The following is a 43,425-nucleotide window of genomic DNA, read 5'->3' as shown; positions in this document are numbered from 1 at the left end:
CCGGTCGCCCCGGCGTCAGCCGGCGCGAAACCTCTTACTCCGCAGGCTCCGCCACCCGCGCGCCACCGTATTGGTAGTAGGCCGCACAGGCCCCTTCCGAACTCACCATCAACGCCCCCAAGGGCATCTCCGGCGTGCAGCCCGTGCCGAACATCGGGCATTGCACAGGCTTCAGACGGCCCGTCATGACTGCGCCGCATTCGCAGCCCTCCGGCTCCTGTACGGATCGCTCGCCCGAGGCGTAGCCGATGCCGAACTTCTCTTCCGCGTCCCACGCCTTGTAGGCGTCGCGAATGCGCAAGCCCGAGGCGTCGATCTCGCCCAGTCCGCGCCATTCGAACGAGGGGCGTTCCTCGTAGACATCGGCGATGGCGGCCAGAGACACCGGGTTGCCGTGCTCGGGTACGATGCGGGCGTACTGGTTCTCGATCTCGGCGCGGCCGTCGCGGATCTGTTCCAGCACCATCAGCACCGATTGCAACAGGTCCAGCGGTTCGAAACCCGCGACCACCAGCGGCTTGCCGTAGTCCTCGGCGATGAAGTCATAGGGATGCACGCCGATAACCATGGACACATGCCCCGGCCCGACAAAGCCGTCGAGGATCATGTGCGGATCGTCCAGCAGCGCCTTGATGGGCGGCGGCACGGTGATGTGGTTGCAGAAGACGCTGAAATTCGCCAGCTCCTCGCGTGCCGCTTGCTGGATCGACAGGGCGGTCGAGGGCGTCGTGGTTTCAAAGCCGAGGCCGAAGAACACGACTTCCTTCGTCGGGTTGCGCCGCGCGATCTCAAGCGCGTCCAGCGGCGAGTAGACCATGCGGATGTCCGCGCCGTCCGCCTTTGCCTGCAACAGCGACTTCTTTGTCCCCGGCACGCGCATGGCGTCACCAAAGGTGGTAAAGATCACGTCCGGGCGTTCGGCGATCTCGACGCATTCGTCGACGCGCGACATGGGCAGCACGCAGACCGGGCAGCCCGGGCCGTGGATGAACTCCAGCCCTGGCGGCACGAGCTTGTCCAGCCCGTAGCGAAAGATCGCGTGGGTATGCCCGCCGCAGATCTCCATGATGTGTACCGGCTTGTCCGCCGTGGCGCCGATCTCGTCCAACACCCGGCCAATGGCGGCCAGCAGCGCCTTCGCGGCCTTCGGGTCGCGGAACTCCTCTGCGTATTTCATGCCTGTGTCCCCTCCAGGGCCGCCTCGCCATGGGCCATCGCTTCGAGCGTCTCCTGCGCCTCGCCAAGCCCGCGCAGGGCCTCGAGCGTCGCCGCCGCCTCGTCTTCGTCGATCACGGACATGGCAAAGCCCACGTGGATCAGCGCCCATTTGCCCACGACCTCCTCGATCGGGCCGGTCGCGATGCAGGCCACGTTGACCTCGCGCCGGACGCCCGACACCTCGGCCATGGCCATCATGCGCGCCTCATCGGTTACGGCAACAATCTGCCCCGGTATTCCCAGACACATCTTATTCTTCCTCCTCGTCACCAATGTCGGCGCCGACCTTGCGCGGCTCTTCTATCCCGTAGCGTTCGATCTTGGCCCTGAGGCCCACGCGGCTAAGACCCAGCTCGGACGCCGCCCGCGACTTGTTCCACTTCAGACGGGTCAGGGTCTCGCGCAGGATGCGCATCTCGATCTGCTCCACCCGTTCCTTGAGCGACCCGGTGTCCGCCAGCACTGCGTCCACCGTGGCGTCCCGCCCGCCTTCGACCGGTGCGGCCTGAAGGATGTGGCGCGAGATCAGTTCCGGCCCCAGCACCGGGTCCTGGGCAAAGATCAGCATCCGCAGGACCTCGTTTTCGAGCTCCTTCATGTTGCCCGGCCAATGGTAGCGCTTGAGGAAATCCACGGCGTCCTCGCACAGGCCATGCACGATCTTGCCGTGACGGCTGGCCGCCTCGAACAACATTTCCTGCGCCAGAAGGGCCAGGTCGTCCAGTCTCGCGCGCAGCGGTGGCATGTGCAGCGTGGTCTGCGCCAGCGCGTAGAACAGATCGGCGCGGAAGCTGCCCGCCTCGACCTCGGCCCGCAGGTCATGGTTCGACCCCGCCACGAGCCGCGCGTTCGAACGTACCGTTTCATGGCCACCCACCGGGCGGAACACGCCCTCGGTCGCCACCTGTTGCAACTGCAGCTGCATGCGCGGGCTGAGGGATTCGACCCCGTTCAGGAACAGGGTGCCCCGGTCGGCCTTTTGCAGCAAACCGACGCCGTTGGTCTGGAGCCCCGGGATCGCGCCGCGCTTGTGGCCGAAGAGCTCGATTTCCAGGATGCGGTCATCGACGCCGACGCAGTTGACCTCGTGAAACGCCCGGTCGGACCTGAGCGAGCCGTAGTGGATCGCGCGGGCCATCTCGGCCTTGCCGGTGCCGCTTTCGCCGACGATCATCACGGACACGTCGAAGGAGGCGAACTGCCGCGCCTGTGCCACCACCGGGTTCATCGGCGAATTGGCGGTGCGCAGGATCTTTTCGAACCCCAGCCCCTCGCGCAGGGCGCGGCGCTTTTCCGACAGCTTGTGTTCGACAGACCGCGTCAGGAACCGCATTTCCAGCGACATGCGTTCATGGTCGCGGTTCAGGCGGAACAGATCGCTGGCGTTCTTGGCCATCATGATCAGCTGATCGGGATGCCAGGGCTTCGTGATCAGCTGGTAGATGCCCGCATCGTTGATCGCCGCGATCATGTCCTGTGTTTCGGCGTAACCCGTGATGATGATGCGCACGGTTTCCGGCCAGCGGTCGCGCACCACCGACAGGAAGTCCACGCCCGACCGCCCCGGCATCCGCTGGTCGCAGATCACCACCTGGACAAAGTTGTCCTCCATCAGCGCCTCGGCCTCGTCGGCACTGAGCGCACAGAGGCAGTCAAAGTCGTCCTCCAGCGCCATGCGCATCGCGGCGAGGGAATGTTCCTCGTCGTCGACCAGCAGGACGGTGGGCAGGGTCTCGGTCATGGCGTCCGACATGGGTTACTCCGCCGCTGCCGGGGCCTGCTTTGCCGCCAGCCGCGTGCGCAGCCAGTTCAGCCAGGCCTCCATCCCCTCGCCCGTGCGCGCGGACAACGAGATGATCTCGATCTCCGGGTTCACGCGGCGCAGGTTGGTTTCATACAGGTCCATGTCCACGTCGCAATGCGGGGCAAGGTCGACCTTGTTCAGGATCGCCAGCCGCGCCGCTTGGAACATGTCGGGGTATTTCAGCGGCTTGTCCTCGCCTTCGGTGACCGAGAGGATCGCGATCTTGCAATCTTCGCCCAGGTCGAAGGAAGCGGGGCAGACGAGGTTGCCGACGTTCTCGATGAACAGCATCGATGCGGGTTCCAATGCGAGATGCTCCAGCGCGTGGCCCACCATGTGACCGTCGAGGTGGCAGCCCTTGCCGGTGTTCACCTGAACGGCGCGGGCGCCGGTGGCGCGGATGCGGTCGGCGTCGTTCTGGGTCTGCTGGTCACCCTCGATCACCGCGAGCGGCTGATTCCCCAGCGCCTCGATGGTCTTGCACAAAAGGGTCGTCTTGCCCGAGCCGGGCGAGGACACGAGGTTCACCGCCAGCACACCCATGGCGTCCAGCGCGCTGCGGTTCATCTCGGCGTAGCGGTCGTTCTTGGCGAGGATCGAGGTCTCGATCTCGATCAGCCGCTGTTGCGACATGCCCGGAACCTCGACACCCGCAGGGCCTTGGCCGAAATGCACATGGTCGTGACCGTGATGGTGGTGGCCATGGTCATGATCGTGATCGTGCCCGTGGTGATGATGGTGGTGCCCATGGTCATGGTCATGCCCGTGGTCATGGGAATGACCATGCCCGTGCACCTTCACCTCGCCGTCAGCACATCCGCAAACCGTACACATCACGCAGCCTCCAAGTCCTTGATTCTCATTTCATCGCCGCCCTGCGGCATCAGCTTGCCGCCGCCGCAATCCGGGCAGCAGTCCAACCGGTGTTCGATTTCGACCGTTTTCATGCAGTCATAACACAGCGCCTGCCCCGGCAGGTCGATCACTTCCAGCGCCGCGCCCTCGGCGGGCGATCCGCGCATCACCACGTCGAAGGCAAAGAACAGCGCGTCCTTCTCGATGCCCGCGAACTTGCCGATTTCCAGCCGCACCTTCGTGATGCGGCTGACGTTGTGGGCGCGCGCCTGATCTTCCAGAACCGTGCGGATGCCCTCGCAGACCGACAACTCATGCATCCTGCACCTCCTGCAGTTTCAGCGGCACGCAGGGGTCCAGGATGTCCAGCAGCAGCGGCCCGAGCCCCCGCTTCTGGTCCGGCAACCGCGCCAGCGATTGTTCCATCACGCCGCCCGGCGCAAGCAGATGATCCGTCGGCGTGACCCGGTGGAACGCCTTGACGACGCCCCGGTCCGTCTTTGCCCGCACCGCATACGTGCCGCGCGCGGCGGCGACAAAGGCCTCGTCCGCGGGTGTCGCCCGGAATCCCAGCCTGTAGCCCGAGATCAGCGCCTCCAGTTCCACGACCCGGCCCAACACCCGCCAGAAAGGCCCGCGTCCGTAGTCGCGTTCGACCGCGCGCATCATCGGATGATCCGCCCAGCGTCCCGCGACCGAGTTCTCGAACGGCCGGATTTCCAACGACTCCGCCCCCTCCGGCACGGGCAGTACGTCGCTCGCCGCCTCACCGGGCAAGAAGCTGTCGCGGACCTGCGCCAGCAGGCGGAACACGCCTTCGCGCGCGGTCAGAGCCCGTGCAAGGGCAAAGGCCTCGTCCGGCATGCGGTACAAATCGCCCAGCAGAATCGGGCGCAGCAGCGCGGGATCGGATTGCCATCCAGAGGGCAAGGCCTGCGCCACGCCGCCAAAGTGGCGCGGCAACCGGATCGCCAGCATCATGACGTGATCGCGCAGGATCTCGGCATGCAGGGCATCGTCTGCCCCCTCCACGAGCGGTTTACCAAAGGCCAGCCGCGCGGCGGTTTCCTGCGCGCCACGGCACAGGTTGAAGACGCGCGGCAGGATCGCCGAGGCTTCCTCGATGTTCCGCCCCACGACGAGGCGGTCCACCGGCAGGGCCGGAGGGGTAACCCACGTCAGGCGCGGAGCATGGTCGAGCATCTTACTCTCCCGACGCGGCGGCCAGACCGCCGGTGATAACGGCGCGCCGCGAGGGCGTCGGGTCCAGTTCCACCTCTTCCGCTGCCTCTTCGGCCTCTGCTTCGGCAGCGGCTTTCTCGGCCTCTTCCTGCGCCTTCAGGTCGTCTTCGCGCATCTTGCGGATGTCGGCGGAACGGTCGGTCTCGGCGCGGTGCTCTTCCTGGAAGAGCGCGACCATCACGGCACGCGCCACATCGGTCGCATCGCGGTGCGATTTGAAATCGCCCATCGGCGAGAACAGCGAGCACGCCTTGTAGCCGCCGACCTGCTCGCGGACGTTGTGGATGAACTCGTAGTCGCCGGAGGGGAACCGCACCACTTCCTTTTCACCGGGCTTCAGGCCGGACCAGTCCTCGCCCTCGGCGGAGAGCAGGAACAGGTTCATGAACCACGGCGTAATCAGCACGCCCAGCGGACGCCCCTCGTGCATCTGAAAGCCGATGGCCTCGATCTGCAGCGCCGCGTTGATCATCGGCACGTCGCGCATCTTCGAATGCCAGATCTCGCGGAAATCGGCCTCGAGTGCCGCGACGCGCGGGGCCATGGCCTGCGCCTCAAGAGCCTCGGTGCTGCCGGGATCGGACTGCACGAGGAACTGCTCCTTGGGGGCCGAACAATTCGGGCACGACCAGTCGTCCGGAAGCGCAAGGAACGGCGTCCCCGCTTCGACCTGCCGCGTGTCGTCGCCCTCTGCCGGATCGTAGGGCGTCCAGCAGATCTTGCATTCCATGATGGCGCGGTCGCTGATCTTGTCCGACGCGCCGAGATAGGATCCTTCGAAACCGGTCATTTCAGCGCCTCCAGGACTTCGTGGATACGTTCGCCACTGTCGACGAGATCCTCGTTGGCGGCCAGCACCACTTCGGGCATGTCCGTCACTTCGAAGGTGTCGAGGATCAGCACGTCCATCGAGTTGTAGAACTGCACCCGCCAGACATGCGGCAGGCCGGTCGCGGTGACGCGGCAATTGCCATAGCCGCGCGACAGCAGCATGACCGAGCCCTGCCCCAGTGCCGACTCCAGCCATTCGAGGTCCTGCTCGGTGTGCGGCAGCAGGGTCAGGTTGACCACGTGCATCTCGGCTTCGGTGCCATAAAGCGAGGACTTCTCCTCCAGCTCCACCGCGATGGCCGGGCCATTCACAACGCCCATGCCCTTCACCGCCTGCGACCCGGCAGAGGGCTTGCGCGGCACGAAGGCCCGCGCCCGCGCTGCCTGCGGCACGGCGGCGACCTCAATCCGGTCCACGCCGTCGCCGCGCACCCGCCAGACCCCGGCAAAGACCGATTCCTGGGCCGCCAGCGCCGGAAGGCCCCAGATCTTTACCGACACTTCGCCTTCGCCCATGGTCTCGGCCACCAGCGCAAGGTTCGCCGCGTCCAGCCCCGTCAGGTCGAAGGACTTCGACCCGCCGCGCAACGCGATTTCCTGGCAGGCGTGACCGACTTCGGCCATCAGCGCCATGGCGGCAGACACATCGGTATCCTCGGCCACGTCGGGAATACGCGGCGTATAGGTCCGCATGTCCTGCGGCATCGGCATGTATTCCAGTTCCTTGTCCTCGTCGCCCAGAGGCTGCGAGCCCGGACCAAAGCCGGTCGGCGGCATCACGAAATTCGACATGTCTCTCCCCTTATTCCGCGGCCACGGGCAGGCTCAGGATATGAGCCACGCGCGCCATGTAGTCGTCCCAGTCCCGCACCTTCGGGATCGCACCGATCATCTGACCGTCGCGGTAGAAGATCAGGCTCGGCGTCTTGAACACCTTGGTGTCGTTGCGCACCTGCTCCTCGACCGCGTTGCCCACGACGGCGCAGTCGAAACGGCCCTGAAAGGCCTGCTTCAGCTCGGGCAGGATGACCGCCACGTCGGCGGTCTCGAGGTTGCGCACGGGGTCGCCGGGGACGAACAGCACATGCACGCCCTCCTGCGCGGTATAGGCCTCGACCGACCCGATGTCGTCAAAGGCAGGCCAGCCGAACTCGTCGGACAGGCGGGAAATCAGGGGATGGGTCATCGCGTTTCCTCGAGTCTTTCAAACTGTGGTCTTGCCGGCATCCAGCGCGGCTTGCAGGTGAGGCGGCAGGCGCGGGCCGCTCTCCTCCAGATCGGCAAAGGCATCGCCCAGATCGCCGCCGTTCATCAGCGAACGCAGGCCGCCCAAGGCGCGCATGATCTTGTCCGCCTCGTCCTCGGTGACGATCTCGCGCGCCGCGCCGAGGAAGTTCAGCACCCAGTCGCCGACCTTCGCATCCGGGGTCAGCGACAGATCCACGATCTCGCGCCCCTCGGCCCCTTCCGCCGTGGCCGCGATCCCGTCGATGGCGAGGATCTTCATGGGAACACCCAGGCACATGGCTTACACCGCCTTCGGCAGGAAGCGGTCGTCCCCGATACGGCAGGCCTCTTCCTCGGAGGGGCGTCCCTCCTCGTAGGCACCGCGCAGGATCGACTTGTCCGCCAGCAGGCTGTCGTTACCCTTGCCCGGCACGGGCGTGATGCCCCAGCCGCGCAGGCGGTCAAGCGCGATCTCGATGGCGGGCTGGATCTGCGCCGCGACCACGTCACGCAAGCCGCCGCCGTAGTCTTCCAGCTCTTCCGGCTGGCAGCCGATCAGCACCAGCGTCTCGGGACAGTAGCCCATCAGCTGCGCCGTGGCGATCACGTCCTGAAAGCCGGTCTGGTGCAGCGACATCTTCTTGGCACCCATGAAGGCAGGGACCTCGTCGCCCTCGACGATCTTCATCGTGCCGGGCTCCAGCCCGTAGTCCACCGCGTCGAAAACGATCAGCGCATCGGCCTCTTCGAGGAACGGCAGCAGGTAAAGACCCTGCGTGCCGCCATCCAGCAGCGTCACATGTTCCGGAAAGGACCACTGGTCCGTCATGGCCTCGACACAGCGCACGCCGAACCCTTCGTCGGCCCACAGCACGTTTCCGATGCCCATGACGAGCGTCTTCTTATACATTCGTAATGTCCTCCCAGTCGCGCGCCCGCCCCGGCAAAGGGATGGAAGCGCCATTTCCATTAGCCACTCTCTTCGTCCGCGCCGCTTCCGACAAGCAAATCGCCAGTTTTACCGAATTCTGGAGAGAACCCTTTAACCCCCTGCCAAATCGTGAATTTTTCGGCACTCGACAGAACTCGCAAAAGAATAAAGTGAAATCAGATTATCCACTTTCAGGACAAATAGGCCACCAAACTTCCAATATAAACATTTACCTCCTCAGAATCTTAACACTTGCCCCCCTGACACCTCTGGAACCACGACCACCAGTTCCACCAGACAAAGGCAGCGCGCTGACCACCTTTTTCTGCTTCTTCTTGGTCCAAATATTCCGGGGGAGCTCCGCAGGAGCGGGGGCAGAGCCCCCTTCGGCGCGCCCGGAACGGGTGCGCCGGTCGCCCGAGCGTGAGCTCAGGCGAAACCCCTCGAACCCATCGCCAAAGCCCAGCGCAAACATCCCAACACGAAAAGGGCGGACCCGCAGGCCCGCCCTCATCACTCGCAACACAAGCACCACTCAGTCGACGCGGTCGTCCTTGAACGTCCGGTGACCGGAGATCATCGTCGAAACGATGGACTGGCGGGACATGATGTCCTCGCGGATCGCCACATAGATGTGGATGATCATGAAGACCACGATGAACCACATCCCCAGGTGATGCACCGAGTGCACGATCTGCGAATTGCCGAACAGCGTCAGAACCCAGCTCGTCGCCCCGTAGATGAAGCTGTGATCGCCCAGGCCTTCACCATACAGGGCCAGCCCCGTCAGGATCATGAAGGACAGGCCCAGCGTCATGAACATGAACATGGCCAGCTGTGCCAGCGGGTTGTGGCCCACGTATTTCTTCGGCTCGGATTCGAGGAACAGGTACCACTTGATCTCGAACCACAGTTCCGACCACCAGTGCTTGTTGGTCAACGGAAGATAGAACAGCTGCTTGGCATGGTGGTTGCCCACCAGCGCCCAGTAGATGCGGCCAAAGAAGCCCACCGTCAGGATCAGCCCGGCCGCGAAATGCGCAAAGCGCGTGTAGCCGAAGACGAACTGATGCGTCGCCTCGCCGATCTGCATCGACGGGAACGGGTTGCCGATGAACCAGCCCGTGATGCAAAGCACGAAGATGCACAGCGCGTTGATCCAGTGCCACAGGCGCACGGGCGCCTCGTAGACATAGACCGAGGTGCGCTTGCGGATGCTGTCCAGATCCTGCGCCGTGGCGTCGCCCGTCAGGCGCGCCGTCGGCAGAGGATCCACGCCCGCACGGGCGTTGTGGATCGTTTCTCCATCATGCATCGTCGCGTCCTCGCGCGTCACCGGAAACATCGCGTCCCCGCGCGAGCCAGGCGACACCAGCCGCCAGGACGATGACCGCCAGCGCCGGTGCAAGGTGCACCAGCCCGTGCGAGCTTTCCGCGACCGGGGCATGTGCCCCGTGCGCGAAGGAGGCTGCCGGAAGAAGGGTCAGAAGGGTTGCAATACGTTTCATGAGTCTTTCCTCCCTCAGCGCACCTTGACGGTGGTCAGTTCATCGCCGTCGGGCGACATCACGTGGGTCGAGCAGGCCAGGCACGGGTCGAAGCTGTGCAGGGTCCGCAGGATTTCCACGGGCTCTTCCGGGCGCTCCATCTTGGTGTTCATCAGCGATGCTTCGAACGCCCCGATATTTCCGGCCGTGTCACGCGGCGAGCCGTTCCAGGTCGTGGGCACCACGCACTGGTAGTTCTCGATGCGACCGTCCTTGATCTTCACCCAGTGACCCAGGGCACCGCGCGGCGCTTCGGTCATGCCGACGCCCTTGGCTTCCTTAGGCCAGGTCGACGGGTCCCACTTCGCCACGTTGGCGGTGGATTCGTCGCCGTTCTTGATGTTGGTCACCAGCTTGTCGAAGAAGTGCTTCTGCAGGCGACCGCAGTACTCGGACTCCAGCGCGCGTGCCGCGGTGCGGCCCAGCGTCGAGAACAGTGCCGACAGCGGCAAGTTCATGTCCCGCAGCAGGCCGTCCACCTGGTTCTTGATGTCCTCGTGACCCTTGGCGTAGCCGACCACGTAGCGGGCCAGCGGACCCACTTCCATGGCGTGCCCGCGCCAGCGCGGTGCCTTGATCCACGAGTACTTTGCCGCTTCGTCCAGCTCCTTGATGTCGGTCTTGGTGCCCTTGGCATTCGGCCCAAGCTCGTACTTCGGCTCGGTGACGCCATCCCACGGGTGCAGACCCTTGCCGGCCTCGCCGTAGGTGTACCACGAGTGGTCCACGTACTCCTGAACCTGCTCGGGGTCGCGCGGATCGACGTCGTGCACCTCGTTGAGGTTGCCGTTGATGATCGCGCCACGCGGCAGGTGCAACTGCTCGGGCGAGAAGTCGTTCGGGTTCTCCGGGATGTCGCCGTAGGCAAGGCATGCCTTGGAGGACAGACCGCCACCATAGAGCCAGTTCTTGTAGAAGCCGCCGATCGCCTTCACGTCCGGGAGGTAGACGTTCTTGTTGAACTCGATGCACTTGTCGATGATCGACGACACGAGGTTCAGGCGTTCCATGTTGATCGCGCCGACAGCACCGGTGCTGTGGACGTTGATCGGGCACGGCACGCCGCCCACCAGCCAGTTCGGGTGCGGGTTCTTGCCGCCAAAGATCGTGTGGACCTTGACGATTTCCTTCTGGAGGTCGAGCGCCTCAAGGTAGTGGGTCGTCGCCATCAGGTCCGCTTCGGGCGGCAGCAGGTAGGCAGGGTTGTCCCAGTAGCCGTTCTTGAACAGACCCAGCTGGCCGGATTCGACGAACTTCTTCAGACGGTTCTGCACGTCACGGAAGTAGCCCGGCGAGGACAGCGGGTGCGACGGCGACACCGCCTGTTGCAGCTCGGACGTCGCTTTGGGGTCAGCGCGCAGGGCGTTGACCGGGTTCACCCAATCCAGCGCATGCAGGTGGTAGAAGTGCACGACGTGGTCATGGATCTCCAGGTTCAGCTGCATGATGTTGCGGATGGAGTTCGCGTTGTCCGGGATCTCGATCTTCAGCGCGTCTTCCACGGCGCGCACGGACGTCAGCGCGTGCGTACCGGTGCAGACGCCGCAGATCCGCTCGGTGAAGGCCCATGCGTCACGGGGGTCGCGACCCTTCAGGATGACTTCGAGGCCGCGCCACATGGTGCCGGTGGACACCGCGTTGCGGATGAAGCCCTGCTCGTCCACGTTCACTTCGCAGCGCATATGGCCTTCGATCCGGGTCACCGGGTCGACGACGATGCGCTGGCCGGAGTTGTCCAGCTCGAAGCCGTTCGGGGTTTGAATGACCATCTATCAGGCCTCCTCGTTCGCAGGCGCGTCCTGCGTCTTTTTCTGTGCGGCCTTCAGCGCGGTGATGGCAGCGTGGAGCGCAACGCCCCCACCCACGACACCGGCAGCGGCAAGACCGATCTTGTCCGCGTTCGCCTCGACCCCGAACTGGGTCAGGTCGGTGACGCGGTTGTAGAAGCTGCCCTGATCCCAGAAGCCATCCTCGGAACAGCCGATGCAGCCATGACCCGACTGGATCGGGAAGGAGACGCCTTCGTTCCAGCGCACGGTCGAGCAGGCGTTGTACGTGGTCGGGCCCTTGCAGCCCATCTTGTACAGGCAGTAGCCCTTGCGCGCGTTCTCGTCGTCCCAGGCTTCGACGAACTGACCGGCGTCGAAATGCGGACGGCGGTAGCACTTGTCGTGGATGCGCTGGCCGTAGAACATGGCCGGGCGGCCCTGGCGATCCAACTCGGGCAGGCGGTCAAAGGTCAGCATATAGGTGATGACGCCGGTCATGACCTCGGCGATGGGCGGACAGCCCGGCACCTTGATGATCGGCTTGTCGGTGACGACCTTGTGCACCGGGGTGGCGCGGGTCGGGTTCGGGCTAGCGGCCTGCACACAGCCGTAGGACGCGCAGGCGCCCCAGCTGATGACGGCCTTGGCGTGCTGGGCGGCGTGCTTGAGCTGCTCGACGAAGGGCTTGCCGCCCACGATGCAGAACATACCGTCCTCGTTCAGCGGCGGGTTGCCTTCGACGGCGAGGATGTAGTTGCCCTTGTACTTCTCGATGGTCTCTTCCAGCGCAGCTTCAGCCTGGTGGCCAGCGGCCGCCATCAGCGTGTCGTCGTAGTCGAGCGAGATCATCGACAGAACCACGTCCTTCGCCAGCGGGTGCGCCGAGCGGATGAAGGATTCCGAACAGCAGGTGCATTCAAGGCCGTGCACCCAGATCACCGGCGTACGCGGCTTGGTTTCCATCGCGTGTGCGATCTTCGGCACGAAGGCGGGGCCGAGGCCCAGCGCAGACGCCGTCAGGGCGCAATACTTCATGAAGCTGCGGCGGGTGATCCCCTGCCTGCGCATCACGTCATAAAAAGTTTCGATCTGGCTCAAACTTCCCTCCCCGTTTCCTGTCCCGTTCCTTGCCCGACCGCTCATGCGGCAGTGCAGAATGCCACGGCATACAAGTGGTCAGTCCATATGCAGGCAGGTGGGGGGGATGATGCAAAACGAATGTGCAGCGCGGAAACACGTTAAGATTTCCGCATTTTTACAGGATGTTATCGCAATTATTAAGATTTTATGACTTGTGCCCGGCGGATGCTGCCTGACCGCTTTCCACCACGAGCCGGAAGCAGAGTTTCCGCTGACACGATCTCTGCGCCGCAGAAACGCGCGCAGCGAGTCACGCTTGAAACGCGCTTGGCCTCCAAAGGTTCCGACAATTTTCCGAAAAACGTTAAAGACCACCATCACCGGGATCGCCCCGCACGCGAGGCCCGTCGCCGCCGATGGACAGACCGACATGACACCCGGCCCCCTGCAACCGCTCGAAGAGTGCCTATGGCGTCCCGAAACCCGTTTCGACCGCGCCCTTGTGGACCGCCTGTTTGCCCCGGACCTCGTGGAATTCGGCCGCTCCGGGCGGGTCTACAGCCGCGCCGACCTGCTCGCCGTCCCGCCGCAGCCCTTCACGGCCCGCCTGCCCTGCCGGGTTTCACGACGCGTCCCCTGTCGGCGAACGTGGTCCTCATGACCTACATCAGCGAATTGTCCGTCGGCACGACCACTGAACGCGCCAACCGCGCCTCGCTTTGGCAGCTATACCCCGACGGCTGGAAACTGGCCTTTCACCAGGGCACACCGCTGCCCGATGCGTAGGTCGGGGTTTCACCCCGACTCCCTCGGGATTGACCGCGCTGCCGCCACTAGCGCCTGACCATAGGCCAGCCCACCATCCCCGGCGGGGACCTCGCGGTGCACCAGCACGGGAACGGACAGATCCTCCAGCGCCCGCGACATATACCGCAACAACCGCGCGTTCTGGAAACAGCCGCCCGACAGCGCGACGGCCTGCGCCTCGCCCGTTTCCACCAGCGCCCGCGCGCGCCCCGCAAAGGCGCGCGCCAGCCCGGCATGGAACATGTCCGCGATCTCGCCCAAGGGGGTTCCTGCATCCAGATCCGCCTTCATCGCCGTGAACATGACAGCCGGATCGATCTCGTCTTCGCCGCCAAAGTCATAGCCGGGACGACCGCTCTCGTCCGCCAAGGCCTCCAGCCGCATCGCCGCCTCGCCCTCGTAGCTTTGCACCACGCAGAGGCTGAGCACCGCCGCCACTGCGTCGAACAGCCGCCCCGCCGAGGACGATAGCGGCGCATTCACCCCGCGCTCCGCCGCCATCCGCAGCATTGCCAGCGGCCGGTCGCCGAACACCGCCTCCGCCCAAGGCCCCAGCCCCGCCTGATCCAGCCGCATCAGGGCATTGCGCCAAGGCTCCCGCGCCGCCATGTCGCCGCCGACCAGCGGCGCGGGCTTCAACCAGGCCCGCCGCTCGAAGCCGCGATAATCCGCCAGCAAGACCTCTCCGCCCCAGACGGTCCCATCCGTCCCAAGCCCTGTGCCATCCAGCACGATCCCGGCCACGCGCCCGCCATCCAATGGCCAGCCATTCTCGCCCAGGCAGGACGCCAGATGCGCATGGTGATGCTGCACCTCCTCCAACCGCAGACCCTCGGCCTCCGCCCGTGCCTGCCCGTGCTGCCTCGCCCGGTAACCGGGGTGCAGGTCCACCGCGACGACCTCTGGCCGATGGTCGAACAGCGCCGCATAGTCCCGGTCCGCATCCAGAAACGCATCCCAGGTCAGCGCCTCGTCCAGCTCGCCCAGGTGATGCCCCAACAGCGCCTGCCCGTTCTTCACGAGGCAGATCGCCCCCTTCATCTGCCCACCATAAGCGACGACCTGCGGCGCATCGCCAAAACCTTCGGGCAAGCGGAATGTCCCCGGCACCCGCCCGCGCGCGCGTCTGAGCACCATGCGCGGCTCCGCCCGCTCCACCGAGTCATCGAGGCGCCGCGCGATCTCGCGGTCATGCACGACAAAGGCATCGGCAAAGCCCGACAGCTTCTCGCGCGCCTCGTCGTTGCCGATCACCTGCGGCTCGCCCGACAGGTTGCCCGAGGTCATCACGAGAACCCCGCCAAAGGCCCGCAGCAAGAGGTGATGCAACGGCGTATAGGGCAGCATCCAGCCAAGGCGCGCCATCCCCGGCGCCACGCCCTCGGGCAGCGCCTCTGGCCCCTTGTCCAACAAGACAACCGGCGCGGCAGGATCGCGCAACAGCGCGGCCTCGGCCTCGCCAACCATGGCGAAGCGCCGCACGACGTCCAGTTCCGCCATCAATGCAAAGGGCTTGGACACCCGGCACTTGCGCTCCCGCAACAGCGCCACGGCCTCCGCATTCGCCGCGTCGCAGGCCAAGTGAAACCCACCCAACCCCTTGATCGCCAGCACCTCGCCCCGCCGCAATCGCGCCACGGCCTCCGCCAGCCAGTCGGCGGCGTCGGGCTCCATCCAGACCCGGGGCCCACAGTCGGCACAGGCCACCGGCTGCGCATGGAAGCGCCGGTCGCCCGGATCGCCATACTCGGCCCGGCAGGCCTCGCACATCGGGAAATCCGCCATGGTCGTCTGGACCCGGTCGTAGGGCAGCCCACGCACGATAGTGAAACGCGGCCCGCAATGGGTGCAATTGGCAAAAGGATAGCCAGACCGGCGGTCACCCGGATCGAACACCTCGCCCAGACAATCCTCACAGGTCGCCGCATCCGGCGTTACCCGCGTCTCGGATCCGGCCTCCCCCGAGGCGGAAATCACGAAAGACTCGGCATCGACCGCACAAGGCTCCCACTCCACCGCATCCACGACGGCCAGCTTCGGCTTCTCAGTGACGATGGCCGCCTGAAACGCATCCACTCCCTCGCCTGCGGCGAAAATCAGCACGCCCTCCGCGTCGTTGCGCACCTCGCCAACCAGCCCGAACCGCCGCGCCAACTGCCAGACAAAGGGCCGGAAGCCCACGCCCTGCACTTGCCCCCTGACCCTGATGCGCCGCCCGTTCATGCTTCTTCTTGGCCCAAATACTCAAACCTGATTTTTCGCAGAAAAATCGCCCCACCCGACAGATGCGCTCAGTGCACCGTACAGACCATGCAGGGATCGAATGACCGCACCACGTGCTGCACGCTCAGGGGCGTGTCCTCACCCTCTCCCACGGGACAGCCTACCAAAGCCGCTTCCACCGGCCCCGCCACGCCGCCCGCATCGCGCGGCGAGAAATTCCACGTCGTCGGCGCGATGATCTGGTAGCGCGCGATCTTGCCGCGCTCCACCGTCAGCCAATGTCCCAGCGATCCGCGCGCCGCCTCGACCAGACCGACACCCTCGCCATCGCGCAAGGTCACCTCTGCCATGAACGCCGCTTCCGGCTTGATCGCCGCGAGCATCCGCTCCAACGCGATCTGTGTCCGCGCGATTTCCAACAACCGCCCCGCAACACGTGCCCGGACACCGCCTTCCCCGGCCAGCGCCAGGGCCAGCGGATGCCCATCCACCACCTGCCGCGCCAAGGCACCGACCTCCACGGTCTCGCCCGCCAGTCGCGGCGCCTTGCACCACGAATAGGCGCTCTCGCGCATCTCCGCATCTGGCCGCGTGTCTCCCTGCGCGGGATGCGCTGCCTCACCCAGCATCCAGGCGTGGCTCAGGTCTTCGACGATGCTGCCCATCTCCACCGGGGCGACCGCGCCATCGGACCAAAGCCCGGACGCGAACACCCGCCCCTCCGGCTCCGGATAGGCGCCGAACGACATGTAGCGCCCCGGCCCCTTGCCCAGCGCCGCGAGGTCCAATCCGGCGGCGACCTGCAGAAAGAACCCGGCGTCCCCGGTGTCCCACCGTTCAAGATCGGTAACTGAAGACAGCCCGGCAAAGGCCTCTACCGGAGCGCCAAAGACCTCCGTCTCCAGGAACCGCCGGAAAGCCTTCAGCGAGGCCCCGATCCGCACCTTGTCGCGCAAGGACGGGGCGCGCGTCACGCCCCCCGGCTGGATCGCCAGCGTGTGCGGCCACTTGCCGCCCAGCATCCCGACAATGTGGAACAGCTCCGCCCGCGCCGCGACAGCCGCCCGCGCGCCGGACCCGGACCCGGCCAGAAACCGCTGCACCGCCCGCCCGTGCCATGGTTGACCGGCGTAACCCACGCGGGCGAAATCCGGCATGAAGAACAGGTAGAAATGGGTCACGTGGTCCGCGATGTTCTCTACCGCGTGCAGCAGGGACGCCACCCGCAAGCCCTCGGGCGCCATGCCACCGCCCGCCATGTCCGACAGCGCTAGGGCCGCCGCCGCCGACTGCGAAATCGAACAGATCCCGCAGATGCGCGGCGTGATGGTCAGGGCATCCACCGGAGCCTTCCCCACCATCATCCGTTCGAACCCTCGAAACAGCGGGGAATTGGCATAGGCCGCCGCGACGCGCCCCTCTGACACATCCAGCCGGATCTCCAGATCGCCCTCGACCCGGTTGAACGGCCCCACCAGCAACGTCTTTGTCATTGGCCGCGCACCTTCGGCGCAGGCGGCACCTTGACCCGGTCACTCACCGCGTTCACCCCGATCCGCCGCGGCGTCGCGGCCTTGGACAGGGACGCCAGCGCCATGAACCACGCCTTCGGCATGTCCGTCGGCAAGCCCACAGGGATACCCGCGAATTTCGGCGTTTCGGTGAAGGAATGACCCGGCTCTTCGAACTCAGGCGCGGTGCAGTTGATGCAGGGATAGCCTGCCCGCGTGCAGGACCCTTCGCCGTTCCAGCCGCGAATGTTGCAATCGCCCACGGCCTGCGTGCCGATGCAGCCGAGATGCTCCATCATGCAGCCGATCTGGCTCAGGCTTTCGGCGCTCGCCTTGTATTCGTAGAATTCGTTTTTCGGGCAGGCGTGGTGCACGAGGTTCTCGGCATAAAAGCGGGGACGGCCGTAGGCATCCAGCGCCTCCGCCCCCATGCCCTGCGCCAGCAGCATCAGAGTCTCCGTCACCCAGTCGGGATGTGTCGGACAGCCCGCCACGTTCACCACCGGCAAACCACCTCTGGCGACGAAATTCGTGCCCAAAGCGCCGCCCTTTTCCGCGCCATCGTACATCAAGCCCACGGCATCGGTCAGATTCTCCCCGGCCGAGGTCACCCCGCCATAAGCCGCACAGGTGCCCACCGCGACCACATGCGTCGCCAGTTTGGACAGCGACCGCACCCAGTCCAGCATCGACCGCCCGGTCCCCGCCATCATCTGGTACTTGCCGGTGCCATGCGGCCCCATCAGGATCGAGCCTTCGACACAGAGGATATCCAAAGACTGTTCGCCGCTTTCAATGCGGGCCAGAAGGTCACGCACCTCGGAGCCCGTCGCCTCGGACAGCGAAGGATGCCACAGTAGCTCCAGCCCCGCGCCGTCCAACAAGTCAAACAGCCCCGGCGCCTCGGCGCACAACAGGGACATGGAACAGCCGCCACAACCTGCCGTCTGCAACCAGAGTATATTCATGCCTGCTCCGATCCCTTCCCACCCGCGCGCGGCAACGTCACGCGGAAACACGCGCCCATTGCCTGCGGCACCAGCTCCAGCGAGCCGCCGTGTTCCTCGACGATCTTGTTGGAAATCGCCAGCCCCAGCCCGGTGCCCGCCCCCACATCCTTCGTGGTAAAGAAAGGATCAAAGATCGCCTGCACAAGGTCTTCGGGCACGCCCGGTCCATTGTCCGCCACGTCAACCATGGCGGTCTGGGCATCCTGATGCACGGTCATGTGGATTTCGCGGCCCTCCTGCCCCTCCATGGCATCCGCCGCGTTCTGCACGAGGTTCATCAGCACCTGCTGGATATGTCCCGGCCGCCCCATGGCCCGCACACCCTCGCCCTCGAAACGGATCACCAAGGGTCCACGCGCTCCGCGCTCCACCCATGTGGCCGCAACCCGCGCGCAATCCGCAAGGTCAAAGGCCACCATGTCCCCAGTGCCATCCGCCGACAGCCGCCGCAGGTCGGCCACGATGTCGCGTACCCGCTCCGCCCCCTCGGTCGCGCCGGTCAGCGCTTGCCGCAGGTTCTTCAGATCCCGGTCCAGCCGCAGCTTGCCCCGCAAGGCTACCAGTTCTTCACGCGAGGCGCCGCCCTGCACCTGCTCGAAATACTGTTCGAACCGGTCGACGTATTTCCCCAGCGCATGGGTGTTGGCATAGACAAAGCTGATCGGGTTGTTCAATTCATGCGCCACACCGGCCAGAAGCCGGCCCAGCGAAGCCAGCTTTTCGTTGCGCACCAACAGTGTCTGCGTCTGCTTTAGCGTCTCGTGGCTCTCCGCCAGTTCCGAATAGGCCCTGCGCAGTTCGCCCAAGGGCCGACCCGTCAGCACCACACCGACGCGCCGCCGGCGATCCCGCCGCGCCGCCAGACGCCAATCCACCGGCTCCAGCCCCTCGCAGCCGATCAAAGCGCCCTCGACCACCGTATCCGCCGAATCCATCAAGGCCTGCTCCAAGGCATGGCCCAGTGCATCCTGCGCCTCGGGGGCGACGAAATCCAGGAACCCGCGCCCCACGGCCTGGCTTGTCTCCAGGCCCACCATGGCACAGAACGAGGCGCTCGCCTCGACGATCACCCCGGCCTTGTCGGTCACCACGAGATAGTCGCCGATCGACCCCATGATCGACCCGAGCACCCCGCGCAGCGCCCGCAGCTCGGCGTTCCGCGTTTCCAGCTGCTCCTGGTAGGCCACGAGTTCAGCATAGGTCCGGTCGACGGCACGCAGCACGTCTGTCCAGGCTTCCTCGCCCATCTTGCCCGGTGCTACCGGGGACGTCTGTTCGCTCAGCGTCTCCATGGGTGCAGCTTACGCGCCCGGACGCCCCCCGACAATCCGCATCACTGGTGCGGCATCAGGCACCGGACCGGTTCTGGCGCGACCATTTCCACAGAAATGCGGAAAACTGCTTTACATCCCTTTTCACCAGAACCCGAGCCCCATCTTCTTTGGTTTCCCAAATACCCTTGGGGGTCCGGGGGCAAAGCCCCCGCGCTTGCAAAACAGCAGTTACTTCAGCCCAAGCACATCCAGCATGTCGTAATGCCCCGGCCCCTTGTCCTGCCCCCACAGCGCCGCCTTCAGCGCGCCACGGGCGAACAGCGACCGGTCCGACGCCATGTGCTTCAGCATGATCCGCTCGCCCGGCGTGGCGAACATCACCTCGTGTTCGCCGATGATGTCACCGCCCCGGATGGCGTGGAAACCGATATCTCCGCGCTTCCTCGCCCCGGTGATCCCGTCGCGCCCGCGGTCGGACACATCCGCCAGGTTCACACCACGACCTTCGGCCGCCGCCTCACCCAGCATCAGTGCCGTCCCAGAAGGCGCGTCGACCTTGTGATGGTGGTGGCCCTCGATAATCTCGATATCCCAATCCGCGTCCAATGCGGCGGACACCTGCTTCACCAGTCGCGTCAACAGGTTCACGCCCAGCGACATGTTCCCCGCGCGCACGACGACCGCATGACGCGCCGCCCGGTCGATGGCCGCGATGTCCTCGTCCGACAGGCCGGTCGTCCCGATGACATGCACCGCCCGCGCCTGCGCCGCCAGTTCGGCAAAGGCCACGGTCGCGGCGGGCGCGGTGAAATCAATCACCGCCTGCGCGCGGGCAAAGGCCTCCAGCGGGTCATCCTCGACCGTCACGCCGATCTCCGCGCCGCCCATGGCGACACCGACATCCCGACCGACCCAGTCATGACCGGACCGCTCCAGCGCGCCGACCAGCTTCAGCTTGTCCGAGTCCATGATGTGGCGCACCAGCATCTGCCCCATGCGCCCCGACACGCCCGTCACCACGACTCCCGGCTGTTCCGTCATCTGTCCCGTCTCCACGTCCAAAATAGCCCGGCAGACATACAGCCTCCCGCGCCGCTTGGCAAAGCCCGACCGACGCTCTACTTGTCAGCCATGGCAAAGAACAGATTCCACGACGGCGGCGGGCCGTCCCAACGTCAGCTGCGTGTCTCCGAAGTGATCCGGAGGCAGCTTTCCGACGTGCTTTCGCGCGGAGAGGTGCATGACCCGGACCTCAACCGCATGGTCATCACCGTGGGCGAGGTGCGCGTATCCCCGGACCTCAAGGTCGCCACCGCCTATGTCTGCCCGCTCGGCGGCCAGAACGCGGAACAGATGTTCGAGCTGCTCAAGAAGAACCAGAACGAACTCCGCCGCGCTGTGTCCAAGGGGCTCACGCTGAAATTCTCGCCCGAGCTGCGCTTCCGCCTCGACGAGACTTTTGACCAGCTCGACGAGACGCGCCGCCTCTTCGCCGACGAAACCGTCAAACGCGACGTGGAATGATGCGCCGCGCGGTCCTTGTCCTCACCCTCGCCCTCTCGGCGGTGATGGTGGCGCCGAGGGCGCGCGCCGTGACCTGCCAGAACGTCACTTGGGAGGGCAACCGCCTGACGGTCTGCGAGGTCGACGCGACCAAGGAGGATCTGCGCCTTTTCCGCGCCGACGAGACCGGCCAGCCTTTCGGCCATTTCAACAAGCTCGACACCATGCTGGCGACCAAGGGCGAAAAGCTCGCCTTTGCCATGAACGCCGGCATGTACCACGAGGACCGCAGCCCGGTCGGCCACTACGTCGAGAACGGCACCGAGGAAATGCGCGTCATTTCCTCCCCCGGTCCCGGCAACTTTGGCCTGCTGCCCAATGGCGTGCTCTGCCTGACGGACAAGCGCGCCCGCGTCTACGAGACCCGCGACTACCTCGCCCAGAAACCGCGATGCCGCGACGCCACCCAGTCCGGCCCGATGCTGGTGATCGACGGAAAACTGCACCCGCGTTTCCTGCCCGACAGCACTTCGCGCTACATCCGCAATGGCGTCGGCACCTCAAAGGACGGCAAGCGCGCGGTCTTCGTGATCTCGCAGAACGTCGTGACCTTCTACGATTTCGCCCGCTTCTTCCGCGATGCGCTGAAGCTGCCGAACGCGCTGTTCCTCGACGGCAATATCTCGCGCCTTTATGCGCCCGCGCTGGGGCGCAACGACCTTGGCCGCAAGATGGGTCCGATCGTCGCCGTCACCGAGCCGGCAGGCTGAGCACCGCTGGACGCGCCCCGCCCGCCGTGGCAGGCTACCGCGACCGTCGTTTCAACCAAGCCCTTCCATGCGCAGTCTCTTTCTCAGCCTCTGCCTCGTTCTGCCCGGCCTCGCCGCAGCGCCGGTGTATGCGCAGACACCGCAGGTCAACTACGCCTACCTCTTCCAGAACTTCTCCGAAGACGGCCTGACCCGCGCCGACAAGCGGTTCCTGCAAACCGCGCTGGCCTTCGAGGGTGATTACAACGGTTTGATCGACGGCGACTGGGGGCCGATGTCGCGCCGCGCACTCGACAGCTACGCCCGCCGCGAGTTCGACACACCGGCCGAGACCTGGCATATGGCGGCGCTGGCCATCGCGCTGGTCGTCCGCATCGACGCCGAGGGCTGGACCCTGCGCCATTTCGACGGGCTCAACATGTCCATGCTGTTCCCGGCCAAGACCGCCGTGCTGGACCCGCCGACGAACGACCTGGTGAACTGGCGCCACAGCGGCAGCAGCCTCGCCTATTCCGTGGGCCTGCAATCGCGCACCCGCGCCGAGGAAATGCACGCTTATACACTGTCGCGCCACCAATCCGCCACCGAACCCTACACCCTGCGCAACCCCGGCCTTGCCGTAACACGCATCCGCCGTGCCGACGGAGCGGTGCTCTATGCCCGCTCGGACTACACCGGCAACGGCTGGTCCACCGTGCTCCTATCGGCCGACCGCACGGACGAAGCGCTGCTGAACGCCGTCTCCGCAAGCCTCGCGCCCGGCCCTGTCCCGCCGCTCTCGGTCACCCAGGGCGGCAAGCTGGACGCCGCCATCCGCCAGGCTTTCGAAGTCATGGATCAGGTGGAACACGCCGACAAGGCCGCCGCGCCCGCGCCGCCGCCCCCTGTCACCTCGGCCACCGCCAGCACCGGCAGCGGCTTCTACGTCTCGCCCGAGGGCCACGTCCTGACCAACGCCCACGTGGTCGACGACTGCACCGCGATTGCGGTGGACAGCCATCCGGCCCGCCTGCTCGCCACGTCCGACAGCGATCTCGCGCTCCTAGCCACCGACGCGCCCCACGCCACGTTTGCGACGTTTACCGCCTCCCCGGCCCGCCTCAATGCCGACGTCACCGCCGTGGGCTACCCGCTGTCGCATATCCTCGGCGGGCTCAACGTCACCCGAGGCGCTGTCTCCTCCATGACCGGCCTCGCGGGCGACCCCGCGACAATGCAGATCACCGCGCCCGTGCAACCCGGCAACTCCGGCGGGCCGCTGATCGGTCCGGACGGCAGCGTCGTCGGCGTCGTCGTGGCGAAACTCGATGCGCTGAGCGTGGCCGACAGCCTGGGCGACATCCCGCAGAACGTGAACTTCGCCATCCGCGCCGACCGGGCCACGACCTTCCTGTCGGACAACGGCCTCTCGCCAGAGATCAAAACCGACACGACCCGCCTCGCCCCCGAGGACCTCGCCGAACAGGCCGCCGCCTTTACCGCCTTCATCGAATGCAGCGGCATGTGATACGGCCCCTGCTTCTTCTTGGTGCAAATAATGCGGGGTGAGGCCCGTTAGGGCCGAGGGGCAGCGCCCCTTTTCCCCCGCCCGCAACGCGCGCCGGACCCAACCAGCACTTGCACCCGAAACGCCCGCAGCCTACCTCGGGGAAGTCACAGCAAGAGGCCCCGCATGTCCCAGACCCCCGCCGACCTGACCCGAGCCGCCCTCGACGCCGCCCTCAAGGCCGGGGCCGATGCCGCCGATGCTGTGGCACTGGACGGCACCGCGATTGCCATCGACGTGCGCGACGGGCGGCTGGAACAGGCCGAACGCTCCGAAGGCCGGGACCTCGGCTTGCGGGTGTTCGTCGGGCAGCGCGTCGCATCAGTGTCGACCTCCGACACCCGCCCCGAAACGCTGGCGCTTCTGGCGGAACGCGCCGTCGCCATGGCGCGCGAAGCGCCCGAGGACGAATACGTCGGCCTCGCCGATCCCTCGCAACTGGCACGCAACTGGGATCTCGCCGCGCTGGAACTGGCAGACCCTTCTGCCGAACCCTCGCCTGCCGAGTTGGAGGACGACGCCCGCACCTGTGAATCCGCCGCCCTCGCCGTGCAGGGCATCAGCCAAGTGCAATCCGCCTCGGCCCACTACTCGGCACAAAATGTCGCCATCGCCGCCACCAACGGCTTCGAAGGCGCCTACAGCCGCACCTCGCGGTCACGCTCTTGCGTTGCCGTCGCGGGCGAAGGCCTGAAGATGGAGCGCGACTACGACGGCGACAGCCGTACCTTCCAATCCGACCTGCGCGACGCCTCTGAAATCGGTCGCATCGCCGCCGAACGCGCGCTGGAACGCCTGAACCCGAAACGCCCGAAAACCGGCGCCTACCCGGTGCTGTTCGACGAACGCGTCTCCTCCTCGCTCATCGGCCACCTGACCGCCGCCATGAGCGGGTCTGCCATCGCGCGCGGGTCCTCCTGGCTGCTGAATGCCTTGGGCGAGCAGGTCCTGCCCGCCTCCATGTCGCTGACCGAGGACCCGCACCGGCCCCGCGCCGGTGCCTCGCGCCCCTTCGATGGCGAGGGCCTGCCGACACGGCCCCGCACCCTCGTGGACAATGGCACCCTCACCGGCTGGACCCTCGACCTCGCCAACGCCCGCAAGCTGGGGAGGCAAAGCACCGCCAACGCCGCGCGCGGCACCTCGGGCGGCATCGGCCCGGCCTGCTGGAACCTCGAACTGACACAAGGCACCGCCTCGCGTGAAGACCTGGTGCAACAAATGTGCACCGGCCTGCTGGTCACCTCGATGATCGGCTCCACCATCAACCCTAACACCGGCGACTACTCGCGCGGGGCCGCAGGTTGGTGGATCGAGAACGGCGTCGCCGTCTATCCGGTTTCTGGCGTGACCATCGCGGGCAACCTCCGCGACATGCTGAAAACGCTGATCCCCGCCAACGACGCCCGCCCCTGGCTCACCCGCGTCGTGCCCTCCCTGCTGGTCGAGGGGCTCACGCTTGCCGGAGACTGACCTCGCCCTGCTGACCCGCGCCGCGCAGGAGGCCGGGACCGTGGCCCGTGGCTTCCTCGGGCAGGACCTCGGGATCGAGTACAAGCCCGACAACCTCGGCCCGGTGACCAAGGCCGACCTCGCCGTAAATGCCACGCTGGAACAGATCCTGCGCGAGGCCCGCCCCGCCTATGGCTGGCTCTCCGAGGAATCCGTGGACGACCCGCAGCGCATGGCGACCGAGGCGACCTTCATCATCGACCCCATCGACGGCACGCGCTCCTATATCGAGGGCGCGAACACCTGGGCCCATTCGCTTGCAGTGGTCGAGGACGGCATCGTCACTGCCGCCGTCGTGCTGCTGCCGATGCTGGACAAGCTCTACACCGCCTCGCTGGGACATGGCGCGCGCCTGAACGGTCGCCCCATCGCCGTCACCCGACGCGCCTCGCCGGATCAAGCCGAGGTGCTGGCGACACGCCCCACGATGGAGCCACATCTCTGGCCCGGCGGCGTGCCGGACGTTCAGCGCCACCACCGCCCCTCTCTGGCCTACCGGCAGGCGCTGGTGGCCGAGGGCCGCTTCGACGCTATGGTCACCTTCCGCCCAACGTGGGAATGGGACATCGCGGCAGGATCGCTGATCCTGTCCGAGGCAGGGGCGCGGGTCAGCGACAAACGCGGCGCGCGCCTGCGTTTCAACGCGCCGCACCCGCAGGCCGACGGGATGCTGGCAGCGAACCCGAACCTGCATGACGCCTTCATGCAACGGATGGTTTGAACAGATTCCTGCGATGGCGCAGGAGCCTTGCGCGGGTCGACGTCATCCTGTCAGACTGGCGGACGAAACAGTCGGTGCCGAACGGCAAGACCACAGGCCAGGATCGGTCCCATGCGCTGCGTGAAATCCTTCCCGTTCATCCGCCAAGGGGCTGCGCATCCCGAACGGCGATTAACCATCTTTGCAAGGGACAGCGAAGGGTTCGGCATCGTCGAGCAGTACTTCTATCGCAGCGTGGACGACGACGGTTCGGTCATCGCCGAAGGATGGGCCTCACTGCCGGTCAGCGGCATATTTGCCGACGCGAAGGGTGCAGAGCGCGAAATCGAAGCATTGTTGCCCGAAGGTGCCGAGGGTCGTCGCGGGACCTGATCGTTTCAGCGCCACGGCCCTAAACGCCTGTCGTTACCCCGATCCAACGTTAAGCAATCCCCCATCTTTTCCCCGCACCTTGAACCCCGCCGTGCGCGCGCGTACCGTCGCGTACAGCCCTTGGCCCTCCCAAAGGAGCACTGACATGCAACGCCTTCACCTCGTCTTCGGCGGCGAACTCGTCGATCCGACAAAAACCGTCTTCCGCAACACCGACGACATCCACGTCGTGGGCATCTTTCCGAACTACCAGTCCGCCTATGACGCCTGGAAAGCCGAGGCGCAGAAGACCGTGGACAACGCCCACATGCGCTATTTCATCGCCCACCTGCATCGCCTGCGCGAAGAAGGGACCGAAGCCTCCACCACCGAGGAACTGGGCTAACCCCATGTCCAGCCGCGCGCTGTCGTTACAGGCCTACCTGGCCACCACGCGCGGCACACCTGCGCCCGGCGCCACGGCCCTGCCGGAACGCCCCCGGGGCCGGCTGGTCTGGGCCTGGGCCGACGGGGCCGAACGAGGACGCGCGCTGGCCAGCCTTTGCGCACGGCTCATCGCGCAATATCCCGACACCACGGTGATCCTGTCCGGCGATGCACCCGCGCATCCCGGCATGATGCAGCTGCCAGCCCCACCCGAACGGCTGGCGGATTGCACCGCCTATGCGCAGGCCTTGCAACCGGACGTCGTGCTCTGGGCCGGGGGCGCGTTGCACCCGGCGCTGATTTTCGCCCTGTCGCAGGCCAAGGCGCATCTCGTTGCCCTCGACCTCGGCCCGGAACCGCCCTCCGCGCCCGAGGCCGCGCGCTGGCTGCCCGACCCGACCCCGGCGACGCTGGCGCTATTCCACAGTCTCTACACCACCGATCAGGTGGGGGCGCGCCGCCTGCGCCGCCTTGGCGTGGAAAACGCCCGCATCCACCCCAAGGCACCGCTCATGGATGCCGACATGCCCCTGCCCTGCGATGCCAGGCAACATGAGCAGGTCGCTGCCCTGCTGGCCGCCCGCCCCGTCTGGCTCGCCGCCCGCCTCCGCGGGCTGGAGGCGCGCGACGTCCTCGCGGCCCATCGTCAGGCCGTGCGCCTCAACCACCGCCTGCTGCTGGTCATCGTGCCCTCGTCCGAGGAAGAAGCCCAGCGCATCATCCGCGCCGCCTCCGCCTCGCAGATGCGGGTCTGCAACTGGGACGCGGGCGAGACGCCCGACGACAACACGCAGGTCCTGCTGACCGAAGGACCCGAGGACATCGGCCTCTGGTATCGCCTCGCCCCGCTGACCTTCCTCGGCGGTTCACTCCTCACCGGGACAGGCGGCGAGGACCCCTTCGAGGCTGCAACCCTCGGCACCGCGATCCTTTACGGCCCGAACGTGGGCAAACACCTGTCCTCCTACACCCGGCTGGTCGAGGCCGGGGCCGCCCGCATCGTCCGCGACGCCGATTCCCTCGCGGCGGCGGTGCTGCAACTGGTCGCGCCGGACATGGCCGCCCAGATGGCCCATGCCGGGTGGGAAGTCATATCCTCAGGCGCGGAACTGGTGGACGAAGTCATCACCGAGGTCGCCGACATCCTCGACGCCAAGGGAGCCACCTGATGCACGCCCCCCGTTTCTGGGCCACCCCGCCGGACGCGCCGTCCTGGCAGGCCCGCCTGCTGACCCCGCTGGCCTGGCTCACTGCCCGCGCCACCGCGCGCCGCGTGGCGCAGCCTGCAACGTACCGGCCAAAGATCCCCGTGATCTGCGTCGGCAACATCAACGCGGGCGGAACGGGCAAGACCCCCACGGCCATCGCGCTGGTGCAGCGCCTGCAGGCGCGTGGTTTGACACCCCACGTGGTGTCACGCGGCTACGGCGGGTCGCTCGACGGCCCCGTTCAGGTGGACGAACGCCGCCACACTGCCGACCAGACCGGCGACGAACCCCTGCTGCTGGCGGCCTTCACCCCCACCTGGGTCGCCAAGGACCGCGCCGCAGGGGCGCAAGCCGCTGAAAACGCTGGTGCCGACGTGATCGTGCTGGACGACGGTTTGCAAAACCCCGCCGTGGCCAAGGATCTGACCCTCGTCACCGTCGATGCCCATATCGGTTTCGCCAATGGCCTCTGCCTGCCCGCTGGCCCCCTGCGCGAACCCGTCGCCACGGGGCTGAAGCGCGCTGACCTCCTGCTGTCCATCGGGCCCACCGGGGCGCAACAGCGGTTCAGTGAAACATGGGGCAGCCAGATTTTCGTGCCCCACCTGACCGGAGCGCTGGAACCGCTGCAAACCGGGATGGAGTGGGAGGGCCTGCGCGCCCTCGCCTTTGCCGGGATCGGCCACCCGGAAAAATTCTTTGCCACGCTCAAGGCGCAGGGCGTCGACTTGCAATCCACCGTCGCCTTGGGCGACCACCAGCCCTTCACCACGGCCTTGCTGCAACGCCTGCAACAGGACGCCGCCCGGCATGGCGCGCAACTGGTGACCACGGAAAAGGACGCCGTCCGCCTGCCGCCAGAATTCCGCCGCAGCGTGCTGACTCTGCCCGTCCGGCTGGACATCCACGACCCCGCGCCGCTCGACGCAGCGCTCGACCGTATCCTCTAGGGGTTACTCCGCCGCCAGCGGCTGTTCCTCGCCGCCCGCGCCCAACAGCGCCAGCTCGGCCACGACGCCGCGCAGCACGGTGCGCACCGCGTCGAAATCCGGGCGTGGCTCAATGCGCTTTTCGTCCATGTAAAGCGAGCGGTCGATCTCGACCTGCACCGCATGCTGCCCGCGCGAAGGACGCCCGTAGGCCTGCATCGTGTAGGCCCCGGCAAAAGGCGTGTTGCGCACCACGACAAATCCGGCGGCACGGAACACCGCCTCCACCTGCTCGACGATCTGCGGCGCGGCAGATGCCCCGAATCGATCTCCGATCACCACCTCGGGACGCGGCCCGGTGTTGCGCAGCGCGCCGTCCAGCGCCTCACGCGGCATGGAATGGCAGTCCACCAGCACCGCCTCGCCGAATCGCGCCCGCGCGCCGTCCAGCAGCATCGCCAGCTTTTCATGATAGGGCTTCCAGATTCGCGCGATGCGCCGGTCTGCCTCGAACCGGCTCAGCTTGCCGCGATAGATCGCCCGTCCCCCGGCCACCACGCGCGGCACCACGCCAAGACCGCTCGCCACCCGCGGATTGTGTCCCACACGCCTGATTCCCTCGATCAAGGCCGGATCAAGCTCGTCAGAGGCCCGGTTCAGGTCCACATAGGCCCTGGGCGCCCCCGCCCGCAGCAACGGCGCGCCGAATTCCGGTGCAGAATCGAACAGCTTGTCGACCCAGGCATCCTCGGACGTGCGAATCAAATGTTCGTCCAGAACCGTCGTGTTCAGAAAGGAAGCAGGATAATCACGCCCCGAATGCGGAGAAGCGAACACCACGCGCGACGTCAGCGCATCCGGCAGGTGCAGATGGTAGGATATACTGGGCATCGGCGCTCCTTTGAGAGAAAGAATAGACCGATTTCTTTCTTCGCCAAAAGCCCTTGATCCTCCTGTCGAACCTATTTATAGACCCCTCCACCGGCGCCGCCATCCAGTGACGCGGACCTCGCAAGGGGGACACGACACCGGGCAACAGCGCAGGCCATATGGGTGATTAGCTCAGCGGTAGAGCACTTCGTTGACATCGAAGGGGTCACTGGTTCGATCCCAGTATCGCCCACCATGAATTTCACCCCTCGGGGCACGGGCGCGTCCGACACCGGACCGCGCCCGCAGTGTTCCGGGGACAGGCTGCAACCCAGGCGCTCGCGCGCCGCGATAGACGAAGGACAGTTCGATGAAAGTCGCAAACTCGCTCCGCTCGCTCAAGAACCGCCACCGCGACTGCCGCGTTGTGCGCCGTAAGGGCCGCGTTTACGTGATCAACAAGACCCAGCGTCGCTTCAAGGCACGTCAGGGCTGATAGCCCGGTCTTCTCGATCATGAGAATGGAAACCCCCGCAGGCTTCGCCTCGGGGGTTTTGTCTTTTCTGCGATCGTATCTGCGCCCTGCGACATCAACAGAGCCAGCGAAAAGGGCGACCCACCGGGCCGCCCTCTTGCCAAAACCAAAGCGCGTTCTCAGCCCCCGCGCCGCATCCGTTCGATCACCTGCAGCATCTCGCGTGCCCGAGTCGCCCGCGCTCCACTTGGATAGGCGCTGAGGTAGCGCCGCACGGCGGCCTCTGATCCCAGCCGTTCCACCTCGGCCCAAAGCGCTGCGTCAGACGGACCAGCCGGACGGGCTGCCGCTTGCTGACTGGCTTCAGAGGCACGGCGTGCCGCCTCAGCGTCACGACGGGCCGCAGCCGCCGCCGCTTCCTGTTCGCGCTTGCGCTTGGCATCTGCGGCAGCCGCCTGCTGACGGCGCATGTCTTCCTGCTTGGCCGCCTGCTGCTTTTCGCCCGCCTGCCGTTCCAGCGCGGCAATCTGGTTCAGATCCAGATAGCCCGTCGCATCGCGGTTGTCGGCCTTCTGCCAGGCCCGCACGGCGTCGCGCGTTCCGTCGCCAAAGATCCCGTCGACGGCCCAGTGATAATGCCCCAGCGCATCAAGCTCGCGCTGGATCTTGCGACGTGCTTCGCGGTCGAGGCCAAGATAATCCTCCGCCCGGCGCAGGTCGTAGAAGGGATCTGCCTTGATCGCCTTGATCCGCTGCGTGGCCGCGTTGGCATAGATGCCCTCGGGCTGCGCCTCCAGATAGGCTTGATAGCTGGCTTCCGAGTTGGAAATGCGCGCGGCACGCCACGCCGCTTCGTCTGCCGCGATCTGGACCTCCGAGCGCGTGTCTACCGGCTCCTCCGCTTCGGCGGTCTCTGCCTCCGGCGTCAGGGGAATCGTCGTTTCCGGAATGGTCTCCTGCTCGGCGACCTCCTCGGCTGCATCTTCCGGCTCAGCCGCTGCCTCTGCCACGGGTTCGGCTGCGGCGGGGGCTTCAGGCTCTGCCGTCGCAGTCTCGGCAGCCGGCGCCGGGGTTGCCGGAGCGACCTCCTCTGCCACCACGGGCGCAACTTCTTCGGCCTGTGTGGCAGGCGCTTCCTCGACCGGCGTGACCTCGGGAGTCACCTCTGCCACGGGCTGTTCGGCCTGTGCAGGTGCCTGAGCCGCCGGCACCGTCGGCACATCCGCCGGACGCACGACGACCAGATCAGCCGAAGCAAAGCCCTCGACAGCCAGCCCTGCCGCCTGGGCAGCGGCCACAACAGGCTGTCCGACCTTGGTCAGCTCTCCCGCCGCAAAGCGCGACACAGCCGACTCGGGTCCGTGCAACACCGTCACCCCGGCGGGCACCGTCATGTCGCCCAACCCGGCCTCAAGGAAATCGCCGTAATCCGCCGTCACCGCGCTCTCGCTCAGCACGAGGAATGCCCGGCCCGGATACTTCGCCAGCACACCGAGAGCCGCGTCCAGCGGGAAAGCTTCGACCATGATCGCGGAATCGGCCAGCGCCGCACCATCCGTCGCGGGCAACAAATAGGCCCCCGCCGCACCGTGCAGGAAGGCCCCAGCCAATACCACCACCACTGGGCCGCCATCGTCGTCCAGCGTCGCCACGAAGTCACCAAAGCCCTGCTTCATGGCCGCACCATTGGCGTCCCGCGCCTCGGTCACGTCAAAGCCCTGGCCACGCATCGCCTCGGCCGCTTCGGCCACCTGTGTCGCTGCAAACAGCGTCTGCACCCCGTTGTAGGTGCTGTTGCCAATCACGAGGGCATCGCCCGCCGCGTGCGCCGCCGTGCCAGAAAGAAGCCCCGCAATGGCAAGTGTCAGAATCCGCATAACAAATCCTCCTTTGTCCACAAGCCTACCCGCCTTACGCCCCACCACAAGACACGATTGCGCAAGTCATGAAAACTTCGCGCCGCACGGAGGGTATCCGCACGGCGCGCAAGACGGGAAATATTCCCGAAAATCAGAAGCATGACCTTGGGTCAGTCGTACTTGCGCTGATCCTCGATCACCAATCCATCGCGCGGCAATCCGCCCAAGGCGACCAATTCCACGGCGCCCTTCAACTTCAGCACCTCCGCGACGCTCTTTTCCACGCCGTCGATGGACGCTGCATCGGTTTCGATTCGCACCGTCATGGCGTCCATCTCGCCGTCGCGTGTGGCGACGACACGCGCGCGCGCGATCTCCGGGTGCTTTGCTACCAGCTGCGCCACCTGCTCGGGACGGACGAACATGCCCTTGATCTTGGTCGTCTGGTCGGCGCGGCCCATCCAGCCCTTGATCCGGGTGTTGGTGCGTCCGCAGGGCGACTCGCCCGGCAGGACCGCCGACAGATCGCCCGTCGCGAAACGGATCAGCGGATAATCCGGGTTCAGTGTGGTGACGACCACTTCGCCCACCTCTCCTTCTGCCACGCGGTCGCCGGTGCCCGGCGTGACGATCTCGACGATCACATGTTCGTCTAGGATCATCCCCTCCATGGCCGGGCTTTCATAGGCCACGTTCCCAAGGTCCGCCGTCGCATAGCACTGCAGGCAGGAAATCCCGCGATCCTTGTACCAGGCGCGCAGCGACGGGAACAGCGCACCGCCGCCGACAGCCGCCCGCGTGATCCCCAGCTCCAGCCCCATCTCGTCGGCCTTCTCCAGGATCACCTTCAGGTAATCCGGCGTGCCCGCGTAGGCCGTGACGCCCACGTCCTTCGCCGCCCGCGCCTGCAGCTCGGTCTGGCCGGTCCCGGCGGGCAGCACCGCCGCCCCCACCGCCCGCGCGCCGTTTTCAAAAATCATGCCAGCCGGGGTCAGGTGATAGCCAAAGCAGTTCTGCACGATATCCCCCTGCCCGATGCCACAGGCATGAAGGAAGCGCCCCATCCGCCACCAGTCATGGCTGACGCCGCCCGGCTCGTAGATCGGCCCCGGAGACTGGAACACATGCACGGCATTCGCCACTGGCAGCCCGCCAAACGGAGGCTGCGCCGCCTGCCGCGCCGACAGGTCCGACTTGCGCAACACGGGCAGCGCCGCCAGCCTGTCCAGATCCGCCACGCTCTCCATGCCATGCTTGGCCAGCTGGACGTTCAGAGCTTCGAGCTGCGCCGCCGCGCGTTCATCACGCGAGCGGGTCTCAAGCGCGTCGTAATAGGTGCTCATGGCAACCCTCCCGGACAAAATTCCTCACAAAATTCCCTTCGGGAATCCGCGAACTCTCTGTTAGCGTCCCACCCAACGGAGGACAGCCGTGTTCAGCACAATGGAAAAACGAGTCCATTTCGACCCGATCCGACAGATCGCAGAGTTCGACCTGTCGCACCTCGCCTTCTCGACGCCAGCCATCGTCACGCGGGTTTTCGGCCAGTTCGAAAACATGGTCGGCAATTCCGGTCATGATCGCTGGTACTTCGTTGTGAACGTTCAGGGCACAATGATCGCGCCCGAGGCCATGAGCACCTTTGCCCGCCGCGCCCGCGCTCTGAACAGCCGACATTCGCTGGGCACCGTGCGCTATGCCTGCGCCCCCGAAATCGCCGCGCTCCTTGAACGCGCATCGCAAGGCGTCGGGTTCGATTTTCGCCACACCCCCGACCGGCACACTGCCGAAACCGAGGTCGAACGCCTTCGCCATACACCTTGGTTCGGCCCCGAACAGCGCCGGTCCCACCGCTTCCACGACTACTTCCCGCGTTTCAACTTCGACACGCACAACCGGATCCTCGACCTCGACATGAGCGGGCTGACCCTGCACAACAGCCGGGACGTGAGCGATTTCTTCGATCACATGCGCGCCCGTATCCACGCCATGGGCGCCCCCCGGCGATGGTATTACCTCATCAACTTTGCCAACTTCCACGCAGCCCCCGAGGCTTGGGTCGATTTCTCCCGCATAGGGCGCGAAATCTGCAATCTTCACGCCCTCGGCGTGCTGCGATACGGCGTTTCGCCCGCGTTGCTCGAGGACCTCTCCAGCCGTTTCCAAAACGAAACGGTCCCCGTTGCCGTCTTCGAAACGAGAGAAGCCGCCATCGCCAGCCTGAAAGCGTCGAAGCCGGACAGCTGAACCGGTCACGCCAGCCACCGTTTGCGCCGCCGATACGACCGCACATCGCGGAACGACTTGCGCCCCTCGTCCGACATCCCGAGGTAGAATTCCTTCACGTCCGGGTTCTCGCGCAGTTCCGCCGCCGGACCTTCCATCACCACGCGCCCGTTCTCGAGGATGTAGCCCGAATGTGCGTACCGCAGCGCGACGTTGGTGTTCTGCTCCGCCAGCAGGAAGGACACGCCCTCCCCCTCGTTCACCGCCTTCACGATCTCGAAGATCTGCTCCACCAGCTGCGGCGCAAGACCCATGGACGGCTCGTCCAGCAGGATCGTCTCGGGGCGGCTCATCAGCGCGCGCCCGATGGCGACCATCTGCTGCTCCCCGCCCGAGGTATAGCCGGCCTGCGACTTCCGCCGCTCGCGCAGACGCGGGAAATAGTTGTAAACCATCTCCAGGTCCGCAGCGACGGCGCCCTTGCCATCGCGCCGCGTATAGGCCCCGGTCAGCAGGTTCTCCTCGACGGTCAGGTGGGCAAAGCAATGCCGCCCCTCCATCACCTGGATCACACCGCGCTTCACCAGTTGCGCAGGATCGAGGTCCTGCACCCGCTCGCCCTTGTAGACGATGGACCCCTTGGTCACCTCGCCACGTTCGGAATGCAGCAGGTTGGAAATCGCCTTGAGCGTCGTGGTCTTGCCCGCGCCGTTGCCGCCCAGCAGCGCCGTGATGCCGCCTTTCCGCACCGTCAGCGACACGCCCTTCAGCACGAGGATCACGTGGTTGTAGATCACCTCGATATTGTTGACCTCCAGCAAGGTCTCCGCCGTGGTCTCGGCCGTCTTTACACTGTCCAGCATGACGCCTCCCATCGGTTCGGCCCGCACGCCGTCCCGCTGCTTCTTCTTGGTCCAAATACTCGTCTTCTGCTCACGCATCCGGACGGAAATCCGGGTCCCACTTGCCTGATGCGTTCGGGGTCAGCCCGGCGACGGTAACGCCGCCGGGCCGTCTGGCACCTTACTCGGCGCAGTCCGCGTTCACCGCCCAGGGCTGGTTCGCGTCGGCGTATTCCTTCGCCTTCTCGGCCACCAGGTCGGCATAGCCGTCGGTGTTGGCGGTCAGCAGGTCAGACGCCTTGACGAACTTCTCGCCGTCCCATTCCAGCATCCAGCCGCCCGAATGGCCGGTGTGGTTGGAGCACGAGGTCTTGAACGGCGGCACCATGCCATCGAGACCCAGCTCGGAAATCCGCGCCTCGGTCATGTCGATGTTTTCCAGACCCCAGCGCAGCTGCTTGGCGTCGATCTGCGCGGTGCCAAAGTGGTCCTGCGCCGACTTGATGCCCTCCGCCAGAATGGCCGAGATCACGATGCCACGACCGTAGAACACGCCCGACATTTCCTCGGGGTTGGACTTGGAGTTGCCCGCATCCACGACGTGCTCCTTGATCGCCGCCATGACCGGTGCATCGGCGTTCGGGAACGACCAAGAGATCGACTTGTAGCCCTTGGCGTCCGCACCCGCGATGGCGAGGTCAGCGTCATGACCGGACCACCACACGCCGATGAAGTTCTCCATCGGGAACTTGGTCTTGACCGCCTCGGTGATGGCTCCGGCGTTCATCGCGCCCCAGCCCCACATGATGACGTAGTCGGGACGCTCGCGACGGATCTGCAGCCACTGCGCCGACTGGTTCTGCATCTCCTTCAGGCCGACCGGGATCGGCACGAGCGTAAAGCCCTTGTCGGCCGCGGCCTTCTCCAGCACCGGCAGCGGCTCCTTGCCGAAGGGGTGGTCGAGGTGCAGGAAGGCGATCTTCTTGCCGTTCAGGTCACCCTGCCCTTCGATGTACTGCAGGATCATGTCGGCGGCATCCCAGTACCCGGCGGGCGCGTTATAGGCCCACTGGAAGGTCTTGCCGTCCGCCATCGGGCTGAAGCCATAGCCCGGCGCAAGGATCGGGATCTCGTCCACGTTGGTCTTGGGCAGCACCTGAAGGGTGATCCCCGTCGACCAGGGCTGCGTCACGATGGCCGTGCCCTTGGTCTTCTCGTAGCATTCCACGCCCTTCTCGGTGGAATAGCCGGTCTCGCATTCCTCGGCGTTGACCGCAACACCGCCCAGACCACCATCACGGGCGTTCAGCATGGCGAAATAGTCAGCCTGACCGTTCATCAGCGGAATGCCGGTCGCCGCAAAGGGGCCGGTCCGATACGCGAGGTTCGGTGTATACAGTTCCTGCGCCATGGCAGCGCCCGCGGTGATGCCCGCCACGACGGCGGCAACAGCCAGCTTGGTGAAGTGTTTCATAGGTTCTCCTCCCTGAGATAACGTCACTTCGTTCAGTAGTCTGCGTAGGTCGGGGTTCCACCCCGACTCACCTTGTTCAAATCAATGCGGGAACGGCCAGAGGATCAGCTTCTCCCGGATCAGCCGCCACAGCTGCGCCAGCCCGTGCGGCTCGACGATCAGGAAGAACACGATCAGGCTGCCCACGATCATGATGTTCAGATGCTCGATCAAGGCCGAGTCGATCGGGATGCCCAGCGCATTCGGCACGAGGTTCAGCACCACCGGCAGGCCGACGATAAGGATCGCCCCAAGGTAGTTGCCCATGATCGACCCGAGGCCTCCGATGATCGCAATGAAGAGGATGCGGAAGGACAGCGGAATGTCGAACAGGTTCGGCTCCGCCGCCCCGCGCCACATGAAGACGAAAAGCGCCCCGGCCACACCGACGATGTAGGACGAGACCGCAAAGGCCGTCAGCTTCGACTTCATCAGGTTGATCCCGATCAGCTCGGCGGCGATGTCCATGTCCCGCGTCGCTTTCCACGTCCGGCCCAGCGTGCCGCGCGTCAGGTTGATGCAGAGCATCGTCATCAGGCAGACGATGAACAGCACCACGTAATACTGCACGATGCTGCTGGCCTGCGGCCCGGCGACGTAGACCCCGAACATCTCGAGGTTCGGCACCTGGATCGCACCCGAGGCGTTGTCATTGTACAGCCACGACCATTTCTCGAACAGCCAGACGAGGAAGAACTGCGCCGCCAGCGTCGCGATGGCCAGGTAAAACCCCTTGATCCGCAGCGACGGAATGCCGAACGCCACGCCCACCCCGGCCGAGAAGATCCCCGACAGCAGGATCGCGATGATCGGGTTCATCCAGGGCATCAGCGTGATCAGCTTGTAGCAGGCGTAGGCCCCCACCCCCATGAAGGCCGCCGTCCCCAGCGACAACTGCCCCGCATAGCCCGTCAGGATGTTCAGCCCCAGCGCCGCCAGCGAATAGATCAGAACGGGGATCAACAGCGTCTGAAACGCGAACTCGCTGGCAAACAGCGGAAAGATCACCCAGGCGCAGAGCAGGATCACCGCCAGAAGCACCGCATCCTGCCGGACCGGGAACAGCGCCTGGTCCGCCTCGTAACTCGTCTTGAACTGTCCAGCGGTGCGATACAGCATCCGCGCTCCTCCCCTTGTCCGTGCCCCGCGCCGACGTCACCCGACAGCACAAGGCACTATTCCACCGGACCAATCGGTCCCTGTCTCTGTCCCCGGAGGCCCTCCCCTCCGGGGCGCGGTCTGCGTGGGCTCCTCACCCCCCGCCCCGCTCGCCCGCCACCTCCCCGTGCCGGGCGAAAATCCTCAGTCGTCCTTGCGTCCCTTGGGCAGCGTCGACGTCCAGAAATCCGTCATCATCTTCCACGACTGCGCGGTGGCGTTAATCATCGTGTTCACCGCCTCCATCTGCACCTTCATCATTCCCTCCAGCGCTTCTTGCTGCGCCTCGTGGAACTCGCTCAACCCGTTCGCCCCGCGGGCCAGGTCCGCGTCTTCCTCACTCGCTTTCCGGCGATCCCGCGCCGAGCTTTCGCGGCGTGGTCCGGTGGTCTTCTTCGTGGCCATCAGGCATCCAATCCTTCGTCTGCTTCATACCGGGCCCGGCTGCGCGAACCCTTGGCATAACCAGTAGCCTCCGAATGCCGCACGATCCAGAACCACGCCCAGACACCCGTTGCCGCACCCAGCGCCGCGATCACCAGCGCCACCACCATGCGTGACCCGTCCTCCGGCGGCGTGGTCAGCGCGAGATACCCGAAGGACCAGAACCCGGCCCAGGCCACGACATTCAGGATGGCAATCAACTTGGTCATTCACACAGCCTCCGGTTTGTGGGTTTGGACACCCACGCTAAACCCTTTCGATGATACGTTCCCCGAACAACCCCTGCGGGCGGAACAGCAGCACGATCAGCGCCAGCACAAAGGCAAACCATGTCTCGGTATTACCGCCCATCAGGGGTTGACCCCAGTAGATCTCGAACAGCTTCTCGAGGATGCCGATCATCAGCCCGCCGATGATCGCGCCCGCGATGCTTTCCAGACCGCCCAGCATCAGCACCGGCAGCGCCTTGTAGGCGATCACCTCCAAGGCAAAGCTCACCCCGGCGCGCGCGCCCCAGGCAATGCCCGTCACCAGCGCGATGATGCCCGCGATAAACCACACCAGCACCCAGACGGTCTGCAAGGAAATCCCCACCGACAGTGCCGCCTGATGGTCGTCGCCCAGCGCCCGGATCGCCCGGCCCATCTGCGTGTAGTTGAGGAAGGCCAGGAGCGCCGCCACCAGCGTACAGGCCACCACCACCACGGTGATGTCCACGTGTTGCAGGATCAGCAGACCACCCCAAGGCTCCAGCACGCTGTCACCCGTGGGAATGCCCAGTTCCTCGGTGATCATCACCTTGTTCTCACCGCCAAAGATGATCTCGCCAAAGCCGATCAGGAACAATGTGATGCCGATTGTCGCCATGAACAGGATGATATCCGGCTGCCCCACCAGTGGCCGCAGCACGATCCGCTCGATGCTAACCGCCAGCACGAACATTACGCCGAGCGTCAGCGCCACCGAGATCCATGCCGGCACGCCAAAGGCATGCAACCCCACCAACGTCAGCGCCGCGAACACCACCATGATGCCCTGCGCAAAGTTGAAAATCCGCGACGACCGAAAGATCAGAACGAAGCCCAGCGCGATCAGCGCATATAGTACCCCGGACACGAGGCCTTCCCACAGCACCTGCAACAGGAAGTCCGGCGCAGAAAACATGTCCGCAAACGGCGTGACGAAAATATCCTTCAGCATCTCAGCCCCCCTTCCGCGCGATGTTGCCACCACGGGTCGTGCATTCTTGCGAGAAAATCAGATCATACGCAGGCGCCTGTGCGCACATCGCGTATGCATGGGTTGTGCATGGTTTCCGCATGCTTTGTGCATCGTATCCCGACATCAGTGCGCCACCCCAAGATATGCGTCGATGACGTCCTGGTTGTTGCGCACCTCGTCCGGCGTACCATCGCCGATCTTCTTGCCGTAATCCATCACCACCACGCGGTCGGACAGGTCCATCACGACCCCCATGTCGTGCTCGATCAGCGCGATGGTCGTGCCAAATTCGTCATTCACATCAAGGATGAAGCGGCTCATGTCCTCCTTCTCCTCGACGTTCATGCCCGCCATCGGCTCGTCCAGCAGCAGGATCGACGGCTCGGCGGCCAAGGCCCGCGCCAGCTCCACCCGTTTCTTCAGACCATAGGGCAGACGGCCCACCGGCGTTTTGCGGATGTTCTGAATTTCGAGAAAGTCGATAACCTTTTCAACGACTTCCCGGTTGGCCATTTCCTCGGCCCGCGCCTTGCCCCACCACAGGGCCTGCGCCGCCATCCCCGCCTTCATATGCGTCAGGCGGCCAGTCATGACGTTGTCGAGCACGGTCATGCCCTCGAACAGGGCAATGTTCTGGAACGTCCGCGCCACGCCCATGCGCGCCACCTCGTAGGGCTTCATCGGCGGGCGCGGCGCGCCCTTGTACCAGACCTCACCGATGGTCGGCGTGTAAAAGCCGGAAATCACGTTCAGCATCGAGGATTTGCCCGCGCCGTTCGGCCCGATGATCGCCCGGATTTCGCCCTCGTGAATATCGAAAGAGATATCCTGGATCGCTGTAACCCCGCCAAACTTCAGGGTAATATTTTTCATCTCCATCAGCGTGCCGCCGATCTGGCGACCGTCCGCGGTGACGTAGCCTTGCGTCTGATCCAACATCACAGCCCCTCCGCCGCAGCAGCGCACGCCGCGTTTGTCATTTCCTCAAGGTTTCCGGCGAGACTGATCGCACAGTCGTCCTGCCCCTGCTTCTTCTTGGTGAAAATACTCATTCCGCCGCCACCGCCCGCGGCGCAACCGCCTGAACCTGCGCATCCCTCACGGCCAAAGTCGCCTTGATCTTGCCCTTGCGACCGTCCTCGTAGGTGACCTCGGTCTCGGTGTAGATGCTGTCCACGTCGCCGTACAATGCGTCCACAAGGTCCTGATATTTCTCGGCAATCACCTTACGCTTCACCTTGCGCGTCCGGGTCATCTCGCCATCGTCCGCGTCCAGCTCCTTGTGCAGAACGATGAAGCGGTGCACCTGGCAGCCGGACAGCATGTCGTCCTGCGCGACCGATGCGTTCACCTCTTCGATATGCCCTTGGATCGTCGCCAGCACCTGCGGATGCCCAGCCAGTTCCTGGTAGCTCGCATAGGCGATGTTGTTGCGCTCTGCCCAGTTCCCCACGGCCGTCAGGTCGATGTTGATGAAGGCCGTGCAGCGATCCTTCCCCGCGCCGAACACCACCGCCTCGAGGATGTTGGGAAAGAATTTCAGCTTGTTTTCAACGTACTTGGGCGCAAATAGCGATCCGTCCGCCATCTGCCCCACGTCCTTCGCCCGGTCGATGATCCGCAAATGGCCCGAGCCCTCCTCGAAGAACCCCGCATCCCCCGTGGCCACCCAGCCCTCGGCATCCTTGGTGTCCGCCGTGGATTCCGGGTTCTTGTAGTATTCGACAAAGGTGCCCGGAGAGCGGTAGAACACCTCGCCATTCTCGGCGATGCGAATTTCCACACCCGGTGCCGGCACGCCCACCGTGTCCGACCGCACCTCGCCATCCGGCTGCACCGTGATGAACACGGACGCCTCCGTCTGACCGTAAAGCTGCTTCAGGTTGATCCCCAAAGAGCGATAGAAATCAAAGATTTCCGGCCCGATCGCCTCGCCCGCCGTGTAACCCACGCGCACCTTGGCAAAGCCCATGGCATCCTTCAGCGGCCCGTAAACCAGCAGCGACCCGAGGCTGTACTTCAGGCGGTCCATCATCCCCACCGGCTTGCCGTCGAGTATCTTCGGCCCGACCTCGCGCGCATGCGCCATGAAGTGATGGAACATCTTCTTCTTGAACGCGCCCGCATCCTCCATCCGGATCATGATCTGCGTAAGCAGCGTCTCGAAGATCCGTGGCGGGGCAAAGTAATAGGACGGCGCGATCTCCCGCAGGTCTGTCTGCAAGGTCTCGGCGCTCTCGGGGCAGTTCACGCAGAACCCCTTCCAGTAGGCCTGCCCGATCGAGAAAATGAAATCCCCCACCCACGCCATCGGCAGATAAGCCAGAACCTCGTCGTCCCGCTTCAGGTGGTCGAACTCCGCCGAGGACCGCGCCGCCTCGATGATATTGCGGTTCGACAGCACTACGCCCTTCGGCTTCCCCGTCGTGCCCGAGGTGTACAGCATCACGCAGGTATCGTCGTACCCCAGCGCACCGCGCCGCGCGTTAAGCTCGTTGATGAGCTCGTCATAGGCCGCGCGCCCCTGCGCCTGCACGTGGGAATACTCATGCAGATGCGTATGGTCGTACTTCCGCAGACCACGGGGATCAACATAGATCATGTGCTCGAACTGGTGCAGATGCTCCTGCACCTCGATCACCTTGTCCACCTGCTCCTGATCTGCCACCACAACGAACCGGGCACCGCAATGGCCCAGAACGTATTCCATCTCCTCGGCGACGGCGTCCTGGTACAGCGGCACCGGCACCGCGCCGCACATCTGTGCCGCCACCATCGACCAGTACAGCGTCGGACGATTGCGCCCGATCACCGCGACATGGTCTCCCGGTGCCACGCCCATGTTCAGCAGACCCAGCGCAAAGGCCTCGATCTCCTGCTCGGCCTCGGCCCAGGTCCAGCTTTGCCAGATCCCGTATTCCTTTTCGCGATAGGCCGGCGCGTTCCCGAACTCCGTCACATTGCGACGCAGCAAAGCCGGAATCGAGCGCAGGCCTTCGATGCCCTCAACGAGTGCAGCCAAGTTCAATCCTCCCCAATGCCGTGACCGGCATCTCCTCCGTGCCCTCCCTTGCGGGGGCCATGACCGCTTGATGCGATTCTGTGACCAATTAGGACGGCCTTCATCCTCCCGGTCAACTTTTTCCTGAGCATTTCCAGAATGTAACAAATCCTTACAGGCGATTTTCCCCTGCCCTGCCCCCTTCCAGCGGGCGCGCCACAGGGCTACCGTCGCAGCATGTCCACGCTCACCGACTCCGCCGCCTATACGCTTGCCGGGCTGAACCTGATCCAGCAGGCGCTGTCGATCTTCGACCGCGATTTGCGGCTGGTGCTGATCAACCGCCCCATGCAGACGATGTTCGACCTGCCCGACGCGCTCTGCACGCCCGGCACAAGCTTCGAGGAGGTCATCCGCCATCTCGTCCTGCGCGGTGAATACGGGCCGCTAGACGACCCGGAGGATTTCATCCGTGACCGCGTCGACCTCGCCCGCGATTTCGAACCGCATTACATGGAGCGCAGTCGTGCCAATGGCCGCACCATCAGCGTCGAAGGCGCGCCGCTGCCGCAGGGCGGCTGGGTCACCGTCTATACCGACATCACCGCGATCAAGCGGCAGGAGGCGCTGCTGCGCACCCGCTCCGAGGTCCTGTCCGAAGAGGTGCTGCAAAGGTCCGAGGAACTCAGCCAGACGAACCGTCAACTGGCCGCGACCATCACCGCGCTCGAGGAAACCCGCCGCCAGTTGACCGAGATCGAAGCCCGCACCCGCACCACGACCGAGATGATGCCTGCCCATATCGCCCGCGTGGATGCCACCGGGCACTACACGTTCTCCAACAACCGCCTATCCGACGTGATGCCGGGGCGGCCTGGCTCCATCGTGGGCCTGCATGCGAGCGAGGCCCTTGGCACCGCCTGGACCCGCGTGAAACCGCACTTGGAAAAGGCCCTGACCGGGCAGCCCTCCACCTTCGAATTCACTGACGAAACATCCTCCCGGCGCATCCGCGCGGCCTTCACCCCCGATCCGCTGGAGCCGGGGGTCTATATCCTGTCCCAAGACGTGACCGAGGAAACCCAGGCCCGCGCCGCCCTGCAACAGACAAAGCGGCGCGAGATGGCGGCGCAACTGACCTCCGGCCTCGCGCATGACTTTTCGAACCTGCTGACGATCATCCTCGGCCAACAGACAAAACTGGCGCGGCTCGGCCTGTCAGATGAGTCCTCTGCGTGCGTCACCGCCACGCTTCAGGCGGCGCGTCGTGGCGGGCGGCTGCTGGAACGCATCGCCGATATCACCAGCCCACGTACATGGCAGCCGCAACCCCTGCACCTTGCGCCCTTTCTGGAAGACTTGCGCACGCTCGCCACGCCCACCCTGCCGGACAGCGTGACGCTGACCATCGACGACCAATCCACCGGCCCGCTGCTGGCCGACCCGGGCCTTTTGCAAGATGCGCTGCTGAACCTGATCCTTAACGCGACACACGCCTGC

General features: G+C 65.4%; 45 protein-coding genes and 1 tRNA gene (1 of these 46 cut by a window edge). 15 read left to right on the top strand and 31 right to left on the bottom strand.

Annotated elements, in window-relative coordinates; genetic code table 11:
- Positions 1 to 34: 34 nt before the first annotated feature.
- The 15 genes from hypD to ACP16H_RS06355 form a co-directional block, all read right to left on the bottom strand.
- Positions 35 to 1,177, bottom strand: a complete 1,143-nt coding sequence (hypD, locus tag ACP16H_RS06425) for a hydrogenase formation protein HypD (RefSeq protein ID WP_425071436.1) — start codon at positions 1,175 to 1,177, stop codon at positions 35 to 37.
- Positions 1,174 to 1,467: a HypC/HybG/HupF family hydrogenase formation chaperone gene (hypC, locus tag ACP16H_RS06420; protein ID WP_425071435.1), complete on the bottom strand. Its 294-nt coding sequence runs from the start codon at positions 1,465 to 1,467 to the stop codon at positions 1,174 to 1,176. The genes hypD and hypC overlap by 4 nt, the downstream gene beginning before the upstream one ends.
- A 1-nt stretch (position 1,468) precedes the next feature.
- Entirely contained in the window at positions 1,469 to 2,971 is a 1,503-nt protein-coding gene (locus ACP16H_RS06415; RefSeq protein ID WP_425071434.1) for a sigma-54-dependent transcriptional regulator, read from the bottom strand.
- A gap of 3 nt (positions 2,972 to 2,974) precedes the next feature.
- A complete protein-coding gene (gene hypB, locus ACP16H_RS06410; protein ID WP_425071433.1) occupies positions 2,975 to 3,856 on the bottom strand; it encodes a hydrogenase nickel incorporation protein HypB in 882 nt (293 codons plus the stop codon).
- A complete protein-coding gene (gene hypA, locus ACP16H_RS06405) occupies positions 3,856 to 4,197 on the bottom strand; it encodes a hydrogenase maturation nickel metallochaperone HypA (RefSeq protein WP_425071432.1) in 342 nt (113 codons plus the stop codon). Before hypA ends, hypB begins: the two co-directional genes overlap by 1 nt.
- The gene (locus tag ACP16H_RS06400; RefSeq protein WP_425071431.1) at positions 4,190 to 5,080 is read right to left on the bottom strand and encodes a hydrogenase expression/formation protein HupK; all 891 of its coding nucleotides are present in this window, start codon (positions 5,078 to 5,080) and stop codon (positions 4,190 to 4,192) included. The genes hypA and ACP16H_RS06400 overlap by 8 nt, the downstream gene beginning before the upstream one ends.
- 1 nt (position 5,081) lies before the next feature.
- On the bottom strand, positions 5,082 to 5,909 hold the full coding sequence (gene hybE, locus ACP16H_RS06395) for a [NiFe]-hydrogenase assembly chaperone HybE (protein WP_425071430.1): 828 nt from the start codon (positions 5,907 to 5,909) through the stop codon (positions 5,082 to 5,084).
- Positions 5,906 to 6,742 (bottom strand): hydrogenase expression/formation C-terminal domain-containing protein, encoded by an 837-nt coding sequence (locus ACP16H_RS06390; RefSeq protein ID WP_425071429.1) that lies wholly within the window; start codon positions 6,740 to 6,742, stop codon positions 5,906 to 5,908. Before ACP16H_RS06390 ends, hybE begins: the two co-directional genes overlap by 4 nt.
- A gap of 10 nt (positions 6,743 to 6,752) precedes the next feature.
- Positions 6,753 to 7,136: a hydrogenase accessory protein gene (locus ACP16H_RS06385; protein WP_425071428.1), complete on the bottom strand. Its 384-nt coding sequence runs from the start codon at positions 7,134 to 7,136 to the stop codon at positions 6,753 to 6,755.
- 18 nt (positions 7,137 to 7,154) lie between these two features.
- A complete protein-coding gene (locus ACP16H_RS06380; RefSeq protein WP_425071427.1) occupies positions 7,155 to 7,475 on the bottom strand; it encodes a HypC/HybG/HupF family hydrogenase formation chaperone in 321 nt (106 codons plus the stop codon).
- Between the two features lie 3 nt (positions 7,476 to 7,478).
- A complete protein-coding gene (locus ACP16H_RS06375) occupies positions 7,479 to 8,087 on the bottom strand; it encodes a HyaD/HybD family hydrogenase maturation endopeptidase (RefSeq protein ID WP_425071426.1) in 609 nt (202 codons plus the stop codon).
- Positions 8,088 to 8,643: 556 nt separating this feature from the next.
- On the bottom strand, positions 8,644 to 9,423 hold the full coding sequence (gene cybH / locus ACP16H_RS06370; protein ID WP_425071425.1) for a Ni/Fe-hydrogenase, b-type cytochrome subunit: 780 nt from the start codon (positions 9,421 to 9,423) through the stop codon (positions 8,644 to 8,646).
- On the bottom strand, positions 9,416 to 9,616 hold the full coding sequence (locus ACP16H_RS06365) for a hypothetical protein (protein WP_425071424.1): 201 nt from the start codon (positions 9,614 to 9,616) through the stop codon (positions 9,416 to 9,418). The genes cybH and ACP16H_RS06365 overlap by 8 nt, the downstream gene beginning before the upstream one ends.
- 14 nt (positions 9,617 to 9,630) lie before the next feature.
- Complete coding sequence (locus ACP16H_RS06360) at positions 9,631 to 11,424, bottom strand: nickel-dependent hydrogenase large subunit (protein ID WP_425071423.1); 1,794 nt, start codon at positions 11,422 to 11,424, stop codon at positions 9,631 to 9,633.
- Between the two features lie 3 nt (positions 11,425 to 11,427).
- Positions 11,428 to 12,522, bottom strand: a complete 1,095-nt coding sequence (locus tag ACP16H_RS06355; RefSeq protein ID WP_425071422.1) for a hydrogenase small subunit — start codon at positions 12,520 to 12,522, stop codon at positions 11,428 to 11,430.
- 412 nt (positions 12,523 to 12,934) lie between these two features.
- On the opposite strand from ACP16H_RS06355, the gene ACP16H_RS06350 reads away from it, so the two are divergent.
- On the top strand, positions 12,935 to 13,165 hold the full coding sequence (locus ACP16H_RS06350) for a DUF4440 domain-containing protein (RefSeq protein ID WP_425071421.1): 231 nt from the start codon (positions 12,935 to 12,937) through the stop codon (positions 13,163 to 13,165).
- Positions 13,162 to 13,290, top strand: a complete 129-nt coding sequence (locus ACP16H_RS06345; protein WP_425071420.1) for a hypothetical protein — start codon at positions 13,162 to 13,164, stop codon at positions 13,288 to 13,290. Before ACP16H_RS06350 ends, ACP16H_RS06345 begins: the two co-directional genes overlap by 4 nt.
- A gap of 9 nt (positions 13,291 to 13,299) precedes the next feature.
- Here the strand turns inward: ACP16H_RS06345 and hypF are convergent, their stop codons facing one another.
- The 5 genes from hypF to dapB form a co-directional block, all read right to left on the bottom strand.
- Positions 13,300 to 15,534 (bottom strand): carbamoyltransferase HypF, encoded by a 2,235-nt coding sequence (hypF, locus tag ACP16H_RS06340; protein WP_425071419.1) that lies wholly within the window; start codon positions 15,532 to 15,534, stop codon positions 13,300 to 13,302.
- 68 nt (positions 15,535 to 15,602) lie between these two features.
- The gene (locus ACP16H_RS06335; protein WP_425071418.1) at positions 15,603 to 17,027 is read right to left on the bottom strand and encodes a nickel-dependent hydrogenase large subunit; all 1,425 of its coding nucleotides are present in this window, start codon (positions 17,025 to 17,027) and stop codon (positions 15,603 to 15,605) included.
- Positions 17,024 to 18,013, bottom strand: a complete 990-nt coding sequence (locus ACP16H_RS06330; protein ID WP_425071417.1) for a HupU protein — start codon at positions 18,011 to 18,013, stop codon at positions 17,024 to 17,026. Before ACP16H_RS06330 ends, ACP16H_RS06335 begins: the two co-directional genes overlap by 4 nt.
- A complete protein-coding gene (locus tag ACP16H_RS06325) occupies positions 18,010 to 19,347 on the bottom strand; it encodes an ATP-binding protein (RefSeq protein WP_425071416.1) in 1,338 nt (445 codons plus the stop codon). Before ACP16H_RS06325 ends, ACP16H_RS06330 begins: the two co-directional genes overlap by 4 nt.
- A 210-nt stretch (positions 19,348 to 19,557) precedes the next feature.
- Positions 19,558 to 20,370, bottom strand: coding sequence for a 4-hydroxy-tetrahydrodipicolinate reductase (gene dapB, locus ACP16H_RS06320; RefSeq protein WP_425071415.1), 813 nt, complete (start codon positions 20,368 to 20,370; stop codon positions 19,558 to 19,560).
- Positions 20,371 to 20,460: 90 nt separating this feature from the next.
- Here dapB and rbfA point away from each other — a divergent pair, with 90 nt between their 5' ends.
- From rbfA to lpxK, 9 genes are all read left to right on the top strand, one after another.
- Entirely contained in the window at positions 20,461 to 20,853 is a 393-nt protein-coding gene (rbfA, locus tag ACP16H_RS06315) for a 30S ribosome-binding factor RbfA (RefSeq protein WP_425071414.1), read from the top strand.
- Positions 20,853 to 21,602: a phosphodiester glycosidase family protein gene (locus tag ACP16H_RS06310; RefSeq protein WP_425071447.1), complete on the top strand. Its 750-nt coding sequence runs from the start codon at positions 20,853 to 20,855 to the stop codon at positions 21,600 to 21,602. Before rbfA ends, ACP16H_RS06310 begins: the two co-directional genes overlap by 1 nt.
- 67 nt (positions 21,603 to 21,669) lie before the next feature.
- Positions 21,670 to 23,109: a trypsin-like peptidase domain-containing protein gene (locus ACP16H_RS06305; protein WP_425071413.1), complete on the top strand. Its 1,440-nt coding sequence runs from the start codon at positions 21,670 to 21,672 to the stop codon at positions 23,107 to 23,109.
- Between the two features lie 165 nt (positions 23,110 to 23,274).
- Positions 23,275 to 24,621, top strand: a complete 1,347-nt coding sequence (locus ACP16H_RS06300) for a TldD/PmbA family protein (protein WP_425071412.1) — start codon at positions 23,275 to 23,277, stop codon at positions 24,619 to 24,621.
- Complete coding sequence (locus ACP16H_RS06295; RefSeq protein ID WP_425071411.1) at positions 24,608 to 25,381, top strand: inositol monophosphatase family protein; 774 nt, start codon at positions 24,608 to 24,610, stop codon at positions 25,379 to 25,381. Before ACP16H_RS06300 ends, ACP16H_RS06295 begins: the two co-directional genes overlap by 14 nt.
- Positions 25,382 to 25,492: 111 nt before the next feature.
- On the top strand, positions 25,493 to 25,753 hold the full coding sequence (locus ACP16H_RS06290) for a hypothetical protein (RefSeq protein ID WP_425071410.1): 261 nt from the start codon (positions 25,493 to 25,495) through the stop codon (positions 25,751 to 25,753).
- A 145-nt stretch (positions 25,754 to 25,898) separates the two neighbouring features.
- Complete coding sequence (locus tag ACP16H_RS06285) at positions 25,899 to 26,138, top strand: DUF4170 domain-containing protein (RefSeq protein ID WP_425071409.1); 240 nt, start codon at positions 25,899 to 25,901, stop codon at positions 26,136 to 26,138.
- Between the two features lie 4 nt (positions 26,139 to 26,142).
- Complete coding sequence (locus ACP16H_RS06280; protein ID WP_425071408.1) at positions 26,143 to 27,348, top strand: 3-deoxy-D-manno-octulosonic acid transferase; 1,206 nt, start codon at positions 26,143 to 26,145, stop codon at positions 27,346 to 27,348.
- Positions 27,348 to 28,337, top strand: coding sequence for a tetraacyldisaccharide 4'-kinase (gene lpxK / locus ACP16H_RS06275; protein WP_425071407.1), 990 nt, complete (start codon positions 27,348 to 27,350; stop codon positions 28,335 to 28,337). Before ACP16H_RS06280 ends, lpxK begins: the two co-directional genes overlap by 1 nt.
- Before the next feature lie 3 nt (positions 28,338 to 28,340).
- Here lpxK and ACP16H_RS06270 read toward each other — a convergent pair whose 3' ends face one another.
- Positions 28,341 to 29,207, bottom strand: coding sequence for an N-formylglutamate amidohydrolase (locus ACP16H_RS06270; protein WP_425071406.1), 867 nt, complete (start codon positions 29,205 to 29,207; stop codon positions 28,341 to 28,343).
- A 160-nt stretch (positions 29,208 to 29,367) separates the two neighbouring features.
- Here ACP16H_RS06270 and ACP16H_RS06265 point away from each other — a divergent pair.
- Together ACP16H_RS06265 and ykgO are read left to right on the top strand one after the other, a co-directional pair.
- Positions 29,368 to 29,442, top strand: a tRNA-Val gene (locus ACP16H_RS06265).
- Between the two features lie 114 nt (positions 29,443 to 29,556).
- Positions 29,557 to 29,682, top strand: a complete 126-nt coding sequence (gene ykgO, locus ACP16H_RS06260) for a type B 50S ribosomal protein L36 (protein WP_170125850.1) — start codon at positions 29,557 to 29,559, stop codon at positions 29,680 to 29,682.
- A gap of 158 nt (positions 29,683 to 29,840) precedes the next feature.
- On the opposite strand, the gene ACP16H_RS06255 is transcribed toward ykgO, so the two are convergent.
- Positions 29,841 to 31,538 carry a peptidoglycan-binding protein gene (locus ACP16H_RS06255; protein ID WP_425071405.1) on the bottom strand — a complete coding sequence of 566 codons (1,698 nt, stop codon included), beginning with the start codon at positions 31,536 to 31,538 and terminating at the stop codon, positions 29,841 to 29,843.
- Between the two features lie 152 nt (positions 31,539 to 31,690).
- A complete protein-coding gene (locus ACP16H_RS06250; RefSeq protein WP_425071404.1) occupies positions 31,691 to 32,863 on the bottom strand; it encodes a phenylacetate--CoA ligase family protein in 1,173 nt (390 codons plus the stop codon).
- 88 nt (positions 32,864 to 32,951) lie between these two features.
- Here ACP16H_RS06250 and ACP16H_RS06245 point away from each other — a divergent pair, with 88 nt between their 5' ends.
- The gene (locus ACP16H_RS06245) at positions 32,952 to 33,767 is read left to right on the top strand and encodes a hypothetical protein (protein WP_425071403.1); all 816 of its coding nucleotides are present in this window, start codon (positions 32,952 to 32,954) and stop codon (positions 33,765 to 33,767) included.
- Positions 33,768 to 33,772: 5 nt separating this feature from the next.
- Here the strand turns inward: ACP16H_RS06245 and ACP16H_RS06240 are convergent, their stop codons facing one another.
- The 8 genes from ACP16H_RS06240 to ACP16H_RS06205 form a co-directional block, all read right to left on the bottom strand.
- A complete protein-coding gene (locus ACP16H_RS06240) occupies positions 33,773 to 34,609 on the bottom strand; it encodes an ABC transporter ATP-binding protein (RefSeq protein WP_425071402.1) in 837 nt (278 codons plus the stop codon).
- A gap of 160 nt (positions 34,610 to 34,769) precedes the next feature.
- Positions 34,770 to 36,062, bottom strand: a complete 1,293-nt coding sequence (locus ACP16H_RS06235; RefSeq protein ID WP_425071401.1) for an ABC transporter substrate-binding protein — start codon at positions 36,060 to 36,062, stop codon at positions 34,770 to 34,772.
- A gap of 81 nt (positions 36,063 to 36,143) precedes the next feature.
- Positions 36,144 to 37,220, bottom strand: a complete 1,077-nt coding sequence (locus tag ACP16H_RS06230; RefSeq protein ID WP_425071400.1) for a branched-chain amino acid ABC transporter permease — start codon at positions 37,218 to 37,220, stop codon at positions 36,144 to 36,146.
- Between the two features lie 183 nt (positions 37,221 to 37,403).
- Positions 37,404 to 37,664, bottom strand: a complete 261-nt coding sequence (locus ACP16H_RS06225) for a hypothetical protein (RefSeq protein WP_425071399.1) — start codon at positions 37,662 to 37,664, stop codon at positions 37,404 to 37,406.
- A complete protein-coding gene (locus ACP16H_RS06220; protein WP_425071398.1) occupies positions 37,664 to 37,912 on the bottom strand; it encodes a hypothetical protein in 249 nt (82 codons plus the stop codon). The genes ACP16H_RS06225 and ACP16H_RS06220 overlap by 1 nt, the downstream gene beginning before the upstream one ends.
- Positions 37,913 to 37,949: 37 nt before the next feature.
- Positions 37,950 to 38,903: a branched-chain amino acid ABC transporter permease gene (locus ACP16H_RS06215; protein ID WP_425071397.1), complete on the bottom strand. Its 954-nt coding sequence runs from the start codon at positions 38,901 to 38,903 to the stop codon at positions 37,950 to 37,952.
- Positions 38,904 to 39,047: 144 nt separating this feature from the next.
- A complete protein-coding gene (locus tag ACP16H_RS06210; protein ID WP_425071396.1) occupies positions 39,048 to 39,863 on the bottom strand; it encodes an ABC transporter ATP-binding protein in 816 nt (271 codons plus the stop codon).
- Between the two features lie 109 nt (positions 39,864 to 39,972).
- On the bottom strand, positions 39,973 to 41,946 hold the full coding sequence (locus tag ACP16H_RS06205) for an AMP-binding protein (RefSeq protein WP_425071395.1): 1,974 nt from the start codon (positions 41,944 to 41,946) through the stop codon (positions 39,973 to 39,975).
- A gap of 216 nt (positions 41,947 to 42,162) precedes the next feature.
- Here ACP16H_RS06205 and ACP16H_RS06200 point away from each other — a divergent pair, with 216 nt between their 5' ends.
- A protein-coding gene (locus tag ACP16H_RS06200) for a PAS-domain containing protein (RefSeq protein WP_425071394.1) crosses the window boundary here: on the top strand, positions 42,163 to 43,425 show its 5' portion. 636 nt of this gene lie beyond the right edge of the window; 1,263 of the gene's 1,899 nt are visible here — the first part of the coding sequence; its start codon is at positions 42,163 to 42,165; its stop codon lies beyond the right edge, outside the window.

Source organism: Sagittula sp. S175 (assembly GCF_049800975.1).
GTDB lineage: Bacteria > Pseudomonadota > Alphaproteobacteria > Rhodobacterales > Rhodobacteraceae > Sagittula.
This window is presented reverse-complemented; position numbering and strand designations above follow the sequence as displayed.

Excerpts from the sequence above, each read along its gene's own strand:
- ACP16H_RS06375 (WP_425071426.1), bottom strand. The coding sequence starts at position 8,087 with ATGTATAAGAAGACGCTCGTCATGGGCATCGGAAACGTGCTGTGGGCC.
- ACP16H_RS06385 (WP_425071428.1), bottom strand. The coding sequence starts at position 7,136 with ATGACCCATCCCCTGATTTCCCGCCTGTCCGACGAGTTCGGCTGGCCT.
- ACP16H_RS06350 (WP_425071421.1), top strand. The coding sequence starts at position 12,935 with ATGACACCCGGCCCCCTGCAACCGCTCGAAGAGTGCCTATGGCGTCCC.
- ACP16H_RS06300 (WP_425071412.1), top strand. The coding sequence starts at position 23,275 with ATGTCCCAGACCCCCGCCGACCTGACCCGAGCCGCCCTCGACGCCGCC.
- ACP16H_RS06225 (WP_425071399.1), bottom strand. The coding sequence starts at position 37,664 with ATGGCCACGAAGAAGACCACCGGACCACGCCGCGAAAGCTCGGCGCGG.
- ACP16H_RS06380 (WP_425071427.1), bottom strand. The coding sequence starts at position 7,475 with ATGTGCCTGGGTGTTCCCATGAAGATCCTCGCCATCGACGGGATCGCG.
- ACP16H_RS06240 (WP_425071402.1), bottom strand. The coding sequence starts at position 34,609 with ATGCTGGACAGTGTAAAGACGGCCGAGACCACGGCGGAGACCTTGCTG.
- ACP16H_RS06335 (WP_425071418.1), bottom strand. The coding sequence starts at position 17,027 with ATGACAAAGACGTTGCTGGTGGGGCCGTTCAACCGGGTCGAGGGCGAT.
- ACP16H_RS06210 (WP_425071396.1), bottom strand. The coding sequence starts at position 39,863 with ATGTTGGATCAGACGCAAGGCTACGTCACCGCGGACGGTCGCCAGATC.
- hypF (WP_425071419.1), bottom strand. The coding sequence starts at position 15,534 with ATGAACGGGCGGCGCATCAGGGTCAGGGGGCAAGTGCAGGGCGTGGGC.
- ACP16H_RS06325 (WP_425071416.1), bottom strand. The coding sequence starts at position 19,347 with ATGGAGACGCTGAGCGAACAGACGTCCCCGGTAGCACCGGGCAAGATG.
- ACP16H_RS06215 (WP_425071397.1), bottom strand. The coding sequence starts at position 38,903 with ATGCTGAAGGATATTTTCGTCACGCCGTTTGCGGACATGTTTTCTGCG.
- cybH (WP_425071425.1), bottom strand. The coding sequence starts at position 9,423 with ATGCATGATGGAGAAACGATCCACAACGCCCGTGCGGGCGTGGATCCT.
- hypC (WP_425071435.1), bottom strand. The coding sequence starts at position 1,467 with ATGTGTCTGGGAATACCGGGGCAGATTGTTGCCGTAACCGATGAGGCG.
- lpxK (WP_425071407.1), top strand. The coding sequence starts at position 27,348 with ATGCACGCCCCCCGTTTCTGGGCCACCCCGCCGGACGCGCCGTCCTGG.
- ACP16H_RS06365 (WP_425071424.1), bottom strand. The coding sequence starts at position 9,616 with ATGAAACGTATTGCAACCCTTCTGACCCTTCTTCCGGCAGCCTCCTTC.
- hybE (WP_425071430.1), bottom strand. The coding sequence starts at position 5,909 with ATGACCGGTTTCGAAGGATCCTATCTCGGCGCGTCGGACAAGATCAGC.
- rbfA (WP_425071414.1), top strand. The coding sequence starts at position 20,461 with ATGGCAAAGAACAGATTCCACGACGGCGGCGGGCCGTCCCAACGTCAG.
- ACP16H_RS06360 (WP_425071423.1), bottom strand. The coding sequence starts at position 11,424 with ATGGTCATTCAAACCCCGAACGGCTTCGAGCTGGACAACTCCGGCCAG.
- ykgO (WP_170125850.1), top strand. The coding sequence starts at position 29,557 with ATGAAAGTCGCAAACTCGCTCCGCTCGCTCAAGAACCGCCACCGCGAC.
- ACP16H_RS06285 (WP_425071409.1), top strand. The coding sequence starts at position 25,899 with ATGCAACGCCTTCACCTCGTCTTCGGCGGCGAACTCGTCGATCCGACA.
- ACP16H_RS06235 (WP_425071401.1), bottom strand. The coding sequence starts at position 36,062 with ATGAAACACTTCACCAAGCTGGCTGTTGCCGCCGTCGTGGCGGGCATC.
- hypA (WP_425071432.1), bottom strand. The coding sequence starts at position 4,197 with ATGCATGAGTTGTCGGTCTGCGAGGGCATCCGCACGGTTCTGGAAGAT.
- ACP16H_RS06400 (WP_425071431.1), bottom strand. The coding sequence starts at position 5,080 with ATGCTCGACCATGCTCCGCGCCTGACGTGGGTTACCCCTCCGGCCCTG.
- ACP16H_RS06270 (WP_425071406.1), bottom strand. The coding sequence starts at position 29,207 with ATGCCCAGTATATCCTACCATCTGCACCTGCCGGATGCGCTGACGTCG.
- ACP16H_RS06415 (WP_425071434.1), bottom strand. The coding sequence starts at position 2,971 with ATGTCGGACGCCATGACCGAGACCCTGCCCACCGTCCTGCTGGTCGAC.
- ACP16H_RS06255 (WP_425071405.1), bottom strand. The coding sequence starts at position 31,538 with ATGCGGATTCTGACACTTGCCATTGCGGGGCTTCTTTCTGGCACGGCG.
- ACP16H_RS06345 (WP_425071420.1), top strand. The coding sequence starts at position 13,162 with ATGACCTACATCAGCGAATTGTCCGTCGGCACGACCACTGAACGCGCC.
- hypD (WP_425071436.1), bottom strand. The coding sequence starts at position 1,177 with ATGAAATACGCAGAGGAGTTCCGCGACCCGAAGGCCGCGAAGGCGCTG.
- ACP16H_RS06305 (WP_425071413.1), top strand. The coding sequence starts at position 21,670 with ATGCGCAGTCTCTTTCTCAGCCTCTGCCTCGTTCTGCCCGGCCTCGCC.
- ACP16H_RS06230 (WP_425071400.1), bottom strand. The coding sequence starts at position 37,220 with ATGCTGTATCGCACCGCTGGACAGTTCAAGACGAGTTACGAGGCGGAC.
- ACP16H_RS06390 (WP_425071429.1), bottom strand. The coding sequence starts at position 6,742 with ATGTCGAATTTCGTGATGCCGCCGACCGGCTTTGGTCCGGGCTCGCAG.
- ACP16H_RS06250 (WP_425071404.1), bottom strand. The coding sequence starts at position 32,863 with ATGAGCACCTATTACGACGCGCTTGAGACCCGCTCGCGTGATGAACGC.
- dapB (WP_425071415.1), bottom strand. The coding sequence starts at position 20,370 with ATGACGGAACAGCCGGGAGTCGTGGTGACGGGCGTGTCGGGGCGCATG.
- ACP16H_RS06280 (WP_425071408.1), top strand. The coding sequence starts at position 26,143 with ATGTCCAGCCGCGCGCTGTCGTTACAGGCCTACCTGGCCACCACGCGC.
- ACP16H_RS06330 (WP_425071417.1), bottom strand. The coding sequence starts at position 18,013 with ATGAATATACTCTGGTTGCAGACGGCAGGTTGTGGCGGCTGTTCCATG.
- ACP16H_RS06310 (WP_425071447.1), top strand. The coding sequence starts at position 20,853 with ATGCGCCGCGCGGTCCTTGTCCTCACCCTCGCCCTCTCGGCGGTGATG.
- ACP16H_RS06290 (WP_425071410.1), top strand. The coding sequence starts at position 25,493 with ATGCGCTGCGTGAAATCCTTCCCGTTCATCCGCCAAGGGGCTGCGCAT.
- ACP16H_RS06220 (WP_425071398.1), bottom strand. The coding sequence starts at position 37,912 with ATGACCAAGTTGATTGCCATCCTGAATGTCGTGGCCTGGGCCGGGTTC.
- hypB (WP_425071433.1), bottom strand. The coding sequence starts at position 3,856 with ATGTGTACGGTTTGCGGATGTGCTGACGGCGAGGTGAAGGTGCACGGG.